At 58.4% G+C, this 57419-nt stretch carries 58 protein-coding genes (2 of these 58 only partly in view); 36 read left to right on the forward strand and 22 right to left on the reverse strand.

Going from position 1 to position 57419, the window contains the following annotated elements; genetic code table 11:
* Both BLS41_RS36965 and BLS41_RS36970 read right to left on the reverse strand, forming a co-directional pair.
* Positions 1 to 447, reverse strand: the 5' portion of a protein-coding gene (locus BLS41_RS36965; RefSeq protein WP_074774365.1) for a hypothetical protein. 18 nt of this gene lie to the left of the window's left edge; the window shows 447 of its 465 coding nt (coding positions 1-447); its start codon is at positions 445 to 447; its stop codon lies beyond the left edge, outside the window.
* 26 nt (positions 448 to 473) lie between these two features.
* Complete coding sequence (locus tag BLS41_RS36970; protein WP_074774368.1) at positions 474 to 932, reverse strand: zinc-finger-containing protein; 459 nt, start codon at positions 930 to 932, stop codon at positions 474 to 476.
* A gap of 289 nt (positions 933 to 1221) precedes the next feature.
* On the opposite strand from BLS41_RS36970, the gene BLS41_RS36975 reads away from it, so the two are divergent.
* The 14 genes from BLS41_RS36975 to BLS41_RS37040 all read left to right on the forward strand — a co-directional run bounded on the left by BLS41_RS36975 (position 1222) and on the right by BLS41_RS37040 (position 15373).
* Positions 1222 to 2271: a TadA family conjugal transfer-associated ATPase gene (locus BLS41_RS36975; RefSeq protein WP_074774371.1), complete on the forward strand. Its 1050-nt coding sequence runs from the start codon at positions 1222 to 1224 to the stop codon at positions 2269 to 2271.
* The gene (locus BLS41_RS36980) at positions 2249 to 2665 is read left to right on the forward strand and encodes a conjugal transfer protein TrbC (RefSeq protein WP_253189931.1); all 417 of its coding nucleotides are present in this window, start codon (positions 2249 to 2251) and stop codon (positions 2663 to 2665) included. Before BLS41_RS36975 ends, BLS41_RS36980 begins: the two co-directional genes overlap by 23 nt.
* A 40-nt stretch (positions 2666 to 2705) precedes the next feature.
* A complete protein-coding gene (locus BLS41_RS36985; RefSeq protein WP_083380290.1) occupies positions 2706 to 2969 on the forward strand; it encodes a conjugal transfer protein in 264 nt (87 codons plus the stop codon).
* Complete coding sequence (locus tag BLS41_RS36990; protein ID WP_074774379.1) at positions 2963 to 5425, forward strand: VirB4 family type IV secretion system protein; 2463 nt, start codon at positions 2963 to 2965, stop codon at positions 5423 to 5425. The genes BLS41_RS36985 and BLS41_RS36990 overlap by 7 nt, the downstream gene beginning before the upstream one ends.
* Before the next feature lie 20 nt (positions 5426 to 5445).
* Entirely contained in the window at positions 5446 to 6180 is a 735-nt protein-coding gene (locus BLS41_RS36995) for a TrbJ/VirB5 family protein (RefSeq protein WP_074774382.1), read from the forward strand.
* Between the two features lie 16 nt (positions 6181 to 6196).
* Positions 6197 to 7246, forward strand: a complete 1050-nt coding sequence (locus tag BLS41_RS37000) for a type IV secretion system protein (protein WP_074774385.1) — start codon at positions 6197 to 6199, stop codon at positions 7244 to 7246.
* Entirely contained in the window at positions 7243 to 8637 is a 1395-nt protein-coding gene (locus BLS41_RS37005) for a TraI domain-containing protein (RefSeq protein ID WP_074774388.1), read from the forward strand. The genes BLS41_RS37000 and BLS41_RS37005 overlap by 4 nt, the downstream gene beginning before the upstream one ends.
* Positions 8634 to 10505 carry a conjugative transfer system coupling protein TraD gene (gene traD, locus BLS41_RS37010; protein WP_074774391.1) on the forward strand — a complete coding sequence of 624 codons (1872 nt, stop codon included), beginning with the start codon at positions 8634 to 8636 and terminating at the stop codon, positions 10503 to 10505. Before BLS41_RS37005 ends, traD begins: the two co-directional genes overlap by 4 nt.
* Before the next feature lie 11 nt (positions 10506 to 10516).
* Positions 10517 to 11035 carry a hypothetical protein gene (locus BLS41_RS37015; RefSeq protein ID WP_074774394.1) on the forward strand — a complete coding sequence of 173 codons (519 nt, stop codon included), beginning with the start codon at positions 10517 to 10519 and terminating at the stop codon, positions 11033 to 11035.
* A complete protein-coding gene (locus BLS41_RS37020; protein WP_074774943.1) occupies positions 10992 to 11276 on the forward strand; it encodes a hypothetical protein in 285 nt (94 codons plus the stop codon). The genes BLS41_RS37015 and BLS41_RS37020 overlap by 44 nt, the downstream gene beginning before the upstream one ends.
* A complete protein-coding gene (locus BLS41_RS37025; RefSeq protein ID WP_074774396.1) occupies positions 11266 to 11871 on the forward strand; it encodes an IncC plasmid conjugative DNA transfer DtrJ family protein in 606 nt (201 codons plus the stop codon). The genes BLS41_RS37020 and BLS41_RS37025 overlap by 11 nt, the downstream gene beginning before the upstream one ends.
* 278 nt (positions 11872 to 12149) lie before the next feature.
* Entirely contained in the window at positions 12150 to 13034 is an 885-nt protein-coding gene (locus BLS41_RS37030) for an ATPase (protein WP_074774398.1), read from the forward strand.
* A 15-nt stretch (positions 13035 to 13049) separates the two neighbouring features.
* Positions 13050 to 14756: an ATP-dependent helicase gene (locus BLS41_RS37035; RefSeq protein WP_074774402.1), complete on the forward strand. Its 1707-nt coding sequence runs from the start codon at positions 13050 to 13052 to the stop codon at positions 14754 to 14756.
* A 110-nt stretch (positions 14757 to 14866) separates the two neighbouring features.
* The gene (locus BLS41_RS37040) at positions 14867 to 15373 is read left to right on the forward strand and encodes a DUF2726 domain-containing protein (RefSeq protein WP_074774405.1); all 507 of its coding nucleotides are present in this window, start codon (positions 14867 to 14869) and stop codon (positions 15371 to 15373) included.
* A gap of 218 nt (positions 15374 to 15591) precedes the next feature.
* Here the strand turns inward: BLS41_RS37040 and BLS41_RS37045 are convergent, their stop codons facing one another.
* From BLS41_RS37045 to BLS41_RS37070, 6 genes are all read right to left on the reverse strand, one after another.
* Entirely contained in the window at positions 15592 to 16092 is a 501-nt protein-coding gene (locus tag BLS41_RS37045; RefSeq protein WP_074774408.1) for a hypothetical protein, read from the reverse strand.
* A gap of 538 nt (positions 16093 to 16630) precedes the next feature.
* Positions 16631 to 16867: a hypothetical protein gene (locus BLS41_RS39880; protein WP_074774411.1), complete on the reverse strand. Its 237-nt coding sequence runs from the start codon at positions 16865 to 16867 to the stop codon at positions 16631 to 16633.
* Between the two features lie 100 nt (positions 16868 to 16967).
* Positions 16968 to 17222: a DUF1488 family protein gene (locus tag BLS41_RS37055; protein WP_074774414.1), complete on the reverse strand. Its 255-nt coding sequence runs from the start codon at positions 17220 to 17222 to the stop codon at positions 16968 to 16970.
* Positions 17223 to 18413: 1191 nt separating this feature from the next.
* Entirely contained in the window at positions 18414 to 18809 is a 396-nt protein-coding gene (locus tag BLS41_RS37060) for a bactofilin family protein (RefSeq protein WP_074774416.1), read from the reverse strand.
* Positions 18810 to 18818: 9 nt separating this feature from the next.
* Positions 18819 to 19619 carry a hypothetical protein gene (locus BLS41_RS39330; protein ID WP_074774422.1) on the reverse strand — a complete coding sequence of 267 codons (801 nt, stop codon included), beginning with the start codon at positions 19617 to 19619 and terminating at the stop codon, positions 18819 to 18821.
* An 89-nt stretch (positions 19620 to 19708) separates the two neighbouring features.
* Positions 19709 to 20290: an AcaB family transcriptional regulator gene (locus BLS41_RS37070; protein ID WP_074774425.1), complete on the reverse strand. Its 582-nt coding sequence runs from the start codon at positions 20288 to 20290 to the stop codon at positions 19709 to 19711.
* A 641-nt stretch (positions 20291 to 20931) separates the two neighbouring features.
* Between BLS41_RS37070 and BLS41_RS37075 the strand changes: the two genes are divergently transcribed.
* The 10 genes from BLS41_RS37075 to BLS41_RS37125 all read left to right on the forward strand — a co-directional run bounded on the left by BLS41_RS37075 (position 20932) and on the right by BLS41_RS37125 (position 30340).
* Positions 20932 to 21198: a DUF7696 family protein gene (locus BLS41_RS37075; protein ID WP_074774948.1), complete on the forward strand. Its 267-nt coding sequence runs from the start codon at positions 20932 to 20934 to the stop codon at positions 21196 to 21198.
* Positions 21195 to 22583 carry a recombination directionality factor gene (locus BLS41_RS37080; RefSeq protein ID WP_074774428.1) on the forward strand — a complete coding sequence of 463 codons (1389 nt, stop codon included), beginning with the start codon at positions 21195 to 21197 and terminating at the stop codon, positions 22581 to 22583. Before BLS41_RS37075 ends, BLS41_RS37080 begins: the two co-directional genes overlap by 4 nt.
* Before the next feature lie 158 nt (positions 22584 to 22741).
* On the forward strand, positions 22742 to 23221 hold the full coding sequence (locus BLS41_RS37085) for an NADAR family protein (RefSeq protein ID WP_074774431.1): 480 nt from the start codon (positions 22742 to 22744) through the stop codon (positions 23219 to 23221).
* Between the two features lie 83 nt (positions 23222 to 23304).
* Complete coding sequence (locus BLS41_RS37090; RefSeq protein WP_074774951.1) at positions 23305 to 24681, forward strand: metallophosphoesterase family protein; 1377 nt, start codon at positions 23305 to 23307, stop codon at positions 24679 to 24681.
* Between the two features lie 202 nt (positions 24682 to 24883).
* Positions 24884 to 25435: a hypothetical protein gene (locus BLS41_RS37095; protein WP_074774434.1), complete on the forward strand. Its 552-nt coding sequence runs from the start codon at positions 24884 to 24886 to the stop codon at positions 25433 to 25435.
* Entirely contained in the window at positions 25423 to 27753 is a 2331-nt protein-coding gene (locus BLS41_RS37100; protein ID WP_074774437.1) for an AAA family ATPase, read from the forward strand. The genes BLS41_RS37095 and BLS41_RS37100 overlap by 13 nt, the downstream gene beginning before the upstream one ends.
* 78 nt (positions 27754 to 27831) lie before the next feature.
* The gene (locus BLS41_RS37105) at positions 27832 to 28017 is read left to right on the forward strand and encodes a hypothetical protein (protein WP_074774440.1); all 186 of its coding nucleotides are present in this window, start codon (positions 27832 to 27834) and stop codon (positions 28015 to 28017) included.
* Positions 28018 to 28317: 300 nt separating this feature from the next.
* Positions 28318 to 28488: a hypothetical protein gene (locus BLS41_RS39455; RefSeq protein ID WP_216350663.1), complete on the forward strand. Its 171-nt coding sequence runs from the start codon at positions 28318 to 28320 to the stop codon at positions 28486 to 28488.
* Positions 28489 to 28617: 129 nt separating this feature from the next.
* Positions 28618 to 29004 carry a hypothetical protein gene (locus BLS41_RS37115; protein ID WP_143026503.1) on the forward strand — a complete coding sequence of 129 codons (387 nt, stop codon included), beginning with the start codon at positions 28618 to 28620 and terminating at the stop codon, positions 29002 to 29004.
* Between the two features lie 358 nt (positions 29005 to 29362).
* A complete protein-coding gene (locus tag BLS41_RS37125; RefSeq protein WP_074774452.1) occupies positions 29363 to 30340 on the forward strand; it encodes a deazapurine DNA modification protein DpdA family protein in 978 nt (325 codons plus the stop codon).
* 106 nt (positions 30341 to 30446) lie between these two features.
* Here BLS41_RS37125 and BLS41_RS37130 read toward each other — a convergent pair whose 3' ends face one another.
* The 3 genes from BLS41_RS37130 to BLS41_RS37140 all read right to left on the reverse strand — a co-directional run bounded on the left by BLS41_RS37130 (position 30447) and on the right by BLS41_RS37140 (position 33427).
* Positions 30447 to 31919 (reverse strand): 3'-5' exonuclease, encoded by a 1473-nt coding sequence (locus tag BLS41_RS37130; RefSeq protein WP_074774455.1) that lies wholly within the window; start codon positions 31917 to 31919, stop codon positions 30447 to 30449.
* Positions 31920 to 32089: 170 nt separating this feature from the next.
* A complete protein-coding gene (locus BLS41_RS37135; protein WP_074774458.1) occupies positions 32090 to 32557 on the reverse strand; it encodes a hypothetical protein in 468 nt (155 codons plus the stop codon).
* A gap of 72 nt (positions 32558 to 32629) precedes the next feature.
* Positions 32630 to 33427: a tyrosine-type recombinase/integrase gene (locus BLS41_RS37140; RefSeq protein ID WP_253189932.1), complete on the reverse strand. Its 798-nt coding sequence runs from the start codon at positions 33425 to 33427 to the stop codon at positions 32630 to 32632.
* Between the two features lie 339 nt (positions 33428 to 33766).
* Here BLS41_RS37140 and BLS41_RS37145 point away from each other — a divergent pair, with 339 nt between their 5' ends.
* From BLS41_RS37145 to tnpC, 4 genes are all read left to right on the forward strand, one after another.
* The gene (locus BLS41_RS37145) at positions 33767 to 34384 is read left to right on the forward strand and encodes a LysE family translocator (protein WP_074774954.1); all 618 of its coding nucleotides are present in this window, start codon (positions 33767 to 33769) and stop codon (positions 34382 to 34384) included.
* Between the two features lie 1190 nt (positions 34385 to 35574).
* Positions 35575 to 35949 (forward strand): IS66-like element accessory protein TnpA, encoded by a 375-nt coding sequence (tnpA, locus tag BLS41_RS37150; RefSeq protein ID WP_083379920.1) that lies wholly within the window; start codon positions 35575 to 35577, stop codon positions 35947 to 35949.
* Positions 35946 to 36284: an IS66 family insertion sequence element accessory protein TnpB gene (gene tnpB / locus BLS41_RS37155; RefSeq protein ID WP_074762618.1), complete on the forward strand. Its 339-nt coding sequence runs from the start codon at positions 35946 to 35948 to the stop codon at positions 36282 to 36284. The genes tnpA and tnpB overlap by 4 nt, the downstream gene beginning before the upstream one ends.
* Before the next feature lie 63 nt (positions 36285 to 36347).
* Complete coding sequence (gene tnpC, locus BLS41_RS37160) at positions 36348 to 37928, forward strand: IS66 family transposase (protein WP_074762619.1); 1581 nt, start codon at positions 36348 to 36350, stop codon at positions 37926 to 37928.
* A 31-nt stretch (positions 37929 to 37959) separates the two neighbouring features.
* Here the strand turns inward: tnpC and mauJ are convergent, their stop codons facing one another.
* The 7 genes from mauJ to BLS41_RS37195 form a co-directional block, all read right to left on the reverse strand.
* Complete coding sequence (gene mauJ / locus BLS41_RS38820) at positions 37960 to 38355, reverse strand: methylamine utilization protein MauJ (RefSeq protein ID WP_143026504.1); 396 nt, start codon at positions 38353 to 38355, stop codon at positions 37960 to 37962.
* Between the two features lie 185 nt (positions 38356 to 38540).
* Positions 38541 to 39212 (reverse strand): hypothetical protein, encoded by a 672-nt coding sequence (locus tag BLS41_RS37165; protein WP_143026505.1) that lies wholly within the window; start codon positions 39210 to 39212, stop codon positions 38541 to 38543.
* A 634-nt stretch (positions 39213 to 39846) separates the two neighbouring features.
* A complete protein-coding gene (locus BLS41_RS37170) occupies positions 39847 to 40662 on the reverse strand; it encodes an alpha/beta fold hydrolase (RefSeq protein ID WP_074774467.1) in 816 nt (271 codons plus the stop codon).
* 377 nt (positions 40663 to 41039) lie between these two features.
* On the reverse strand, positions 41040 to 41639 hold the full coding sequence (locus BLS41_RS38825) for a hypothetical protein (protein ID WP_143026506.1): 600 nt from the start codon (positions 41637 to 41639) through the stop codon (positions 41040 to 41042).
* A 1049-nt stretch (positions 41640 to 42688) separates the two neighbouring features.
* On the reverse strand, positions 42689 to 44236 hold the full coding sequence (locus BLS41_RS37185; RefSeq protein WP_074774476.1) for a hybrid sensor histidine kinase/response regulator: 1548 nt from the start codon (positions 44234 to 44236) through the stop codon (positions 42689 to 42691).
* On the reverse strand, positions 44237 to 45040 hold the full coding sequence (locus BLS41_RS37190; protein ID WP_074774479.1) for an alpha/beta fold hydrolase: 804 nt from the start codon (positions 45038 to 45040) through the stop codon (positions 44237 to 44239).
* A 652-nt stretch (positions 45041 to 45692) separates the two neighbouring features.
* Positions 45693 to 45902 carry a hypothetical protein gene (locus BLS41_RS37195; protein WP_074774482.1) on the reverse strand — a complete coding sequence of 70 codons (210 nt, stop codon included), beginning with the start codon at positions 45900 to 45902 and terminating at the stop codon, positions 45693 to 45695.
* A 395-nt stretch (positions 45903 to 46297) separates the two neighbouring features.
* Between BLS41_RS37195 and BLS41_RS37200 the strand changes: the two genes are divergently transcribed.
* The 3 genes from BLS41_RS37200 to BLS41_RS37210 all read left to right on the forward strand — a co-directional run bounded on the left by BLS41_RS37200 (position 46298) and on the right by BLS41_RS37210 (position 50031).
* Entirely contained in the window at positions 46298 to 46615 is a 318-nt protein-coding gene (locus BLS41_RS37200; protein WP_143026507.1) for a rhodanese-like domain-containing protein, read from the forward strand.
* A 641-nt stretch (positions 46616 to 47256) separates the two neighbouring features.
* Positions 47257 to 48993, forward strand: coding sequence for a methyl-accepting chemotaxis protein (locus tag BLS41_RS37205; RefSeq protein WP_083380291.1), 1737 nt, complete (start codon positions 47257 to 47259; stop codon positions 48991 to 48993).
* A gap of 537 nt (positions 48994 to 49530) precedes the next feature.
* On the forward strand, positions 49531 to 50031 hold the full coding sequence (locus BLS41_RS37210; protein ID WP_074774488.1) for an MgtC/SapB family protein: 501 nt from the start codon (positions 49531 to 49533) through the stop codon (positions 50029 to 50031).
* Positions 50032 to 50271: 240 nt separating this feature from the next.
* Here the strand turns inward: BLS41_RS37210 and BLS41_RS37215 are convergent, their stop codons facing one another.
* Positions 50272 to 51222, reverse strand: coding sequence for a TonB-dependent siderophore receptor (locus BLS41_RS37215; RefSeq protein ID WP_083380292.1), 951 nt, complete (start codon positions 51220 to 51222; stop codon positions 50272 to 50274).
* Positions 51223 to 51228: 6 nt separating this feature from the next.
* Positions 51229 to 51684, reverse strand: a complete 456-nt coding sequence (locus BLS41_RS37220; protein WP_074774491.1) for a RidA family protein — start codon at positions 51682 to 51684, stop codon at positions 51229 to 51231.
* Positions 51685 to 52248: 564 nt separating this feature from the next.
* On the opposite strand from BLS41_RS37220, the gene BLS41_RS37225 reads away from it, so the two are divergent.
* The 4 genes from BLS41_RS37225 (at position 52249) to BLS41_RS37240 (ending at position 54579) form a co-directional block, all read left to right on the forward strand.
* A complete protein-coding gene (locus BLS41_RS37225) occupies positions 52249 to 52731 on the forward strand; it encodes a hypothetical protein (protein ID WP_074774494.1) in 483 nt (160 codons plus the stop codon).
* Positions 52732 to 52953: 222 nt separating this feature from the next.
* Positions 52954 to 53409, forward strand: coding sequence for a hypothetical protein (locus BLS41_RS37230; RefSeq protein WP_074774497.1), 456 nt, complete (start codon positions 52954 to 52956; stop codon positions 53407 to 53409).
* 96 nt (positions 53410 to 53505) lie between these two features.
* Complete coding sequence (locus BLS41_RS37235) at positions 53506 to 53760, forward strand: hypothetical protein (protein ID WP_074774500.1); 255 nt, start codon at positions 53506 to 53508, stop codon at positions 53758 to 53760.
* 72 nt (positions 53761 to 53832) lie between these two features.
* The gene (locus BLS41_RS37240) at positions 53833 to 54579 is read left to right on the forward strand and encodes a hypothetical protein (protein ID WP_074774503.1); all 747 of its coding nucleotides are present in this window, start codon (positions 53833 to 53835) and stop codon (positions 54577 to 54579) included.
* Between the two features lie 586 nt (positions 54580 to 55165).
* Here the strand turns inward: BLS41_RS37240 and BLS41_RS37245 are convergent.
* Positions 55166 to 55774, reverse strand: a complete 609-nt coding sequence (locus BLS41_RS37245; RefSeq protein ID WP_074774506.1) for a nucleotidyltransferase domain-containing protein — start codon at positions 55772 to 55774, stop codon at positions 55166 to 55168.
* A gap of 224 nt (positions 55775 to 55998) precedes the next feature.
* Between BLS41_RS37245 and murI the strand changes: the two genes are divergently transcribed.
* The gene (gene murI / locus BLS41_RS37250; RefSeq protein ID WP_074774510.1) at positions 55999 to 56820 is read left to right on the forward strand and encodes a glutamate racemase; all 822 of its coding nucleotides are present in this window, start codon (positions 55999 to 56001) and stop codon (positions 56818 to 56820) included.
* Between the two features lie 238 nt (positions 56821 to 57058).
* On the opposite strand, the gene BLS41_RS37255 is transcribed toward murI, so the two are convergent.
* A protein-coding gene (locus BLS41_RS37255) for a GNAT family N-acetyltransferase (RefSeq protein ID WP_074774513.1) crosses the window boundary here: on the reverse strand, positions 57059 to 57419 show its 3' portion. It continues 161 nt past the right edge of the window; 361 of the gene's 522 nt are visible here — the last part of the coding sequence; its start codon lies beyond the right edge, outside the window; the stop codon is at positions 57059 to 57061.

A 57419-nucleotide genomic window follows, 5' to 3' on the forward strand; every position in this document is an offset into this window, starting at 1 on the left:
TGACTGGTCGATTGATTCGCCCGCGCGAAACCGATCGAGTCTGTCGCTTGCCTCGGCGATCACGGAAAGCGGAGCGCGCTGCAACTGGAAGTCGTACGTCGTTGCGATGGTGGCGAACTGCGCGAACGCGTCCTCATCCAGCATCCACACTCCCGTGTCGCGACCGCGATCGAACGCAGCGGAGATTGCCTGTTCCGCGCTACGCATCTGCTCAAAGGTTGCCGAGCCGTAACCTGCCTCGGCGATAAAACCCGTCACAATCATGGCCTGCGTCAGTATTTGCGCTGCACCCGGATAGCCGCGACCACGCCCCATTGCGTCCAGCGCGATATGGACCTGCAGGGATAACTCGTCAACCGCCTCGCGCTTCATCGGCAGAAGGAGCGCTTTCGCCCGTCGCGCGCGGGCAGCCTGTGGGTTGCGGGAGAACGGGATAGGTTTAGCCATCGGAGGAACGGTCAGGTCGTGTTGTTTCAGGAAGGGTCGTGATCGGTCGTGGTGCGGCGGGACGAGACGAATGCGGTCACATAACGCAGGGCCTGCTCGCATTGGTCAGCGGTAAGTGCGTGGATCGAGTTCGGCAGCGGATCGAGGCCGATTCCGGTCGACACCCAGCGGATTGCCTTGGAGCGCGCCTCGAATATGTTCACACCGTCGCGACGCGCCTTGGCAGCGGCAAGCGGTTCGAGCGCTTCGTGCAGCCGGCTTTTCGCCTCACGGAGCAAACCATTCGCGAGTCGGCCCAAAGGGACGTTGCGAGTGCTGCGCGGACGGATGCCGATCCATGCCTCGCAGGCGACGCATAACCACAGTGGTCCGTGATCATCGCGATAGGGGTAAGCCGCATCACCGGAGCGGGTGAGCGCCGCGGGGGTGCCGCAGTAATCGCACACGGGTTGCGGAAGTGCCTTGACAGGTTTGCCTACGCGCATGCCAACGGCTCCAGGCGAAATTCACGTTGCTTCATACCACAGAATTGTCACTCGAAAAGGGGCAAAAGCTACACGTTTTTCGTGAGCTTTCCGGGTTAAGACCGTCAACCGGTTGACGGTCCGACGCGTGGCCAGTTGCCTCCGGACCGCCTTCTCGAAGGGACTATCCGCAGGCTGAAAACGTCGGATTCATGATCGCGCGTGGGCCTCAAATCCCGTCGATAAAAGCTCCCTGATTTGGTCGCTCTTTCGGTCAGCCACAGGCTTTGCCAGCCTGAACAATAGCAGCATGACCGAATCCGCCGAAAACGCCCTGCTCAAACTGCGACCGCTCGAAGAGAGTGCGGTCCAGATGTTTTTTGATTCGCTCCGTCCGCTGAAAGAGCACTTCGACGCCTCCGACGTTGCCGAAATCATGATCAACAATTTCGACAACGTGTTTGTCGAGCGGCGTGGCCAGATGGAGCGTCTGGATCTCACGCTGAATCAGGCGACTCTCAATGGCGCGGTCCTCTCGCTTGCCACGTCGGTCGAGAAGTCTGCGCGCGCAGGCACCGCTCAGGGGATCATCAATGCAGGTCACAAGGGGTTGCGGATCGCCGCAGTGATGCGCCCGACCGCGATCGACGGCCACGCCCTGTCGATTCGCAAGCACCACGACAAGCAGCTCTCGCTGGACGACTACGTCGCCAGGGGCGCGTTCTCGCGAGTCAACGCCCGGCACGATCACGCAGACGTTAGCCCCTTTTCGCCGGGCATTGAAAACGAGGCGCTGATGGAGGCCGTGCGCCAACTGATTCTCGCGCGCAAAAACATTCTGGTCGCGGGCGGCACCTCGACCGGCAAGACCACCTTTCTCAATGCGCTGGCCACGCAGATTCCCGCCGATCAGCGCGTGATCACCATCGAAGACACGATGGAACTGAAACTGCGCGTGCCCAATCTCGTGCGCTTCCTCTCGAACCCGGAAAAAGGCGTGACCACTCAGGCACTGGTTGCGTTGTGCCTGCGGTTCCGGCCCGACCGTATCGTCGTCGGGGAAGTTCGCGGTGGAGAGGCGTTCGACTTCATTCAGGCACTGAGCACTGGCCACGACGGCGGCCTCGGCTCCATTCACGCCAACAACGCACGTGGGGGCCTGAGCCGTCTAGAAAGTCTCGCGATGCTCGGCATTCCGCCTGGCAGCCGGTGGGAGCTCGCGGACATGCGCAAGTCCATTGCGGACTGCTTCAACTATGTCATTCATCTTCGCCGCACGGGCGAGATGCGTCACGTCTCCGAGATCGTCGAGATCAAGGGATTCAAGGATGGGGACTATGTCCTCGATCGTGTTTTCTAACTGCCTGGAGTATCCAATGAAATCTTTCGCTTCGACCCGTACACGACTGCGCGCGCTGGGTGCCCGCTGCTTTCAGCGTTTTCTCAGCCGTCGTGAGCTCCGCTCGACGCTCGTAGCCGGTTCGCTCGCTTTCTTTACGCCATTTGCCTCGGCGGTCAGCCTCACCGACCTCGGTTCGGCTACTGACCTGATCTGTCTGATCCAGGCCTACATCAGCGGCCCATGGCTGTACGGAATCGGCATCGTGCTGATCATCGTTGGTGCTGTCGCAATCGCCAACTCGGAAAGCACCATCGGCAAGATCCTGTCGTCCGTGTTCGTCGGTCTCGGTCTCGCAGCCTGCGCGGTGAACATCGTCAAGAACCACATGGGCATTACCTACACCTGTGCGTAAGCCGACGAAAGTCAGTCGCGGTCTTTCGCTACCGCGCCAGATGGGCGGGGCCGATCGCGGCCTCGCCATTGCCAACGGCACGATGACGATGCTGCTCTGCTATTCGAGCATGACACCGACCTTCCTCGTCGTTGGCATCGGTGTGCACTGGCTGTTGCGCTGGAAAAGCTCGAAGGACCCGTGGTGGAAGCAGGTCATGACCGTCTACAACCGGTATGCGGATGTCTATGAGCCCATGCCGACCGCCAAGTTTTCGGCGCGGTTCAAGCGCCCCTATGGTTTCGACCAGGATCTTCCATGCTGAAGAAGAAGCTTGTTGCACGCTCGGTCCAGGAGATCGCACCGTGGGCGACGATGGTGACCCCGGAGCTTGTCCTCGACAAGGACGGATCGTTGCTGACCGTGTTCACGTTCGGCGGGATCGACGCCGACAGCCCGAACACCGCGGATATCTCGGCCGCGCGCGACAACCTCGACCGCGCATGCAAGAACTTCGACCATCGTGTGACGGCATGGTGGCGTCTTTCGCATCGACGGGTGAAGGGCGAGATCGACGGTACGTTCGCGGCCGACATCGACGAGCGGATTGACGCGATCAACCGCCAGCACGTGAGCAGCGGCAAGTATTTTCGCAACACCCATTCGCTCGCGCTCGCCTACACGCCGGAGACCGGCGTGAACAAGATTTTCGAGAAGATCGCCTATCACATGACGGTCGGCGGCAAATCGATGTTTTCAGCGATGGTGGAAGCGGCGAAAGATTCCATCCTTGCCCGCAGTGCGTTTGTCTTCGACATTGAACGTCTGACCACCGACATCAAGCGGTTCGAGTCGGTGATTGATGCCTTCAAGGGAAGCGTCAGTCGCCTGCGGATGAACCGCCTCTTTCTCCAGAATACGCTCGGATTCCTGCATCAGACGGCGAACCCATCAGTTCCACCGCGGCGCGTGCGCTACCCCGTCACGATGCTGGACTCGCACCTGACGGAGAGCGAGATCACCATCGGTGCTGACACGCTGATGTTCGATTCCGCGTACGGCAAGCGCTACGCGAAGATCGTCGCCGTGAAGGAATGGATGGGTTTCCAGGAAGCCGCGCTCGATATCCTCGCGGAGGTGGACGCCGAGCTGGACGTCTGCGTGATGTTCCGATTCCTGAATACGGCGAAGGCGACCGGCTACATCGACAAGATCCGGAAGTTCTATAAGGTCGCAGCGTTCAATCCCTGGTCGATCCTGAAAGCGTACTTTTCGAAGGAAGAGCAGAAGAACGACAAGGGGCGCGAGCGGTTGGCGGACGAAGCGGAGGATGCGCTCGCGAAGCTCACGGCCGAGGGGGCGCAATACGGATTCGCGAACGTCTCGGTGCTGATTTACGGCGACACGCCGCAGGAGTGCGAGGACGCGACACGCGAAGTGATCGGCAAGATCGGGGGCGCCGGCTTCGGCGTTGTGATTGAGCGCGACAATCTGTTCGCCGCGTGGTCGTCGACGTTACCGGGTCGCTGGGACCAGCAACGGCGGCTGCAGTTCGTTGAAACCGCTGCCGCATCCGACATCGCGCCGGTGCGCAGCGTCGCGGAGGGCAGCACGGTCAATGCATGGTTGACCCAGCAGTCGGGGCAGCAGACCGGGCCGCTCACGATGCTGCCTACGCGCCACAGAACCCTGCAGCGCGTGAACCTGCACCGGCCAGGGGGCGCTTCGCACCTGCTCGTGCTGGGGCCGATCGGCATGGGCAAGTCGATCATGCTGAATTTCCTGATGTCGCAAACGGGTCGCCACGGCGCGCGCCGCGTCCGCTTCGACAAGGACCGCTCGACGCGGATTCCGACGGTGCTTGCCGGTGGCCGCTTTATCGATGCGACGGGCAGGTTTGAAGCCGCGACGTCGGTCAATCCGTTGTCGCTCCTTTATGACGAAAAGCACTACCCGTACGTGGCCGAATGGGTGCAGATGGCAATCGAGGACGACCAGTTCCGATGCACCAAGCCGCAGGAGCGGATCATCTTTGACGCGGTGACGACCTTGGGCGACGGCTATCCGCCGGAGCGCTGGACGCTGTCATACCTGAACACGTTGCTGCCCGACGAACTGCGTGAGCGCCTGGCAGTCTGGACACAGGGCGAGAAAAACGGCCGGTTCTTCGATCACGCCGAAGACGCGTTCGCGCTGTCGGACGACATTTCGATTGAGATGGGCGACCTGTTCCAGAACTTCCCGCTCGCTGCCGCGCTGTTCATGGACTATGCGTTCTACCGGATCGCCCAGTGGCTCGACGGCAAGCGCTATACGGTCATCGAGGTAGAGGAGGCGGGGTTCTTCTTCCAGAACGAGCGGTTCTACAAGCGTCTGGAGATATGGGCAGTCACCATCCGCAAGCTTAACGCGACGCTGATGATGGCGACGCAGTCGCTCGCACAGGTCGCACGGATCGCTGACTTCGAGGTGCTGAAGGAGAACATCCCAAACATCATCTACCTGCCGAATCCCGATGCAAAAAACAACCTGCATCTCTATCGCGACAAGTTCGGCCTGACGCTCGACCAGATCACTATGATCGCCGAAGCGGTGCCCAACCGGGACTATCTGTGGGTCACGCCCGACCAGACCCGGATGCTGCAGGCGAGCTTCCCGAAAGAAACGCTGGCTGCGCTGCGCTCGGACGGCCGGGCGCAGGCGGTTCTCGACAGGCACTACGCGTCAGGCGCGCCGGACTGGCGCGATGCTTACCTGCGCGAAATGATGACCATGGATTGATCAGGACAAGGGGATTAGCAATGAAGAAAGCACTCGTTCGAATTGCGGTGCTGGCCAGTCTTATGTGTGGACTGGTTCAGGGCGCATTCGCGCAACTAACCGTCATCGACCCGGCCAACCTCGCGCAGAACATCATCACGGCTGGCAAGGCCGTCAAGACGGAGGTCTATCAGGACAGCAATATCGTCTACCAGTACCAGATGATGGCGAATCAATTGCTGCAGGCTACGAATCTGAACCCTGCTGCAATGAAGGCGCAGTACGACGAGATCACGGGCGATATCGACAAGTACAAACAGCTCGCGAGCACGATGACGAGTCTGTACGGGGATCTCGAGAGCGGCAGCCAGTGGATCACGCATGTGCAGACGTTGATCTCGCGTTCGGGCAAGACCAATGCGCAGTGGTTTCAGGATATGGGCACGCTCTACAACCAGCGCGACCAGCAGGCTACCGCGCTGTTCCAGCTCGGTAACAACGTGATGAAGCACGCGCAGGACCTCGGTACCCGCCGGCAGGCCTTGCAGTCGCAACTCTCGCTCTCGCCGACGTCACAGGCGACCGCACAGCTGACGACGCACTATCTGGATATCGTATCAAGCCAGATGAATGATCTGCTCCAGCTTACGGCCGGCAACCAGCAACGGCAGGCCCAGCAGCAGTCGGCGGCCAACAATGATGACAAAACGCGGGCCGCTGCGGCAAAGACCTTTCTCGATCAGCAGGCCGCCGAACGCGCGTCTTACGGCTTTTGAGCGCTGGAAATCGATCATGCTCCGACTGTTTCGTGCCTTGATTGCGGCCGTACTTGTGCCGCTCACGCTGACGCTTGCCATACCGTCGTCGGCCTTTGCTGACGATGTAACCGTGCTGCCGGATGGCACCGTCGTGCCGTCGACCAGCTCCTCAACATCGACCACCGCGGCAACAGCGGGCGATCTGACCAAGGCCGGCGAAATCGCGAAGGGCAACCAGAACGCGACGACGGCGATTACGGGCATCTTCAGTTCGGTTATCACCTCGGCCGTGACGGTGGCTACCCTGATCAAGCCGCAGGCTGACAAGTTCGCAAGTGGCCTCGCCGTTATTACGGTGGTCCTTGCGTTCGTCCGGTACGCCGCGACCCGGGACCCCATCATGGCCTGGGTGGTCGTGTTCGAAGAACTGGGCATTCTCGGCATTTTCGCCGCCCTCTACGTCGGATTTGCGTCGTGGGCGCCGGGCTTCTATCAGTGGTTCCTCGGGATGGCCAACACGATCAGCGGCTCGGACATGACCAGTGCGCTGAGCATTATGGGCAGTGCCGCAGGTCAGCTCTTCGACGGATTCATGGCCGCCCTAAAAACGGCCAGCTGGACCCAATATATTGCCGTGGCATTCGCGATCGGACCACTGGTGATGGCATGGGCCGTTCTTTCTGTGACCTCAATTGTGTTCATCTTTTACACGAATCTCGGGCAGCTACAGATGGCGGTCGGGACGGTCATGGGACAGATCGCGTTCGCGTTGGGATTCTCGTCCTTCACCCGCGGCTACTTCAAGACATGGCTGGATTTCATGATCAGCGCGGGCATGTACACGGTGGTGGCGGCGATCCTGATGCGGCTTGTCACCCAGTCGCTGGTCAGCGCAATCCAGGCGGCAGTCACGAAGGGATTGTCGACGCCAGGCGCCGCGTCCTACGTGCTTGACATGGCGCTTTTCGCGTTTCTCGTGTCGTTTGAGATTCCCAAGATGGCGGGCATGTTCGGCGGTGGCGCTGGCGTGAGCGGCTCGATTGTCAGCAAGATCAGCAAGGCCGCAACGGGAGGCATCGTTTGACCGCTCTCCATTCTCCAGTTGATGCGCAGAAGCTGCTTGATGATCACCTGCGCCGCGTGGATCTGATCGCACAATGCGCCAATGAGGCGAGCCGGGGAGAGTTCGAACGCAAGTGGCTGAGCATCCTGACGCGTTGCGCCGACTGGTTCACATCGATGCCGCTGAACCCGGACATCTACCGCGAGCCGGGTGGTGCTTTCCGGTGTACGGTCGAAACCGCGTTCTACGCAATGCGGCTCGCAGGCGGCCAGAAGTTCGGCACGAATCTGCCATCTGAAAAGCGCCGCCGCATCGAACCGCAGTACAACTATGCGGTATTTCTCGCGGCAGTGTGTTCGCGTCTGGACGAGCCGTACAGGCACTTCGAGATCGTGCGGGAGACTGACCGCACTGCGTGGAACCCGTCAGTGAACGGCGCGGCGGGACCGTGGATGACAGGCGGCCCGTACCGTGTGGTTCGCCGCACTGCGCCTCTGCCTGTCGAACGCATGCGCACCGGCATGCTCGCGCAGATGCTTATCGGCCCCGAGCTGCTCACCGGTCTCGACGCGGAAGTGCTATCGGAGCTCTTTGGGGCGATCAATCCGAACATGAAACCGCTCGAAGCGGAGAGCCTGTTGCACAAGGTCATCCGGCAAGCCGTAGCGACAGCCGTCGAATTCGACCGGAAGGCGCAGCGTGCAGTCTTCGAGCCGGTGCAATTCGCGGTGCCGTCTGCCGTCCATGTGGCAGCGGAACTTCAACCCGTCACCGACACCGTTCCAGCGCCAGCGGCACCGGCGCCAACACCGGCTACAGAAACGGCACCAACGACGGAAGTGCAGGCGCCCGCAAGCGCTTCGTCGCAGGCCGGGACAGAAGATGCAACGGATCTTCGTGCCGATCCCGGGCCGCCAGCGACTGTTGCCTCCGTTGGGGCTGCCGTGGACCTGCCGTGCGCGCCGTCGCATGGGGAACCACGGACGTTGATGGAAGCCATCGGTTGTGTGCTGCCTGAGGGAGCTGAACAGCGTGGCGAGACACCGGCTGCCGAACGCGAACGGGTCGTGAACCCAATCAATCCGGCGGAGATGCGCCCGTCCATGCCTACTCGCGGTGAGATTCCTGACCAGGAGACTCCTGCGCATTTCGACGAAGTATTGAAAGGCACGCCGAACATGATCCGCGAACTCTTCAGGGCGTTGCGCGAGGACGTCGCGTCGGGCGCGGCGAAGGTTGCCTGGAATGAGAAGGGCCTCGTCATTCCAAAGCGTCTTATCGGCAGCTACGGCGTCGCGAGCGACACGCTCGTCGAACACCTGCGCAAGCGCAGCCTGCTCGTTGGAAACGAGGGGGGTGAGATAACCCTCGGGCCGCGCGCTGGCCAACTCATTCTGGGGCAACCTTCATGATCAGCTATATCAATCACTTCCGGCCAATCTACGAGATCCGGTCGGCAGCGTTCTGGATCCTTGCGATTTTCCTGATCCCGTTGTCGGGCATGCCGTACGGTTGGCTGTTCGTGCTGTTCGCGCTGCTCGTCGTTGTGGTGCGTTCATTCCAGATATGGAAGGCGCTGAAATTCCGCATGGCCATCTCCACCAAATGGCTGACGACCTTGCAGGTTCCAAAGCTGCTGGAAATCCAGGCGCGGATGCGTCGCGAGGTCAACTCAATGTACCTGGGGATCGGGTACGAGTGGACGCAGAAGCACTGCCAGATTGCACACGACATTCTGCGCATGCCGGCGACCGACATCCCGGGATTGCCGCGCTGGCTCGGGAAGTCGGAAACCGGGCGCAAGTTCGAGGAGATGATTGAATCTCTCTTTGCACCGAAAGACAGTATCCGTGACCGGATGCCTCAAGGCTCCTCGTGGATCCACGGTATGGAACCGAAGAAGGGTCTGGTGCCGTTCCACTACAAGGCAATGGGTGGACACACCGCCGTGGGCGGCACGACTGGTTCAGGCAAGACCCGGACCTACGAGGTGATATCGACTCAGGTGATCCATACGCCGTCTGACGTGCTGCTCTGCATCGATCCGAAAAACGACGCGGACTGGCGAAAGCGGGTCGAGACAGAATGCAGGCGCACCGGCCGGAAATTCCTGTACTTCAATCAGGCAAAGCCTTCCGAGTCGATCCGTCTGAACCCGATCGAAAACTGGTCCCAGCCCTCGGAAATTCCCAGCCGTATCGCGCAACTGATGGACGAAGGTCCGTTCCGCGACTTCGCGTTCCTCTTTATCGATCGCGCGGTCAAAGGGGAGTTGTACATCGGCGACAAGCCGAACCTGCGCTCCATCCTCAAATACGCGCAATCGGGCATTACGACGCTGCTCGAGAAGAGCCTGAAACGCTTTTTCCGCGAGAGCGGCCTTTCCGACTGGGAAAGCCTTGTCGCGGCCGACACGGTCAAGATGGCCAACAAGCCGGGCGTGTCGATCGTCGACGGCATGGTGGCGCTCTATAACGCACGCTTCGTCGCGCTCGACAAAGGGCACGAGACGCTGGACGGCCTGGTCGCCACGCACACGCACGACAAGGAGCACTACATGCGGATCATCGCATCCGCATTGCCGCTGCTGCAGATGCTGGCCACCGGCGAGACCGGTCTGATGCTAGCGCCGAAAGCCGACGACTTCGAGGACGAACGCGAGATCTGGGACATCGACAAGATCATCAGGCAGAAGGCCGTGCTGTATATGGGCCTCGATTCGCTGTCGAACAACATCGTGCAGAAAGCGATCGCGTCGATGATCCTGGCGGACGTGGCTGCGGTGTGCGGATCGATCTACAACTTCTACGACTCGCCACCAGAGGTCGTGCTGATCATCGACGAGGTAGGCGAGGCAATCAACGAGCAGGTGATTCAGGTGCTGAACAAGGGCCGCGGCGCGGGCTTCAAGGCGTTCGTTGCCTTCCAGGCCCGGGCTGACCTCGAAGCACGCCTCGGAAACACCGCGAAAATGCTGCAGGTTTTGGGCAACCTGAATAACCAGATCATCTTACGATTGGAAGACACCGACACGGCGCAGTGGTTCTCCGACAAGGTAGGCGAAACCGCGATCCGCAACCTCGTAATGACGGGCAGTACCAGCACGGGAAGCGAGGCGCACGTCGGTGAATTTACCGGTTCAGTTTCACGTTCGCTTCAGTTGGAAAAGGCTCCTCTGATTCCTACCCGCCTGATTCACAGCCTGCCGAACCTGCAGTACTTCATGCGGATCTCGGGCGCGGCCGTGTATCAGGGCCGTATTCCAATCCTTCAGGGATGAAAAACCAACGCATGTCCGCCGTATTCAAAAAAATCATCCGCGACTACAAACTGTCTTCCCGCCTGATTCCGGTCTTCACGCTGGCACCGGAGCTCGAACTTGCCTGCGCGAGGGTGGCAGACTTTATAGGGGACAAGTTCATCGGCCACGCAGAGCCGCTCGTCAAGGAGATGCTCGACAGTGGCCTGTCTGCTCACAAGCGCACCCGAAAGACGGGGGAACCGCACATTGCGTTCATGCAGGGACTGTTCCAGCACGCGCACCTGCTGTACGCCCGTCGTTATGTCGCCCGCGATGGCGAGCGGTATCACGTGTGGTCCCCGATGTATGAGCCCGTTCCGGTCTTCGAAGCGCGACACGACGGTCTCGAAACCGCCATGGTCGACGAGCGTTGTCCGGAGAGCATTACGCAGCGATCAGCCGCGTTCCAGCTCGCGGCCCGGGCACTGACCGGCGAGAACTTCCGACTCTATTTCGAGGACTACGATGTCGCTCACGCGTTTTCTGATAGCGAAGCTGGCGAGAGTTGATGAGGACTTCGCGGGGCGTGCGATATCCACCGCCCATGCCCAGGATGAACTGAACACGTCGCCGCCGCGTGAGTTTGCGCGTGGCGCGGGCGCCATGGCCTATGCGCTGGCGCTCTTCATCCATCGCAAACCCGTGCATTTCTATGTGGGCCTGACGGGACTCATCATCTTTCCCCTCTACATGCTGGGGCGTATCGCTGCATTCCTCGTTGAGTGGGGAGTACATCACTATGGCGGGTAGCCGTTTCGTCTCGCACATCAAGTGGTGGTTCTTCTTCGTCCCACTGCTCGCCCTGTTTCTGGTGCCCGCGATTCCTGACACGTCGCTGTTCGGCATTTCGGCCGAAGAGTCGGACTCGGTCGTCAGCATCGTCGGCGAGCAACGCGCAGCAGACGCGGTTGCCCTCACCAACGAACGCTTCCGACGCTGGTTCGTAGAGACGGGACTGGTGCGTGCAACCATTCAGGCCACCGGCCGGGGAGACATCGGCGACAGTGGTGTGTCGGACTTCGCGCACAACTGGGTTCACAATTTCTGGCTGGAAATCTACAGGGCGGTGTACCGCGCCACCGTCATGAAGCTCTGGATTCTGGGCACGATGGCATTCTGCCTCGCGGCGTTTGTGGATGGATCGGTGCGCCGCAAGATCAAGGCATCGGCCGCGGGCTTCGCCAGTCCGCTGTCGTTTCATCTCGCTGGTCACGGCATTCTGATGGTCTTTGGCCTGACGTTCGCGGTGATGGTCGCTCCCGTTCCACTGTTTGCCCAGGTCTGGGTCGGTGTCGCGGTTGTCCTGGCGGCGCTTCTCTGGAAAGCCTCTTCGTCCTATCAGTAATCTCCGCAATCCCGGAAAGCTCCACTAAAACGACCCTCTTTCCGGGTTAAGCCCGTCAACCGGTTGACGGGACTTCCCCCCCGCCCGCGCGCGATGCAGTGCCCCCTTCGATATTTCAGGCCATCACATGGTCCGGCACATCTCTGGCTTCCGTCCGCGGCGTCTGCGAGAGAAAGGCTGTTGAAATCGCCCATGTTTTGAGGCTCCACGATCCTGCGAGGCCGCAACAATAGGTTGCATGCCGCGCGTGCGCGCGAGCTCTCACCACAGGGACATCCATGAGCACGATCAACGAAGAGACGAATCTGGCCGACGCAGAAGGCGCCGGCGTCCAGGGCACACCGGCGGCCGACATTGTTCACGCGCAAAGCGCACCGGGCGCCGCTGCCACTGCAGCGGGCGGACCGACGACTGATGGGGCAGACGACGGTGAAATCGAGCGCGAACTTCAGCAGATGGAAGACGCGGCGGTCACCCTCCAGAAAGAAGGGATGATCAGCGAATCGGAAGCCGCGGAGAAGCGCGATCAGGTCGAACGTACCCGCAAGCTGTTCCGTGATCTTTCGCCCGCCGAGCGCGCAGCGATCGTGCAGCGCCGTCGCGAAATCGGCCGCGAACTGATGGCGCGTCAGCTTTCGGGCGCGGCTGTGGTCAAAGCCTCCGTGCGACTCAACCACACGCGTCTGAAGCCGCTGTTCGAGCAATGGTGGCCGTACCTGAACCGTATGAGCATCAACATGCAACGCTTCGGCCGCTCGACCTTCGGCGCGGACGATCAGGGGACGGTGACGGGCTGGTTCGAGAAACAGATCGGCGATCTGGAAGCGTATGTCGACGAACAGCTGACCGTCGCGCGGGAATTCCGTCAGAAGACGGAGTCGAAGATGCGCGATCAGGGCGACATCGTGTTCACGCCGAGCGTGACGAAGCCGTCGCTCGACATTGAGGTCGAAGCCTATTCGCGATTCTCGATGCGCCTGCTTTCCCTGATGCTGCGGTTCGACCAGGTGATGGACAACTTCGATTTTCTGGTATGGAACGGCGTGCGCGACCAGTCCGACGTCGACGAGGAAACGTCGCGCTTCCTGCGCAAGTTCCATCCGGTGGGCGTGCGCGGCTACATGACCCATCTGCGCCTGATGACGACCGTGCGCGGCCGGTAATCCAGAGGCAATGCCATGCTCGACGAGTTGAACCAGCAACAGCGCGAGGTGGCGGAGCTACGCCGCCATTGCGTCGCGATCGCGTGTCCCGGCGCCGGCAAAACCAAGACGATCGCGACCAAGGCCGCGCTGCTGCTGTCCGATCCGTCGGCCGTCGTTGGTGCGGTCACTTTCAGCAAGGACGCGGCGGTCGAACTGCGGGAGCGCATCCTCTCGCTGGCTGGAGCAGATGCGAAGCGACGGCTGGTCGCCGGGACATTTCACTCGTTGGCCTTCAAACAGTTGACGCCTCCCGGTGGCCGGAAGCGGGACATTGCTTCTGACGGTGATCGCATGGGCCTGCTCGCGCGCGTGATCGCGGAACTGGGCCTCGCGTGGAAGCCGGAAGAAGTGGTGCCGGTGATTGAGCGTATCAAGACGGACTTTGGCCGCGTCGAGCCGGGAACGGCAGACGCCGAGCTATATCACGCATATCAGGATGCGCTCGCCCGGAATGGCAAGATCGATTTCCAGGACATGTTGCGGCTGTCTGTCGCCGGCATGGAGAGTGGCGAAATTACGCCATACCGGCTGACCGATCTGCTCGTCGACGAGTTTCAGGACACCGATCCGCTTCAGTACCGGTGGGTGGAATTGCACGCGAAGGGCGGGACGCAGGTCACGGTTGTGGGCGACGACGATCAGAGCATCTACGGCTTTCGGGCCGCGCTGGGCGTTCGGGGGATGGAGAGCTTCGCGTCGACGTTCGACGCGCAACGGATTGTGCTCGGCAGTAACTATCGCTGCAGGAGCGAGATCCTGTCGGCCGCCGATCGCGTGATTCGCCACAACGTCGATCGTATTCCAAAGGCGCTTCGTGCGGAGCGCGGTATCGGCGGAAGCGTCACGACGAGTCGACTGGACGACGAATATGCCGATGCGGTGGCGGCCATTGAACGACTTCAACCATTGCTCGCAGAAGGACGATCCTGCGCGATCCTCGCGCGCACCAACCGTATCTTCGATCCCATTGAATCGGTGTGCCGGTCCCACGGCGTGGCGTATCACCGCGCCTCTGGCAGCTCTGTGCTGAATCGACCGCAGGGTGCGTTGATGTGCAACCTGCTGGAAATCGTGGAGGGGAGCAAGCGCAACGGTCTCGATGCTGTGCTCGGCTACATGGGCATGAGCTCTGCGCATCTGGGTGCGCTTCACCGCGATATGGGTACTGAGCTGAAACAGCGGCTGAAGAAGGATCTGGTCGCCCTCGGTATCGATGAGGATACGGCCACGACGTACCGCAGCTTCATGAAGCGGCTCGCCGAGTGGAAGGCGCTCTGCGAGCGCAAGTTCTATTCGCTGGCGCTCGAGGGCGTGCTGGAGTTCATGATGGCTTATGCCAAAGGCGACCAGGCGGCCCGCGCGATCCGGGCCACGTACGACGTTCTCGCGCGGTTGAATGGCACGTTTGCAGAGCGCATCGAGTTCCTGAAACGGGACAACAACAAACCGGTCGCGGGCGCGCTTGTGCTGACGACGATGCACAGTTCGAAAGGGCTGGAATGGGATCACGTCTGGATCACGCGCGCGGAGGAGGGTGTGGTTCCCGATGAAAAGAGCGGCGAATCGGAAGAGCGCCGACTGTTCTACGTTGCGATGACCCGCGCGCGCGATAGCCTCGTGATAGCCACCATCAAGAAGAATCCGGTCTCCCGGTTCGTGATCGAATCAGAAGTGCTATGAGCTACTGATACGGGCATCCGCGATGCTTTGTTCAAAACCGGCGCCGCGACCCGTCGCGTGAAAAAGGACGGGTGGGCGCTATCCAATGATGTTGAATCGCAAATCTAAATATGAAAGTTCTTCCGTGGGTCTGGTTCGTCGTGCTGGTAATCCTGATTGTTGTCGTGCTGGCCGTGCTGCAACGCAAGGGGGGCAGCGGTCGCCCGCAACCCTGCTTTACGTCGCGCGCGCTGATGACCCCGAACGAGATCGAGTTCTTCGGGCGCTTGCGCGACGCGCTACCCGAGCATTACGTTTTTCCGCAGATTGCGATGAGCGCATTGCTCGATCCGGTCGCAAAGGGCAAGGCGGGGTATGCTGATTTCCTGCGCATTGCCCAGAAACGTATCGACTACGGTATCTTCACTTCCGATTTTCAGATTGTGGCAGTCGTCGAGCTTGATGATCGTTCACATAACCGAGTGAAAGACCAGCGACGTGACGGCTTCGTCACATCGGCAGGTATCCGCACGGTCCGCTTTCAAGCATCCCGACGTCCAGGCCGCGAACAGATCCGGGAGGTCGTTTTGCCGCCGACAGGGACGGTCGATTTCTTTGGGCAGGGTAGACCATCGTAGTTTCGACTCTGTGTGCGAGCAACGAACATCCGGGGCACCGGGTCGACCAATGACGGGCGCTATGCCCCGACCCCATTGGAGGAAGGTCGGCCGCAAAGCCGTCCCCTTGAATGATGAGCTGAAGTGCAATGGGTCGGATTGTTGGCGATTTAAGCCGCGTGCCATTCTTGGCGAGGCGAGACGCGTCGCATTCGGCCAGCACACTCGGCACAGAACTATTACACGTTCTTATCTTCGCGTTTCGCTTCGGCCATGGCTTCGGGCTCTAATTCTTCCGCGGACCGATTCAGGTAAACGAACAGTCCCCAGGAGGCAAGCAGCAACGCTGTAGAAGCAATCAGCAAGGCTGCATACCGAAGCTGTGATGAATCCTGGTGAAGCGCCTTGAACGTTGCCACGAGCCCTTCAATGGCAAGCGCGACGACGACAACCACCAGGAATCGAGACATGAAACGTCGCACCCGCGTCGGGGCACTCACATCAGCCTCCCGGATGACTTCTTCCTCTACGACCGTCTCCGCGATCTGCAGGGCGACAACGGCCCCGGCCAACACCCCCAAAGCTTCGATGACGGATAGCGCACTCGCCGAGTCCCATGGACTGCCAATTGCAGTCGATCCAATGCGAGCGGCATTCGCGATCAACATCAGTGCCGCGCAGGTGAATAGGACAGCCATCAGCCCATGGACGATCGTAAAGAAGCGCATAGCCAACTTCATTTTTTGGGCTCCCCGCAATGGCAAGTGGGTGATCTATACCGGTTCCATCGACTCTCAAAAGCACGATGACACCAACTGATTTTAGAGGCGGAGCGCATGGGCCTGACAATGGGGCCTAACCCGTGCCTTACAACTTTCGTTTCTGGGCGCCAGCGCCCGACAGAGCGCTTAGGCCGCAGGGGAGCAGCGGGGCGCGTTTGGGACTGGTCACGGACGTGCGTGCATGATCTGGATGTAGCTGGCCACGCATCCTATGTGCCCGGCAAAACCAGACCTATTGTGGCCTATTGCAAATATAGAGTCAGTGCCTGCTGACTGCCCGAAAGCGGGCATCTCAAATTCGCGGGCAGAGAAGTGGCCCGAGAGTAAATGCCTCTCGCGGCGTTGAGCGAGAACGGTTGCGCACCATTCAGTATTCGTGGACCGTCATGCCCTGCGGGCCATAGTTGCAGATACTTAGACCGTCGCGCCGGACGGCGGATGACGGCATTATCAGGTGCGATAGGCAAGAGACCAGATTTTGAGCAAACGACAACGCTCAGTCGACGGATCCAAGCAACAGGTCGATTGCGGCTTGCCCGGAAATTTCCGCTACAAGGTAGGCCCAGCGTTTAGTGAAGGGCCCGTTGCGCAATTGTATGCGGTTCCCCCGTGCGCCGAATACCGAAAGTTTTGCGTCGCCCCTGATCTGAAAAGCTACGTCAAACATGTCTTCAGCCGCTGGAGTCAATTCGACATGAATCTCGAAACCTCGGTAGGTAATTACTCGGTACATGGAAGGCAACCTTGACCCGCATGTTTACCTGGCAATACCCAAACGTCGGGGCGTCGCGGCGACTCATTGCTAGAATGACCAGACCGGCACGCCGCTTGGATCAAATCGAATATCTATTCTGCGGACCGCGAATGTATCGCTTTCTCGCAATCTCAAGCAGTTTCTCGCGAAATTCGTCAAATGCCGCGAGACACGAGCGTTCGTCAGATCCGAGTCCGGGTTGCAGGTCTTCGAGCGTTTTGCTGTCGACCTCGAACGTAATTTCCCGAGAGCCGTCGTATCCCCAGAAGAGCACGCAATGCTTCGCGGCATGGTAGCTTCGGCTCGGATTGGGAAAATGGAGCGCCACAATCATCCTTTTTTGGGGGGAGTCGAATACCGCGACTTATTTACGATAGAAACGACGAGCGAGTACTTGATGCCCCCCTGTTCTGGCCGGCTAACGGAAGCAGGCCTGAGAATGATGATTTTCGCCGGGTGATCTTGGCTGTAAGCAGGCTCATTAGCTACGGAAGGAAATGCTTTGCTGATATCTGATTGCATCACTACCTCTAAAACGTCGGTCCATCTAGAGAAGACGGCCTACGCACTGTATACCCATCTGGTCGTGCGAACTTTATTTATTACGTCGCCCTAAGAGGCGACCAAAGTTGCTGGACTGTTGACGGCCTTAACGGGGAGCACTGACGTCAAAGAAAAATTCTGTTCCCGCCCTTAATGAGACGACTACAGATGGCGGCGTTCAGCGTAAACAGCATTTGTGGTTGGTGGCAGTGGGTTATACGACTAAGCCGTCATATTTTCAATGCACCGATTCACGAATTCGAACGACACTAATTTCATCGAATAATGTAATAAGTCGGGTCATTCGCGCCGTGCCGCTGAGTAGGGGCTGCTGATGCGCAGAAAGTGAATCGATACGATGATGCCAATTTTAGGTAAGTCAGCTTAACGATGATTTGTCAGCCGGACGCGTTGGCATCACGCAATCACCACCTCATTTTCATCGAAAGTGAATCGCCGCCTCTCTGCGCAAGCTTTGTCGACGAAGAGACGACCCCCAGACAAAAGTCCAGCGGGTCAGACTGGCACTGACGATGGAAACCGGATCAAACGACAAGCGCGTGCGGAACGATCACCTATCGGCCCTGTTGCCGCGAATGGCCCGGAGGGGCGTTGACGTTGCTATTTGCACCGCTGTTTGTCCCCATGTTCAGGCCGTTGCTTCTACCTCTGTTTGACTGAGTAGCTCTGGACGCGTCAAGCCGAGCGCTATTTTCATTGTCCGCGCCGGGAACTGAATTACGCGGAGAGCCGTTACGGTCCTGTTCCGTCGAACCGGTCGGATTTGCTCCACCGATCGGGGCAGTCTTTGCCGCAGCGGCAGTCAGGCTCATTCCTGACATCGATACCGCGCCGATGAGCGCATAGGTAAAAGACATTCGAGTGATGCAGTTCATGGTTGACCCCAAGGAAAACCTGCCGGCGAGATCTCCCGCCTTCTTTAGCTGCGCAAGTTGTATGCCTTGGGAGTCTGCGTGCAGGATTAACTGGCAGCGACTGTGCGAGAGAACTGCTGGACATTATTTGCGGCGTTCTCGAGCGTCAGCTCGCTCGCCTTGCGTTTGATCTGACCTTCGAGCGAAGCCCGCGGACCGAGCCGGATCGTGCCGCAGTAAAAGACGTTCCCCTTCACCCGGCCATTGATTTCCAGAACGCCACGCGCGTGTACGTCACCTTCTACGGTGCCGTCGATGCGTACGTGCTCACCTTCAACCTGCCCCTTGACCATACCGCCCTGGCCGACGTGCACCAGACCTGCGTTCGAAATCAGGTTACCGTCGACGATTCCGAAGTTGCTCAGACCATGGTCGAGAATCAGGTCGCCGTGAATTGAGACGCCTGGCGCGAGGAGGGTGACGCTTGGGAGTTGGGTTTTCATACGTGCCTCTCAGAATAGTTGAACGTCACCGCCCTTGGGAGTGGCGGGCTTAGGTTGTGGCTGGGCCGACTCAGCCGATTCCGACGCGGCCTGGCTCGCGTGGTGCGGCATCACACGCCGAAGCGGACGCAATGCGGGACGCTGGCTGGTCGCGCTCACGGGAGAATCCTTGTGGTCTGCCGTCGTAGCCGGCGCGGGTGCGGGGGTGGCGGCCGGAGCGACTGCAGTCGCTTGCGCGGCAGCAGGTACCGCTACGGCGGCTGCCTGCGGCGCCGGAGCGCCGTGCTGCGCGCGAATCGGGGACGCTGCCGCAGTCGTAAGCGGGGCGAGCGCGCCGCTCGTGTCAGGCTTTTGTGCGATGGTCGCAGCGCCTTGAGCGTTGATCGCCAGCGAACGTGCATCAACGTTGGCCAGTGCGGACGGAGGCGAGGTCTGCGCTCCGAAGTCAGAGTTCGTCAGCGGTCGTGGGGGCGCGGCATTGATGGGGGCCTCTTCTGCGATGGCTGTGCGCCCGACGGCACCACCGGCGTTCGCTGCTGGCGAAGCTGCTACGCCGTCGTGCATGACCCGCCATATCTTCGCCGCGCTGATCCCGGCGCCACCTGCGAGCGCCGCGACGGCTACGCATAGCACCACCGGCCGGCTGGCCGCCGTCAGTTTTGCCCGGAGCCTGCGGAGGTCCCCTCGTCCCCCGGCAGCACCATCCGGTGCCGGGAGCGCCGGCATGGCGGCAGAGTGACCGGCGATGTCGATGATCACGGGCTGTTGCGAGTACTGGGCGTGAAGCGCCTGAATTTGCCGTATGTCCATTGTTCGTCTCCAGTGTGAGAAGTCGAGCGTACCCATCCGGACAGGAAGTCAATCCTTCCGGGCAGTGGTGTGAGAGTCGTGCGGGTCTGTTACTTTTCTCGGCGTTCGCCGTCGAAGTCGTACTGGTCGTTGTCAGGCATGCAGATCTGAACGATGTGCCTGATACGCTTCTCCGCGTTCGCGAGGATGTTGGCGCGGTCGGTCGAGGTGATCTTTTCTGCGAGCATGGCCGCGATCGAGCCGACAAAGATCCGGTCGTACTGCGTCAGACATCGCACCAGCAGTCCAGCCAGCGGGCGCGTGATGACGAGTTCGATCTTCTCCGGCAGCATGTCGATTGGCCGGGCATCGTGACGCGCTATCCACTCGCTGGTCTTTCGCAGCCATTCGGAGGCGTCCCGCAGTGCTGACTGTAGCGCCTGAACCTTGCCGCCGCGAGCAACGGCGATTTTCGCCGCACAGAAGTTGTAGTCGGAGCGGATGAAGTCGCGTGCGAATTGCGAGCTGTAGTGCAACACTGTTGCCGTATCGGACTCTGGCACGATACGCGCAACGCGGGTATCGCTCGTCAGTCTCTCAATTGGCTTGAGGCCACTGACGCTTTTGAGCTTTGGATCGTCGGAGCGCTCCGGGCGATCTGGCTCAGGGGGTGTATCAAGAACTGCAGCCATGGGATTTTATTGGGTGGTCTCTCTCACCGCCCATTGTGCGCGCCTCACGTATGACGAAAACCGGCAAAAGCTGCGCTCATTTCGTCAGCTTTCCGGGATGCGCAGTGCCGTATTTGGGCAATACTGACTCTACTTCTCGCGTCCCAGACGCATCGACCCTGACCCGGCCCAGCCCGGCGTCCATCTTCTGTACAAGCCGTGCCCGAATGCTTTACCGAGGCATGCTCCGACCAGCTGGCTACTGGTGTGGAATTTTTCTTCTGATGAGCGCTTCGCCTGCGCTCCCCATCTTTCAGTCATAAAACTCGTCGCCGGCCGCATTCATTTGCGCCGCGACATCGTTCGGACCCGGATAACGGGTGTTCTCTCTCCAGAGCCCATCTGGGTAGAACGATCGTAGTGGACTGATCCGTGATCCTGCGGCGGAATGAATTTTCCGAAAATGGGCTGTTGCGCAGCGCGACCATGCTGCGCGGGAACGACCTAACGTTCCCGACTGTGAGCCTCACGGCTCCCTGAGCGCCACGACCCCGAAAAGGTCGTGGCGCCCGGGTCTTCTATCACTGAATCCGAAGCGCGCTCCTCTGACCGGGGAACGCGCTTTTTTTTGTCCTGTGCCTTTGACCTGTGGAGGTGTCTTGCTGCTTCCTGACCGTCTTGATACGCGCATTGCCGACTCGATCGCCAGACAGATCGAAGAGGAGCGCGCCTGTACCGATACCGCTTCGCCAGCATGGCGTGAGCGGTGCGAGGTTGCCCGGATCGCTGCATACAGCGACCCCGAGCGCCGTGTCTTTCTGTCCCACATTGCCGAAGTCCGCGGAGAGGCGGCTGCAACCCATCTGGAGCATTCAGCCAGAGAGTTGCGCACGACGGCGATATTCTTTCTTTCAAGGAAACCCTCATGAACGCTGTTCCCAGTTTGTCCGGCGCTCCGCCCAGGAGCATTGTCGAAGAAAGAGCGCTGCGGCCGCCAACGATCGGCAAGATCCGCCCCGGCATCAAGGTGCTCAAGCAGGCAGTTGCCAATGCGAATCCCAACGCGGTGGCGCTCTATGAAGAGATGGTCGTCGCCGGCGACTCGTTCGAAACGATCGAGAAAGTGCTCGAATCACGGTTTAGTATCAGAAACGCCATGATTCCGCGCAACGCGCCGTATTTCACCTGCCGTAAATCCGATTTCACCAACCCCGATGTGGCCACCGAGATTCTCCGCCTGTATGGAGAGGACCGCGGGCAAGGCGTGAAGCTCTATCGCTTTCCGGTGCTGTTCGCGTTCAACGACTGGATGGGCAATCTGCCCAACCAGATGACCGCGTGGGGCACCACCGGCCGCAAGTTCTTCTCGGAATACGGCAGCGATGGTCAGCGGTACTGCAAGACCTATGCGAAGGTCGAGCGCGCGCCGCGAGCACAGCGGGCCAGCCGCACGTTTGGTGGCCGTGACATCATCTTCCGTCAGGACGATGCGATTCCCGACGGGATCTGCGATCCCGAGCGCTGTCCGCAGTATCAGTCGCGCCAGTGCAATCTGTCGGCGAGCTTTATTTTCGCTATCCCTGATATCAGGGGTCTTGGACTTATCGAGTTGCCGACCAACAGCATCTACGTGCTGCAGAAGGCGTATTCCGCCATGCAGACCGTCGTGCTCGCACGCGGCAGGCTGACGGGCACGCGGTTCTGGATATCGAAGCGGGAGTTCGATATCACACGGATCGGCGATAACGGCGAACCGTTGCGCGCAAAGCAGATGCTGACAGTGCTGGACGCGGAGATCGACATCGGGTCTCTTCTTGATGGCGCCGATCATCCGGAGCCGGCGCTCGCGGCGGCCAATCGGGCGGTCGCGCTGGTCGAGGCTGGCGGCAACATCGTTCCGTTGCGGGTCGATGGCGACGAAGGTGCTTTCGCCTACTCTGTGCCGGGCGCACAGGATGCGGCATCTGACCCGGGTTCCGAATCCGGCGTTGCTCATCCGGCTGGTGGGCCTGCTTCCGGTTCGCTACTGGCCCATGTCCTGGGGCAGGCCGGTGATCCAGCTGGAGAGGCCATCAGCGAGACGATTGAGGAAAAGCGGGACCGTATGTCAGACCTCCTCAAGCGTCTCGGCCTGAGCTCGGAAGATCGCAAACACGATTTCAAGGTGTTCGCGCATGTCCGGTTCGGTCGAGGATGGGTCGAACGGGTGCAGGATGTTGACGCGATGATTGGGCGACTCGAAACTGCGCTCAATGATCCGGCGACTCTCGATCGGGAGATCGTCGAAGCACGTCAGCACTCGTTGCTTATCTGAGCGTTTGCTCATCACTTTTTGCCAGCCCTTCGGGGCTGGTCTTTCCCCCGCGAGAACATTTCAGCAAGCAGGCTTGCTCAAGTGTTTTCGACAGCGCATCGCGCATCGAAACAGCCCGCTTCGGCGGCCATTCACTGTATCGCCAACGGAGTCGCACCATGCGCCGGGTAGGCAACCTGACCGCGTTCTTCGGCGCGGACGATGTTTTCAGCAACTGGCATCCATGCCGGTTCAGCTATCACGATGTGCAGTTCACGTGTGTCGAACAGTTCATGATGTTCGCCAAAGCGAAGCTGTTTGATGATGAACAGTCTGCATCGAAGATCCTCGCAACGGATGATCCCATGACGCAGAAAATGATCGGCCGGAGGGTCGCCAATTTCGATCTCGCGCGATGGGAGTTGCGTCGCGAGTCGATCGTGTTTGTGGGGTGCCGTGAGAAGTTTTCGCAGAACCCTGGATTGCGCTCGATCCTTCTCGCTACGGCACCGACCGAACTGGTCGAGGCGAGTCCATACGACCTGATCTGGGGTATCGGACTGGGCGAGCGGGATGCGCGTATCGCTGACAGACAGCACTGGCGCGGGCGAAATCTGCTCGGTATTACGCTGATGCGCGTGCGTGATGCGCTGTCGTAAACCTGACGTTTAACTCACCGCAACGCGGTGAACCACCCATGAGGCTGCCAGCAGGCGGCCTTTTTGCATTTACGGAGGCGGAATTGAAAGTCGCACATTTTTCTGACCTGCACTATTCACCTGAAAACCTCGCGGAGTCTGATCGGTGCTTTTCCTTTGCAGTCGGGGATGCCATCGAACGGAAGGCCGAGGTCGCGGTGATTTCCGGTGACGCTACCGACCACCGGCTCGATGCACATGCTCCCTCGCTGAACGCACTGGCCACGCAGGTTCACCGGCTGGCCGCCGAAATGCCTGTCCTCATGTTGCAGGGTACGTTCTCGCACGAGCCACCCGGCACGCTCGATAACTTCGCGCTGATGGGTGCCACGCACCCGGTTCACATCGCCGATCGGGTATCTCAGGTCGCGCTGATCGGCGGAAGATTTCTCGCATCGGATGGGCCGCTGTTCTCGCCTGAGGTCTTGCGGGACATCATCGCGCTACAACCGCAAGCCGTTTTCACGTGCCTTCCGACGGTCAACAAGGGCCAGCTTGCAGTGAGCGTTGGCGCGCTCGCAGCAGGTACGGAACTGGGCGACGTGCTTGCCGCCTATCTGGCAGCGGCAGGCCGCGTGAACGCCGGGCTGCGGGAAGCGGGTATCCCAACGATCGGTGTGTCGCATGGGACCGTGAACGGGTGTACCACCGAGCACGGTGTAACCATGGCGGGCTTTGATCATGAGTTCTCGCTGGGCGCGCTGTTTGACGCACAGTGCAGCGCGTTCATGCTCGGGCACATCCACAAGGAACAGTTCTGGACCCGCGAGGGCCGCCGGATCGCCTATCCAGGATCGATCGGACGGTTTCACTATGGCGAGGAGGGCGAGAAAGGTTATCTGTTGTGGGGTGTGTACGCGGAAGAAGCTGATTCGCTTCCGGTATCCACGCCTTCGCGGCAGATGATCAGCATCGACTTCGACGGCCCGCCCGACATGAAGAAGCTGCAGGAGATCGCAAACGGCGCGGGTGACAAGTTCGTGCGCGTGCGCTGGCAGATCGACGAAGAGCATCGGCAGTTGGTCGACCGCGAGGCGATTGCAGCCATGTTCACCGGCGCGGCGGCCCTGAAAGTGGAGGGGCGTGTGTTGCCGGTGGTTCGGAGCCGGGCCCAGGGCATCAGCCTGGAACCGTCTGTCGAAGCGAAGGTAGCGCGCTGGTGCGAGTTGTCCGACGTAGAACCTGCACCGGTCCTCGACTGCGTCCAGTTGCTGGAGACAGGGGACGCAGAGACGATCGCGGCCAGAGTGCTTGGCGCAATCGACTCTGTCCCAGCCGCTCCGGCACTCAGTCTCGTCGGCACGTTGGAGTTGCCGGCAGTGCCTGAATGGGTGCCGCCTGAACCGGCATCGCCGGACCTTGGGGTTCCGCCGCAACCGTCCTCGTTGTCGTGGTTGACCGATGATCTGTTTGCGGCGTAAGCCGCCCTTTCGTGCGAGTGGCCAGTACGGCGCTCGCACGCGGACACCGTCGTGTTCCGATAGCCATCGTGGGCTATCGAAACATGATTCACCCGCGTCATTGACGCATCGATAGCAGTTAGCTGTATCCATTTTCTTTTACACCCTAGCGGGGAGCGATCCCTACCGGGAGCACTCCGCCTCTTTTCTGTGGAGTGTGATCATGTTTGGCCTGTATCCCGCCGGTTCTAACTGGGTCCGGCATTTCAACGCAACCGTAGCCGTCCGCCCGCTGCAGGGCGATCTTGTGAAACACGCAGGATTTACTGCCGGCATTTTTCATCAACCGTTTGGCGCCGACCGTGGCGCCGTGCTTGCTCAACGCGATAGCTGTCTCGTACTCGCCGAGTCGACCGCCTCAGAGAATCCTGCACTCGTTGTCGTACCTGACGTCGAAATGCAGAACCTGCTGTGGTCGTTTCATTCTGGCTATGCGAACCAGTGGAGCGGCCGTGAACTGAAAGTCCTGACCGGTTGCGATAACTGGGACAGCGTCCTTCGGCTGGCGGCAGCTCAATACGCCAAAGTCTGCGACGACGTCCAGAAGGCAGTCGAGGGGACGCTTGTACCCGTCGCCATTGAAAGCGCCCCGGTGCCAAACCGGCCGGATCCGGTGCTGTGCGCGTCTTTCTCCAACGATGACGATGTGCCGTGGCTGCCGTCAGACTATCTGTTCGATTCGCCCATTCCGGAGGTGCCGACATGCGGCCTTTGAAACTGACGCTCGAAGGTTTCCAGGGTGTTCGGGACGGAATGAGGCGTGACAACCTCACGCTGGATCTCGAGCCACTTCCACCCGGGTTGATCGCCCTGACGGGTCCGAACGGAGCCGGCAAGTCCACGATCATCGATAACCTGCATCCGTACCGGATCATGCCGTCCCGGGCGACCAGACTGTCGGTCGACGCCTTCTCCTACTGGGACCATATTTCCGGCACCCAGGCAGTGAAGGAGTTCGAGTGGGAACACGACGGCATCCGTTACCGGTCGTCGTTCGCTTTCCGCAAGCCGGGCAAGACGGGCAAGACGGGCAAAGCCGAGTACTTTCTCGCGTGGCGTTCGTCCGACGGTACGTGGACGCCCTTCACGCTGCCGGACGGCACTGTGTCGGACGGAAAGAGCGAGACCTACGATCGCTGTGTCGAGGCGATCTGTGGCTCGCTCGAGACGTTCTTCACGAGCCAGTTTTCGGCTCAGAACCGCCGTCCGCTCGCGTCTTACGGCGCGAGCGAGATCAAGGGCCTGCTTGCCGATCTGCTCAGGATCGATCACCTGCGCGCCCTGTCCGCGAAAGCGGGCGAGGTGGCCAAGGTGCTCGGCCGTACGCTGTCGGCTGTCCAGCATGAACTTGTCACGCTGTCAGGCAGGCGCGAACACCTGAGCCAGACCGAACGCGCGATTGTCGCCGACGGCGAGGCGCTGGTGATTGCCCGGAAAGATCGTGAGACGTTGCAGGCCGGGGTCGCCAATCTGACCGCGCAGCGGGCGTCACTTGCTGCCAGGCAGGCGGAAAACGCCTCTGTCGAGACCCGCTTACGTGAACTGGCGTCGCGACGTGCCGAGCTGTCCGACTCGCTGCGTACGCTCGCAGGCGAGCAGAACACCGCAACGCAGCGGGTAGCCCAGCGACGAGGCGTGATCCAGCAGACCATCGCGGGACACGAATCGACGTTGCAGCAACGCGCCGCGATTCTGGGTGCGGCCGCGCTGCGTGATGAATCGCAGCTGCGGCTTGCCCGTGAAGAAGCGCGCGTCGAGCCTCTGCAGGCCGTAATCGCGGAGCTGGAGTCAAAGCGGCTGGCGCTGACCTCTGTGACATCGAGTCTGAAAGGACTGGAGTCACAGGGGAGCTCACAGGCGGCTTTGCTTAGAACCCTGCAGCAACAGGCAGCGGTGATTGGTGAGGTTCCTTGTGCGGGGCACGAGATGCATTCGACATGCCCTTTGCTGGCGCAGGCGCGCAACGCGTCGACGCAGGCAGCTGAGCAGGTCATCTCGCTGAAAAAGCTTCGTGAAAACTTCCGGCAGCAACGGGAGCAATCGGAGCTTTTAACCCCTCAGGTCGCGCAACTCGCTGCGAAGCAGAGTGAGCTCCGAAGCGTGAACGCCGCAATAGCAGCCGCGCGCGCAGATCTGCAGAAGGCAACTGATCTCGCCGCCCGCAAGCCTCTGCTCGATGCAGCAACCGCAGGTCTCGATGTCGCCCGGCAGGAACTGGCGTCGCTCGAGACGGAGCAGCAGGAGGGACGTGTACGCCGGGAGGCAGAGACGGCCCGATTGAATGCTCTGGTGATGGAGGTTGACTCGGAAGCGAAGCGCCTTGCGGCCGTCGACGTGACGGGTGCGATCGCTGAGCTCGACCGGCAACTGACAGCCAGTCGCGAGGCGACGGTAGCGATTGACGCACGGATCGAAGCGCTGATCCGTTCGCAATCGACGCGAGAGGCGGAGCGCGATGCAATCTCGAAAGAACTTGCCGGTTTCGCCGCAACGCAATCGCGCGCGGACCGGATATCGGACGAGATCGCACGATGGAAACTGACCGCCAAGGGTCTCGGCAACGATGGGGTCATTGCCCTGACGATCGACGATGCTGGGCCGGCACTTGCGCAGACGGTCAACGACCTGCTGCTCGCATGTTATGGCATGCGATTTACTGTCGAGATTCAGACCCAGCGTGCGCTGGCCAGCGGCGAATTGCGCGAGGGATTCGAAATCCTCGTGCACGACGCCGATAACGACAACACCAAGGCTGTCTCGGTGATGTCCGGTGGCCAGAAGGTGTGGATCAACGAATGTCTGACTCGCGGCATCGCGTTGTACCTCGCGCGCAATGCGGGGCAGCCGTATCAGACACTGTTCAGCGATGAGTCTGACGGTCCGCTCGACCCGAAGCGCAAGGTGCAGTTCATGCGCATGAAACGCGAAGTGCTGAAGCAGGGCGAGTACGAGCGGGAGTTTTTTATCTCGCAGACACCCGAGCTGATTGCTGAAGCTGACGCGGTAATCGATGTTGAAGCGCTCGCTGCCTGAGCGCTCGATGCTTTTTAACCCTGTGGGGAACGCTCCCCACGGGGCGTTCCTCGTCCATTTTTTCCAACGAGGAACGCAATGAATCTGAAGCAACACATGCACACACGTACCGAGACGATCACGGTCGCGGTACGGCCTGGTATTGCCCGCGTTGGCAACACCCATACCTACGTCCTGAACGGCACGCTGATGCGTGACGTGCTGGTCGACGGCAAGTGGGTGACGCATCTCGCGAGCATCCCTCTCGACTCGCGCGCCGCGTAAGGCGGGCGCGATCACTCATTACGACGGCAATATTCCATGACCAACCTTTTGATGCTGCTTATTGCGGCAGGCACTTCGTCGTTGTGCGCCTGCTCGTCCCAGCCACAGGCAAGGACCGCGACGACGGACCATGTGGCAAAGATTGTCGTCCGGGCGCCGAAGGGAGAGCCGGCCGATTTCGCTCTCTGCAAGGATGGCCGGGTGATTGTCTTCCCGGTTGCTCACCCGCAAACCTGTTCCTGACGCGAAAGCCCCAACCTCGAGAGAGCGTTGGGGCTTTCGCCCATTCGCGAGGCGATCATGAAGAAGCAAATTACGACGGCGACGCTGATAGGAGCGTTGCTGGCTCTGGCCTGTCTGCTCTGTGAGCAGCAATCCGCTGCGGCATCTGGCGACCGTCGCTCCAGCACGCAGGCAGAACGTACCAGTCCATCGCCATTTGACCGGCATTTGCGATACAGCAGCGTCTAGAGACGTGCACAGCGTCCGCCATTGATCGGTAGTCCGTTCGACTCAACCCTCTTCTCATTTCTTTAACCCAGCCGGGCAGGTGTCCCGTCTGGGGCGATCTGTCCGGTGTTTTTTTCAAGGAGCCAGATCGTGTCCTACTCGTGCAGCGATTTTTTAGATGATGTCATGCGCTGCCTCGTCAATTCAGAGGCAATTACCGAAGCTGAAATCACGGATGCCGATCCAGGCGCAGCGTCGGACGTCGCGACCGCAGCGATCGTGACGATGCACCGCGCAGCACTGTCGTCGCGCTTCCTGCTCGAACTGTTGAACGCCGCCGAATCGCTGGATGCCGTCGCAGTGGAGCATGGTGTCGACGCGATGGCGTTTCTGTTGTATCTGCAGGCCGCAATTCTCAACGGTTCCTGTGTCGGTGCAAGCACGGGCGCCAGCGAAAGCATCATCGGCCTTGTCGCGCGATTACCTTCGGCGCCCGAATGGATGAAGCACATCCGTACGGAAACCGCGCTTGCCTGATCCAATTCTTTGCCCCTTTTGGGAGACGCTCCCGAAGGGGAGCTTAGGGGCGTGTAGCGATCGGATCCACGCCATGCTCGCTGAACGGGATGATGCTGGCCCGCCAACCGGTGCGTGACAGCGTTATCAGAACATTGCAACCCGTGTTGGGTATCCCGCGCGTCTTGCTGAGCGATTGAATATGGCGCCGCCCGAACTCGATCGGCATCTTGTCGAAAACGCCTTCAGCGAAGCACAGATGCTTGATATCGAAAGGCCATAGCTGAATCTCTTTACTCGTACCGCTTAAGCGGTCGCATTCCACACCCTTGCGGGGCAGCCCGCTCGGGATGCGCCGCGCTTACGCTGGAGCACTTTAATGAGTCTTGAATCAAACACCGACCGCTTGCCCGGTTCACAACGCAACGCGCATGTCGACGAAGGGTTGTTGATCCGCGTCGGCATTCCTCATAGTGGCGGCAAGTTGGCCTTTCACGCCTTCAACGAGGGGTTCGCCGGCACGGTCTCGGCCTCGGCTTTCTGGAAGCCAAAAGCGGGGCGTTTCCGCATTCCCGAAACGACCGATTTGACGGAGATTGATTTTGCTCTGGACAGCGCCGGTTTCACCGCGATGAGGCAATTTCAATCAAAGGGGCGGCAGGCCGGAATCGCCGGCATCTATCCCTGGACGATGGAACAGTTTGTTGAGCTCGCCTCGTTCGCCGGATCGGCGTGGGTAGCACAGCCGGACCTCTGCTGCGAGCCCGAGCTGGCAGCTGATCAGCCTGCGATCGACTATCGGGTGCGAGCGACAGCGACGCTGCTTGAAGGGATGTTACGTGTCGTTTATACGTGGCAAGACGAACTGATGCGGACAATGAGCGCAAATGCTGTACAGAACCTGGTCCGTATCCCAGTACCAGTGGTGCAGGGCTGGTCGGTTGACGATTACCGGCGCAGCATCGACCTGATGTTACAGGTGTGGGAGCGCTGGGCGCCGTGGATAGCACCGCCCTCACTGATCGGCCTGGGCTCCGTATGCCGTCGGCATCTCACGGACCCGAATCACGGCCTTTATGCGATTCTGGAAGGGCTGGAAGGGCGCTTGCCGCCGGGTGCGCGTCTACACCTGTTCGGCGTCAAAGGAACCGCTCTGGAGCGGGTGAAGATGTATGAATGGGTGGCGAGCGTCGACTCAATGGCCTACGATTTCTCCGCACGTATTGCAGCCCGGAAATCAGGTCATCCGAACACACTCGCACATCGCTCCATGCAGATGGATCGGTGGATGGAGTCCGCAATGCGGCGCGCAGTTCCCGCGTGCGGCGATCAGTTCCGTCTGAATTTCCATGCCTGATCCTGTTACCTGTCAAAAAGCCCGCGCGTCCTCTGACGCACGGGCTTTTTTTCCCTGACAGAATGCCAGTTCGCCCCTCACAGTGCAGGTTCGTGAAGGCTGTTAATCAGTTCGCTGGGGCACCCGCGAAGACTTTGAGAAGATCGCTCCGCAATTCTGAAACGTCCATTTCGGTGCGCGCGCGTGTCAGGCCGACATACAGCAGGCGCTTCTCTTCATCGGTCATTGTTGTGCGCCCATCATCGCCAGTCTTAAAACGGAAGTCGCCCGACACCTTGACGCGGTCCCATTCCAGGCCTTTCGCGCGGTGAATGGTCGAGACCACGTAGTCCGCCTCGCTCTCCGGTGTGACGCGCGATAGCAGCTGGCGCAAATAGGCTGTGCCTTCGCGATCGATGATCTGCACGACAGGCAGAAGGTCCCGACCGGCCAGGCTGCTAGCGTAGTCCTGGACGTCCTGCCATGACTCAAACAACGCGAGCGAAGCGGGCGTGAACGTCCGCTGGCCTCGCATCAGTCTGTCTGCGCCGTCGGCAAACGCAAGAATCTCGTCAATGTTTGCGCGGACAGCGACCTTGCGGCCAGCCATCAATCCGTTGGCCAGTGCGCCTACCACCGTCACGTTCTTCCTGCACAGCACTGCATCAAAGCGGCGTGCAGAATCCGCGTCTTCGTAGAATGTGGATGCGATACCCGCCTGGCCCCGAAGCGGCGTACGCTCCCCGAGCAGATTCAATATGCGCGAAGCAAGGGCTGCGAAGTGCTGGCCGAAGCGGAACGACTCGGTGAGCGCGCACTCGCGGGCCCTGATCACCTCCATGGCGTTGACCGCTCCTCGCCATTCGTAGATCTGCTGGTACGGGTCTCCCACGTAGATGATCTGCGCATTTTTCTGAAACCGGAGAACTGACAGCATGAGGCCGTCACTATCCTGTGCCTCATCGAGAAGAATGAAGTCCGCACCGATCTGCGGCCGCGAGCGTTCCCACAACTTTAGATAGACATCGGGGGTGATGGCGGTCTTGCCTTGCGGCGCAATACTTTCGCCCCAATGCTTTGCAACGTGAGGTAAGAGCGTGGCGCGCAACTCGTCGGCCGCCTCCTCGGTCACCAGCTCGTCGATGACGATGTGGCGGGTGTCAGGCTCCGACTGGGCCGAACGGCAGAAGCGTGCTGCTCCGTCCGCTACCAGTCGACCGACCTGAAACGCTGACAGTTCAATCGTTTTTCCGATAATGGTCGGCACGCGCAGTGGTCCCAGACCATACCGGCCGGCAAGCATATGCGGAGGTTCTTTCGGAAGGTTCAGCCTTGCGGTGAGTGCGCGATCGGCCGCGGCGTATGCCACCGAATGCACCGTCCTGCAGGACACATTGCCCGGGAATTTACGCTTGGCGTCGGCCGCAATATCCTTGTTGAACGCAAGGTACTGACCGCGCTTACGCGCCATCCTGTCCGCGATCATACGAAGGGTCGACGTCTTGCCAGTACCTGCATAGGCCTTGATTTTCACCGTCTCGCCTGCGTCGACGGCCTCAAGGACGGTCATTTGTTCCGGCGTGGGTGTAATTGCTTGCATCGCCTGTTGTCTGTGAATTGGATGTCCCAGCTTAGCGTTCGCTGTGCTAAGTCAAGGGGCTCAGACCAGTCTGCCTGTTCGACCGACTGTGGGGCGATGCAAAGCCGCACAAACTGGTGGTCCTTTCGCTGACGACGCCAGCGACCCGTGGGCCACCGGCGCAGGATGCCTTACTTCAGGGCGTCGGCAATGTCTTGCGGGACCGGCATTGGCGTCGCGTGGATAGTACTGACGCGTGCGCTGCCGGCGAGCGCCGCTGCGGACCTGACGGAGATTCTCTCCTGCAGCATCCCGCCGGCGGTCGCCACGTGCGTTGAGTCGAAGGGGTTTCCTCGGGCGATGTAGTCTTCAATGTCGACCTCGATCGCGAACATGCTGCCTGTTCCGTCGCTTTCTACGACCAGCCGGATGAAATTAACCGGAACGCCTCTGAGGTCATGCTCAAAAATCCGGTTGAGGATGCTGTCCCGCGCGATGGACGAGGTGAGGGGACTCTGATCGCTCTGACCCGTATGATCGATGTGGACAATAGCCAGCCGATCCTGCCCATCGTTTAGGGCGATCCGGTACCGGGTTACGGAAGGGCGGCCTGTCTCGTCGGCAAAGACGAAGTGATTAAAGGGAGTGTGATATGGCATGCAATCTCCGTGAGTGAGGTCGTGCCAGTTCGGCTGAACCGGCAAAACCACGCTACGGATCGGACGACCAAGTCAAGACACCGTGGCCGGCTGAATCGTTGCGCGCAAACGGATCACGGTTCGTTGACTCGAGAGTCCAAGAAAGGCGCGTACCTCGTCGTTGGAGCGTCCCGCGAGTAGGTGGCGTCGCGCGAAGGTATTGCGCAGGACGCGCGGACTCATGTCTGGCGCGTGAAAGCCGATCGCGACAAGTGCATCGCGCACGATCGCGCCGAGAAGTACGTCGTTGACGGCTTTATCAGTCGTCCCGGGCGCTGGGAAAATAAGGGCATCATCTGAAGCAGCACGCAATCGCTGCCACGCGGCCAGCGCTGGAGTTGAAAAGGGCGGTAGCGCCACGGTGCGCTCGAGCCGGTACCCGCGCTTCGGCACGCGCAGGTATGGGCGCACATTGTCGAGGACGAGGTCGTGCGGCACGGCGGATCGCAACTCTGCCGCCGTAATGCCGCTACCCAGAAAAAGAGCAACGATCGCGTGGTTACGGATCAGCCGGTTGTCGTCGCCAGCCACGGACTGAACGTAACCTTGAAGCGCAGCGTCGCCTGCAGGATCAAGGTAAAGGGGGACTGGGTCATCCTCTGGCCACGACGCGGCCACGATAAAAGGTGCCACCGGATTGCTGCTCCTTATGCCGAGTTCGAGCAGGTGACGGCACAGGCGGTCCAGAAGTTTGACGTAACGCAGGCGGGTGGTGGTGCCGGGCGAACAGTGATTGTCGACGTCTCCGAAAAACGACTCCAGATGATCAGAGCCAAAATGAGCCAGTGACGTGCGTGATAGCGCCAGGTGTCGCAGGAAGCGCTCGAACATCGCAGTGTGCTGGACAATCGAGCGGGCTGCAAAGGGTCGCCGGTTCGCTCCCGCAGCCTCGGTTGACTGCCAGTTCGAGTACGCAGCAGAGGGGTCGATGCTCTAGAGCGATCGGTTATCTGTGTCCATCGCATCTTATATACTGAATTGGCGTTAAATTTCCACCCCGCGAATCTTCGATTCGCAATTCTGCCTCTAAAAACAGGGCAGTTGGACTGCCGCACGCCACCGCAGAGCCTTCCCGGCTCGGCCAACAGCGGTCAGTCGTGAATTGCTTCAGAATACTGGCTGATGAAGCAAATCCACGTTTTGTACAACCGCAATTCGCTGGGGCTACAAATGGTTAATTCGTCTGCTATTGCGACTGTCTTTTCTGTCTATGCGGCTGCTGTCGTCATACCCGGGCCGAACTTCGTCGCGATCACCCAGAAGGCGGTAGCCGGCAGACGCTCCGATGCGCTCGCGCTTGTCGCCGGAATCGTTACGGTGAATCTGTTCTGGGCCACTTGTGCCATCCTTGGTATCGGAATGGTGTTCGCTATTTTGCCGTGGCTCGCTGTTGGCATTAGGCTTGTTGGCGCGGCCTATCTGATCTGGTTCGGGCTGCGGCTCGTTGTATCGGTATGGGCGCCCCCCACAGGAGCAACTCAGCCAACGAAGGCGCCTCCGTCTCGTAGCGCGTTCTTACAAGGTATCGCGACAAATATCGCGAACCCGAAGTCCATCGCCTTTTATGCGGCGGTGTTTTCCTCAGCCGTGCCCACGCACGTTTCCATGCCGACGTTCTTCGCGGTGCTTGCTACTGTCGGTGCAACAGCGACGTGCTGGTACGGAGCGGTCGCGCTCGTTCTATCGCACGCGGCGATTGCGACGGCGTATCGTCGCGCGAAGGCATGGATCGTCCTCACATGTGGAGGGCTCATGATTGCGCTGGGAATTCGACAGGCATTTCGTTAGCAAAGCGCCCGGCGGAGCCTATCTGAACTGCCGCTATGTCTCTGCTCGACCGTGCCTTGCGGGGTCGGGCTACGCCGGCCGCATAGCTGTTGAGACCGGCGAGAGATCGCGGTCTACGTCGGGCCGGACTCGGCCAGGAGCCGATGGTCGAGGTCGCCATCCAATTCGCGTAGTCGAGATCTGGTCTGCTATCGCTCAATGGCTGCTTTCGGGCGAGTGGATTGCTGGTTGCATTGCCTTGATGCGGTCAGAAGCGGTCAGTCGACAGCGTCGACCGAACGAAAGACGTACTCTCATACGCAAGGGAGCGGAATGCCATCGCACACGGACTGTGGGGCTCGCGCAAAACCGAGTACGAAATTGTATACCGCATGCCTGTGTCTGCACTCTCAAGCATCATCGTCGAGGCACCACACAGACCGATTACGACACCGATGCACTGTTGCATTCATTCAAAAATGACATAACAACGTTGACCGTAGATGATCTTGAACGAATCGAGCAGAAAGGGAGAGACCTTCTGAGCCGTGTAATGAGCGAAACGACAAAGAAAGGTGTATTCACGAGCGCGCACGACCTGGCTGCCTAAATAGTTCAACCTGCTCTTCGGTCGCCTGCTTGGGATTCGGTGGAATAATGTTCACGGGTATGACAACTTCGCAGTCTACCGGCTCCCTATCTGCCAGTCTTAATTCCGCAACACTGTTCCCAAGCACGTGGCAAAAGAACGTTGCGTAGGCACGAACATCCGCTTCATTTGGGTGGTTCTGCGGCGACTCACAAAGGGCGCCGCGTCGAGCTGGGTATGAGCGCGGCCGTGTCGGAAGTCGAGTACGAACGGAAGAGCAATTCTCATGCGGTCGTTAAGAAGGATGACGCGCACGGAGCCCTCCCCGAAAGCATCGACGCGCATCGTCAACGCTTCTAGCCCCGTTATAGGCCCGTCAGGCCATAATCCAATAGAAACTTGCTGGCCATCTAGCTCGCCAAGTGTTTGAGGAGTGCCGCCTGCTTCCAGCAACGTCTGTGTTTCTGCACGTATAAGTTCGAGCCTTGGCCCCAACCGATTTCGGTGCGCATAGGTTTCACGGTAAGCGCCCGGTCATCTCATCTTGAGTTGCGCTGAAAGTCGTGGGAGCATCGTGTGCACTTAAATAGGTGGACACGTGAACACTATTGAAGAAGGAGTAGTGCCTGGCCGTCGACGACGCCGGCGCTACAGTATCGAGTTCAAGGCTCAGGTTGTGGCAGCTTGCCAGGGGCCGGGGGTGTCGCTCGCGGCTATCGCGTTGCACCACAAGCTGAACGCCAATCTGCTTCGACGCTGGGTCGAGCAGGCCGAAACGAACGATTGTGTGCTTGTGGCCCGTAGCGACCTGACAGCGCCCCCATCAGCGGCGCGGACACCGACACCGGAATTTGTACCGCTGCCACTTGAGATGCGAAACACGCGTACAGCTGAGATTCGCGTCGAGGTGCGTCGCGCGGACCTGTCGATAACGGTGAGCTGGCCAACCTCAGAGGCAGCGCAATGCGCCGCCTGGCTGCGCGAGTGGCTCGCATGATCCGTATTGATCAGGTGTGGCTGGCAGTTGACCCGCTGGACATGCGGGCCGGATTCGATACGGCACTGGGTCGGGTGATCAACGTGTTCGGCGCCGCGCATCCACACCATGCGTACCTGTTCGCCAACCGGCGGGCCAACCGCCTGAAGGTCCTGGTTCACGATGGGATTGGCATCTGGCTGGCCGCGCGACGGCTGAATGAGGGCCAATTCGTCTGGCCGCGCGCCGGTAGCGAGCCCAGGCAATACGCGCTCACGCAGGAACAGCTCGAAGGTCTGGTAGTGGGTTTGCCGTGGCAGCGCATCGGCGCGAACGGTGTGATCCGTGTCATTTGAAGACGCCAGGGACGTAAACAGTCGCGCTTTCGCGCTCTCCGGGGTTCTGGCAGACTCGTCTGCATGGACCTGCCAGCCGACCTCAATGCTCTTAGCCCGGAACAGTTGCGTGCGCTCGCCACACAATTGATTGCGCGCGTCGAAGACAGGGACCGGGAGATCGAGGAGAAGACCCGCGAGGTCGGTGAGAAAGAGCGGGAGCTACGCTACCGGCAGACCCGGATCGACCAGTTGACCCACGAGATATCGATTCTCAGACGTTATCAGTTCGGCAAGCGCAGCGAGCAGGTCAGCCGCGATCAGATGAATCTGCTGGATGAGGCGATTGACGCGGATCTCGCCGCCATTGAAGTTGAGCTCGAGCAACTTCAGCCACAAGACACCACCGGGCCGCTACCCCAACAGCCGAAGCGTGCCGCGCTGCCGGCGCAATTGCCACGCACAGAGATTCGCCACGAACCGCAGAGCACCGTATGCCAGTGTGGCTGCGAGCGAGTGCGCATCGGCGAAGACATCAGCGAGAAGCTGGACTACACGCCGGGCGTGTTCACCGTGGAGCGGCATATCCGTGGGAAGTGGGTGTGCAGACACTGCGAAACACTGATTCAGGCTGCGGTGCCAGCGCACGTCATCGACAAGGGCATCCCGACCGCGGGACTGCTGGCGTCAGTGCTGGTTGCCAAGTACGCCGACCACCTTCCGCTGTACCGTCAGGAGCAGATCTTTGGGCGAGCAGGCGTCGCGATTCCGCGCTCGACATTGGGCGCATGGGTCGGCACGTGCGGCGTGCAGCTAGAACCGCTGGTCGACGCGCTGCACCAGGAAATCCTGCAGCAGGGTGTGCTGCATGCGGATGAGACGCCGGTACAGATGCTCAGTCCGGGCAAAGGCAAGACACATCGCGCGTATCTGTGGGCATATACGCCGACGCATTACAGTGAACTGCGCGCCGTGGTCTACGACTTCGCCGACAGCCGTGCAGGCGAACATGCCCGCGCGTTCCTCGCTGGCTGGCAAGGCAAACTGGTATGCGACGACTACAGTGGGTACAAGGCTGGATTCCAGCAGGGCATCACTGAAATCGGATGTGCGGCGCACGCGAGACGCAAGTTCTTCGATCTGCACACTAATCACAGCAGTCAGATCGCCGCGCAGGCGCTGCCGTTCTTCGCTGCGCTTTACGACATCGAGCGTGATGCCGTAACACTGCAAGCTGAGGAACGCTACACCCTCCGGCAAAGTCGGGCCAAACCGGTTTGCGACGCACTTCACGAATGGATGACGGCGCAGCGCAAGCTGGTGTCGGAAGGCTCGGCAATTGCCAAAGCGCTGGATTACAGTCTTAAACGATGGGATGCGCTGACCCGCTATCTCGATGATGGTCACGTGCCTATCGACAATAACTGGGTTGAGAACCAGATACGCCCTTGGGCTATTGGCAGGTCGAACTGGTTGTTCGCTGGTTCACTTCGAGCCGGAAAACGAGCCGCAGCCATCATGAGTCTGCTACGTTCAGCGCAACTGAATGGGCACGAACCACACGCCTATCTGAAAGACGTCCTCACACAGCTGCCAACCCACAGGGCCAGCGATATCGCGACATTACTGCCTCATCGCTGGCAACCAGCGGACCCTGTTCGATAATTCAATTCGTCAAGGCGGGTTTGCCGGTCGCTTACGTTTCACGATCGTCCTCAATATGCAATTCGGGGGAAATGTAATGCCGCGCAAGTGCCTCCATGATGCAAAGGCCGCTGGATATACGACGGCGGTCTACAGGCACGTCTGGATCGACAATCTCTCCATTCAAACTTGCGTGAGCGACAACGCAACGTCCACTTTCATAGAGATGATCGCCGACATCTAGGCCATTGGCCAGGAGCTCGGCGATTCGTGTAACAACTCTCTTGTCAGTCAGATTGACGAGGTTCGCGTTAATCCATTGTCTCTTGGTTCTGTCATTCGCAAATTGCGACTCAATAACGTTACGAAAACTTAAAAAAGAGTAGTTATCATGAATGCGGCGAAGGCGACTTCCTTCGCGGTAAAACGCCAAAGCTTCCGAAGGCACTGATTGCCGGATTGTCGGTGATCTGACCGGCCTGATCCACCGACCCCTTGTGGCCGACTCTCGCCTCATACATCTGGCATGCAACCGCTCAACGTCGTAGGGCTGCGATTTGCCTCACGTGACCCGTTACGGACGATCGCTGTACCCCGTCGCTGCCAATCAACGCCATCGCTGAAACGCTCACTCTAATTGTGCCCGCACAGGAACCACGAGTCCGGGAAGTCCCAGATTTCGTGATCGCCCTGAATGCCACGGTCAAGCCGGATCTCGATTTTGTTGTCGACAACGGTCTCGACATATCCATGTTCCCGAACATCACCTTGCGGTGTCGTGGCATTCAAACAGACCTCTGCACCGACCTTCCGGATTCGCGGCATATCGATCGCCTGCTTTTGCGTGAACGCTTTCTTTGTGGCTTGTGCTTGAGTAGCCGCTTTCTCTTTGGCCGCTTCGGCGGAAATGTACTGGCCGTCATACGGTACGAGCTCATCAACGACTGTCTGATTGGGATCAGAGCGCAATGACACGAGAATTTTGCCTTTCTCAAGGATATATCGATTACCACCGAGAGCGACGAACCGATACCCCTTCGTCAGCGGCCGAACTCCAAGTTCGAACGTGTGCAGTCCCGGCTTCACCACAAACTTCGGAGCGGCAAGACCTTGAACCTTGCCATCGATATAACCGATAAAAGCGCTGCAGGAGGGCGTTCCAGGCTCACAGCGGTAAGGTCCGTCTGCGACGCCAGAGACAATAAATGCATAGTCGCCATATTGTTCGGGAGGAATCGACGTGCCGCACGCTGAGAGAGCAGCAGAGGCGAGAAGTGAAATTGCAAGTTGTTTAGTTCTTTTCACAATGATTATTTATTCGGTTTGCTCTGGGACAGAGTTGGTCCCCATCCCTGATGATGACTAGCTGCGCGTGCAGGTTGCAGTCCTTGTCCGTCCGGAATTCGCGAGCTGTCACTACGTTATGACTGGTTTGCTCGCCAAGGTCGTGCCGCATGGTCGGCGATCTCGGGGCGCCGTCGAACGTCCCGAAAATTCAGAGGGCTGAACGAGCACTTTGCATTTTTCATTAATTCCCCGTGCGTTTTAGACTATTAGATGCTGGATTGGATTTCGCGCGGGACCGGATTTTACGGGGAAAACCTTTCGTTGGTATTGCGGCACGAGGCGTCGTCGCTGACGGTCTGAAACTGGATAGGGAAGCGGACGGTCGCGCGCCTCGACCAGGCGGCCGAAAGTAGCCGACGCTTGTTTCATGCGATGAGCATAACCAGCGAGCGCGTCAAAAGAGGAGCAGTCCCAGAGCCGGCACGTCGTGCGGCTTAATGCGACGAAAACGGAACGATGTCCGATGCGGGAGGATGGCCGAATAAGGTTTGTCTTCAGAGACTCGAATAGCGTTCGTTCGACGCAGTGATCATCTGAGATGTGGCGGAGTCACCAGAAGTCTTGACCTTCAATCTGTTGCGGTAAGACATGGTCAGACGTGGCGATGACGGTGGCTGAAACCCACGATCATGCTCGTAACTTCCTGTGGCGGTTCGAGGGTCGGCAAATGCGCGGTCCCTGATATTTGTCGGAACGTCCCGCGGGCTACGCCAGCCGCGACGTAACGACTTCGCTCCTGAATGCCAGATAGGTCCAAGTCGCCACACGTCACCAACGTCGGCACTGATAGTTCGCCCAACCTGCCGTAAGCGATAGGTGCATCAGTGTTCGTGCCCGTCGGCGGCAAACCGAGAGCGATAACGTTCATCTCGTCAAATAGTTTGCGAGCTTCCCCCGTCACGCGGCCCTCAAGTTGAAACGGACCATCAAGCCAGAGAGTCTTTCGAATCGCGATGGCCTCTTCAATATCATTCGCCGCCTCAGCCACCGCCAAACGGGTGACTAAATCTTCAACATGCGCTGCATGAGTCATTTTCGGTGCGCCTGTCACACTAGGCGCGATCAGAACGAGACCGCGAACATACGAGGGATACCTGAGAGCTGCGTCGAGTGCAATGCCTCCGCCCTGAGAACAGGCAACGAGTATTGCAGGGACTCCGCCTGCGACCGATTCGAGAACGGCGATCAAATCTTCAACGGCAGAGTGGTCCTCTGCATCGGCAACTGTTTCGCCAAATCCACGTCGATCATAGGCGATAGTTTGGTGGCTAACGCCCATGTCGCGCATCTGCTGGACCCACATCCGGCGGTCCGCGACCCGGGCGTGCAAAAATACAATCGGTTCTCCGCTTCCGATGACGTCCGTCGCCAACGTGGCACGACCCGAAGTGGTTAGAAGGGTTTCCATCGCGACCCGTCCTATGCCTGGGAATGTGCATAGTACACGTTGCGTTGACTTGGAGTCTTCGCCGCTGAATGGCCGCTTTGCAAGAAACCGAGAGACCGCAACGGGTCGGGCCGAGTCCGTCCGCTCTTCAAACTCATCGCCGGAGAGCGGTCATTGGAATTCATCTGCCTGGAAGCGGCCGCTTGCCAATGCGTCTTCCCGACCCACAACGGACCTTCACCTCTCCTTTAAACGGACACACAATTGCTTTCGGCTCATTGTCATTGCGGCTATCGCGGGCAATCCAAAAAATGCCGCATCAAACACCAGCCTTGCCCGAGCACGGTTTTATTTTGAAACGCAGTATCGAGCCAGTCGACACCGGCCGGACCATTTTCTTACCGTCGGATCATCGAAGCGACGAAATTCATTGTGTCTTTATCAATTTTTTTGAAATCGACACCGTACTCTTTGTTGATAACTGCTTTTATTTCGTACCCCTCCCCGAAGGCGTGCTCCAAGCCATAGGAACGACTCCATTCCCCCGGATCGCTAACGACAACTGGATTATGGTGTTCGTCGTAGAACAGATAATGTCTGATTGTTACGGTCTCTCTCGGAACATGTTCGATGAACACCCGGTAGCCATCTTGTTCAGGCAGTTCCTTCAGGTTAGCGTGTCGCCCACTGAGAATATCTGTCGCTAATGTTCCGTAGGGTGGACGTGTACGCACGATCAGAAAAACACTGCGTGCCTGCGTACCGGAATAGTCCGGGTGAGGAAAACCCGGGAAATCTGTCGACAGGGTGAAAAAATCGAGGCCAACTGTTGGCCTCAAAGCGGATGGGATTGCAAATTCGATGTTGCCTCCTCCCAGTCTAGGTACGGAGGCGTCGATCGTATCGGAAGATGCGCCTAGCGTAATACCTGACATCACCACCAGAGCGGAAGAAAATATCAGCGCCGACAAATTATTCGATTTGGTTAGGCCAATCATCGTCTTGACATCCTTTATGAATGGCGGATGAATGCTCGCGCGCAAACTGGCTACTTTGGAAAGCGCGAGAACCTGAGATCGCTGCCGGTGCGAGCCCAGCGTTTAAATGTCGACGATGTGAACGTCTATGTTGAATGGCAGCTGCCGGCCGAGGCTGAGTAAAAACGAACGCAGAACGCCTCGAACGAGAAAACTACCGTTCAATTCACATGGCCTCGATCCAAATCGGTTCGGCGGGGTGGTGCTCTTGAATTACGGCAACGGCGCACGCCATTTCCCCTGCGTCTCCCGCGCGAGCATGGCCCGCAAAATTTGTGACGAGTGCTCCTGTAGAGCGAAGCAGCGCAGTTTCTTTCTCAGTTAGCACGCCTGCGTCCACCCACAATTGATGGCCGTTGTTATCGCGCCATAGACTCTCGAATGCGACAACGCTTATCTTCGAGCATGCAAAAAATACCATCTGCGTCTCCATTGTGTCGTCGACCATTGCGCACAACGAGCAGGTTTGGACGTGATCCAGCAGTTTACTTTGGCTCTCACGGGTGCATCAATGGTCCTAATCTGGGAGAGGGTCCCGAATCCCGCACGAACTCGTAGCTCACTCCCTGCCATTTGAACAAGCCGACGCCAATTGCGAGCGAAGCGATAAAGACGATCACTGCCCCGCCAATTAGGACTTTTGTCCAGCGACCCATGCGATTTCCCGATCAGTTTTCAAAATTTTCGCTGTCAACGATGCTAGATGGATTGCTTAGCCCCGCGAGTTTCGGCGCGAGAGCCCTGAATGTCTTTCATGGAAGCTTGAAACCGGACATTCAAACGCCGACCGGACCGCTCAGATAAATTACAGCAATTCACGCGCGGTATTGTCAACTGCCTAGATGGGTTGCTCGAATGTCCCTTACTGGCCGGACGCAGTCCGATGCCGATTGGATGCAACTCTCGTCAGTATTAGACTTGCATCGGACCCTAGGCGGCGCAAAGCGGTCCCACTGTGTGAGCAAAAGCAGTCGTCCCTAGTCTAGAGTGAATTGCTCCGTAATCGCTGATCAGAGTAGCTCAAGGAAGGTTTTATAGAGTAACGGCTTCGTCATGAAATGGTGAAATCCGGCATCGGATGCAGCCTGGCGATCTTTTTCCTCGCTTCGGCCTGTCAGCGCGATCAGTAGAATTCTTTTCTCAGCTGAAAGCTGCTTGATACGACTCGCCAACTCGTAACCCGACATGTCAGGGAGGCCGATGTCAATGACCATCACGTCGGGCAAGAAAATGTCAATTATCTCTAATGCCTTCGCACCGTTATTAACTGTATGTGCATTGTGTCCGTCCATGTCGAGCAAAGTGGCGAGGCTCAATGCGGCATCTTCGTTATCGTCCACTATCAGTACCCGGCAAATACTACTTGCCGGCTTGTACGACGGTGAGAGCGCAATTGGATTCGCGCTTTGGACGGGAGAAAGCGGTAATTGAACAGTAAATTCGCTGCCTTTGTTAGGCCCGTCACTTGAAACGCCGACTCTGCCTCCGTGTCGTTCAGTCAACGCACGAACAAGCGAACGACCGATACCAAGGCCGCCCTGAGAACGCGATTGCCCCGATGAAAGTTGCGTAAAAATACCAAAAATTGATGGAAGGTCTTCAGTCGTGATACCGATTCCAGTGTCCTGCACGACGATGGTCGCGCTCCGCTCATCGCGACGGACAGAAAGCTGTATTGTTCCGCCTTCTGGGGTATATTTCGCGGCGTTGATTAAAAGATTTTCTATGATCTGTATCAGGCGCCCGGCATCAGCGTCGACGAAAAGAGGCTGGGCAGGAAGATCAACGATGAACAGATGACCTGCACCCTCCAGGGTCCCGCGAGATCCTTCGCTCGCCTGGCGGACGACCAGTGTCAGGTCAACATGCTCGACCTTGATTTCCAGTTTCCCTTCGGCTACACGGGACACGTCAAGCAGATCGCCCACCAATCTTGCTAGTTGGATAGCTTGTCGATCGCGTACCTTACACGACCAGGCGAGGCGGGGATCGCTGAAGTTTTGACGAGCAAATAGCCGGGCAGCCGCCTGTATAGGCGCCAAGGGATTTCGAAGCTCGTGCGCGATGGTAGCGACAAACTCGTCTTTGCGACGGTCAGCACATCGGAGCGCTTCCTCAGCAACAGTTTTTTCATCGAGCGCGCGTTGCGCCTGCTGCCTCACACGCAGCAATTCCTGCTCATAAGCATGACGATCCATGACGAGCATGCAGGCGAAATCATCATACTCAGAATCTCCCTGTCGGTGGCGAACAGCGTTGATCAGCATTGGCACCTTGTGTCCATCTCGGTGCCGTATCTCGAGCTTGACCTCGGCCACCGAGCGCTGCATCTGCAGAAGTGGTGCCCAGTGAGTTTGATGAAAAACCTTGCCACCCATCGTCAGGAGATCCTGAATGCGCCGTTGGTCGAGCAGCTCGACAGCAGCAAACCCCGTCCACCGGCAGAACGTCCCGTTCACGCGCAGAATCGTTCCGTCGGTCGCGGTCGAAAGCAAACCGCACGGCGCCTGCTCAAAAGCGTCACTGATGGGAATCAGGACACGCTGCGATGAATCCATTCAAAGCCCCAGATTCAGCAGAAACTCCTCGGTGACCGACAGGCAGGGACCGGGCGCGCTGAGGTGAGGACAATGGCCAACGTTATCAACAATCGCGAGGGTGCTGCCCTTGATGGCGCGGTGCAGATATTCACCGACTACAACAGGCGCGAGCAGATCGTCGTTCGATTGTACGATGAGGGTCGGGGTACTCACGCGGTGGAGTTCGGCACGATGATCTGCAAGGAACGTGACGTGAGCAAAATGTTTGGCGATATCGGGATCGGTTCGGCAAAAGCTGTTGGTCAGTTCCGCGCCAAGTTCCGGCTGGTCCGGAGCGCCCATGATCGCGGGAGCCATGTTACTGGACCAACCCAGAAAATTATTGTCGAGCGTATCAAGCAGCTCTTCGATATCGCTTCGATCAAAGCCACCAACATAGCTGCCTTCGTTGATGAACGACGGTGACGGTCCAATCATCACATTCGCGGCGAACAAATCAGGGGCCTTGATGGCGGCAAGCATCCCGATTGTGGCACTAACGGAATGACCCACGAGGATGACAGGTTCCTTGCTGCATCCTGCGACGATTTCGAGGACGTCGTCAGCGTAGCCATCAAGCGAGGCGTACTTCTTGTAATCGTAGAGCGAAAGATCAGAGCCGCCGCTGCCGACGAGATCAAAGAGTACCGTTCTGTAACGGCCAGAAAGATGAGATGCGAACAGTCGCCACATATTCTGGTCGCACCCGAAACCGTGGGCGAACACTATTGTCCTTGGGCCTGTGCCCGAGATATGAACATTGTTCCTATGCAGGTAGCCCATTTAGCCGCCAAAAGTATCTGATTCCGCATCATCTCATATCGCACCGTGTCGGCAGTTCGAACACAGCCGATTCGATTGTTGACAATATGTGCGGAAAGTTGAGTGTCTCTTGTTGGCCGATCGGGTGAGTTCGCCAGCGGCCGCTTACTGGCACTCCAGTTCGCTGAACATGGATTCGGTTGAATGACCGGTTTGGAGGAAGCTGTCTGACCGGGTTGGGTCGGCCTGGGCCGATCACGTCGGGCTCTATTTGGCCAGGAGTTCGGGTTGGAACGCCACTCTTTGATGATTGGCGGCAACCTGTTTGACGAGGTTCATATGTCGCTGCGGATCACGGGCTAGGTAGCGTCGTGGAACTGGTCGCGGGTAGCGACGACCGGTAGATTGCAGTCATTGAACGACTTTAGTTTTCAGCCACTGGAAGGTCTGCTCCCCATCAGTTCTCTGTCATTTACGGAGTTCTCACGAATTCTTTAGCGCGTGCAAGCCGGTAGTACAGACGGGATATAGAAAGTTTCACAACGTTAACTTCGATGGTGTTGCATCTTCGAATCTAGGCGACCGGAATACACCACATTGCTCATGTCGGACGGACGATTGGCACGAGGGCTTGAATGCCTGCGGGAAGCTTCTACGTTTTGCGCAACACAGCTTAGAGCTCTTTCGCCTTTTCCTTGCCGACTGCCATAGCAGCGACACTTGCAAGGTTGGGATCAGGGGCATTGGGACACAATCCTTCGAAGATTGCGACCGCGTCCGGATCGTCGGCTCGTGCAATCTTATAGCGGCCATACCAGACTCCGCTTGATTTCCGGCCAACAACCGTTGTAACTTGGAAATGCCCCACTATTTCCGTCGCCATGGCGTTCTCCTTTCTTCGAAGAAAGGAAATACTAGCATGGTCAAAGTGCAACGTCGTACTTAACTCAGTGATTTCTAAAGGCAACTAATCACTCGTCGTGGTGATAGTGCAACCGAACGTCTTGAGGCCCGTCTATTCAGTGTTTTTTATCTAGCCGATGACAACGGAGACCCGCCATCATTTCGCGACACTCACCACGCCGAAAGCTCGGGAGATACTTCGGTTCACTCGGGGAAAAGCTCCTTCTCTATGGTCACGAAGGTGCCTACGTCCTGGATGGCGGTCTGAAGAAATGGCTCGAGGAAGAGTGTTCGACAGATAGCGGATCTGTCTAGACGATGCACTCGAACGGAGCGGCTTCCCGTGCAACGCTGCGTACAGGTTTGCCACGCGGCGTGGGTGATCTTCTCGAGAAGCTGCAGACGCAGCGCGAAATGGTGGTCGATGCCCGGGGCCGAGCACGCTTCGAAGGTATCGTGCCCGAACCTTGCGCGGGTATCAGCAGCGTCAATCTGCCGTTCACCGCATTGCTGAACGCCGATCATTGGTTCAGGGATGCAGCGACGCTGCGCGGTTTGTTCTGGCAAGTCGGCGTCGATGACGCAACGCCGTTGATTGCGAGTTGCGGGACCGACGTCACCGCTGCAGTTGTCGCGGTCGGTGCACAACTCTCTAGTTTGCGCCAGCCGATCTTTACGGTGGCTCTTGGCTGAAGTGAGGCGGCCGCGACGATACCCGAAGCTTGCAAATATCGCTTGTAAAAGTAGACAGAGAAGCGCGCGGCGGGGTACATGTTTCGTGACTGGAGTACCTCAGAGTTTCGCCCGTGACTAACCTACTGTGTCAGTGTCTCATCCTTGAAGATGGCATTCCGGGCTGTGTTTGGGTTGGACACCAAGACCGTTCGTCGTGCTTCGCGAGATAGCTCGCGCAGGTTGTATGAGTCCGGTTGTCTACCCTGTGGATCTAGGTAACAGACTGAGACATGATTGGGCCTCATGCCAGGACAGCCCCAGTGGTGCCAAAACGCTTTTCTCTTCCAAACGTCACAACCGTCCTCTTCATGCCGCATAACCAACTCCGCGCTCGATGCTGAAAGTCTGTAGTCGAAACCTTCTTTGAATGACAACAGAAATATATATACGAACGTTCGTTTTGTTTAACTAAAAATCCGCTTTTATCGCGGAAATCCTTTTCACGCCTTTAAAAACGGCTGAAAGCGTGATCTTGATCAACATTGCCATAAGCAGAAAGAAAAGAAGCCTTCAATAACCCTTCAGAACTGACGGGTGAGTGCCGTAACTACACGCATAACCCTCCTGTTTATGTAAAGCGCATTTTCCTCGGCCAACCTATGAAGAATACGAAGTTATCGACGCGCCTGATCGCGGGCTTTTCCCTCCTCACATTGTTATTAATCGGAGTGGCGGGACTTGCGTTCTATGGTTTGTCGGAGTTAAACGGTCGGCTCGACGATATTGCGCGGGTCAATAATACCGAGGCGCGTCTTGCCAATATTTTGAAATCATCGATTCAGGATCGCGCAATTGCTGTCCGCAATCTCGCATTTCTGGAAAATCATCAGGATCTGCTGGCCGAAGTCGATCGCATCAGGGCACAGGATCGAACCTACGCCGACGCTGCAAAACAGCTGCGCGACATGTTCTCGCAGGAAGCCGGCACGACCGAAGGTGAGCGCAAGTTACTGGTGGAGGTCGATCAGCAGGAGGCCTTTGCGGTACCCCCGATGAATAAGGCTATTGATCAGGCAGTCGCAGGCGACATCGGAACTGCGACCCGCACGATCATGCACGAGGCACGTCCGCCACAGCGGGTGTGGCTCGCGAAAGCCGTCGCGCTAGCGGATCGGGAAGACGAAGAAAACGTCGATGCCCAGAAGGAAGCCGTGGCAACTTATGCCAGTATTCGCGTGCTGGTCGGCTCTCTGGTAGCCCTCGCCATTGTGGTCGCTATCGTCACCGCCGTCATCCTCACACGCAGTGTGCTGCGGCAGTTGGGCGGAGAGCCAAGCGACGCTCAGCAGGTCGCCGGCGAAATCGCAGCGGGCAACCTGAGCGTTCGCATTGCTTTGGCACCCGGAGACGAGCGCAGCCTGATGGCGTCGCTCGAAGCGATGCGCGCACGCTTGACCGGTATCGTGACGGGCATCAAGAGTTCTGCGGAGTCGATTTCGGTGGCAGCGGGAGAGATTGCGCAGGGCAATCTCGATCTGTCCCAACGTACCGAAGAGCAGGCTGCGTCGCTGGAACAGACCGCGGCGAGCATGGAAGAGCTGACGTCGACGGTGAAGGCGAACACCGAGAACGCGCGTCAGGGCAGCACGCTGGCTAACACTGCGTCGCAGACTGCGTCTTCGGGCGGGGATGTCGTTCATCGCGTGGTCAGTACGATGGAGGATATTTCTTCGAGCTCGTCGAAGGTCGCGGAGATCATTTCGGTAATCGAAGGCATTGCCTTCCAGACCAATATTCTCGCGCTGAACGCAGCGGTCGAGGCTGCGCGTGCCGGCGAGCAGGGTAGGGGATTTGCGGTTGTCGCCGGAGAAGTGCGCACGCTCGCGCAGCGCAGCGCCACGGCCGCGAAAGAGATCAAGGATCTGATCGGGACGTCGGTCGCGCACGTCCGGGACGGATCGGCTCTTGTGCAGCAGGCCGGGCAGACCATGAGCGAGGTCGTGCGCTCGGTTCAGCGGGTCACGGACATCATGGGGGAAATCGCGTCGGCGTCGGTCGAACAGAATACCGGCATCGAACAGGTCAACGTGGCCGTGACCCAGATGGACGAAGTCACGCAACAGAATGCCGCGCTGGTCGAACAGGCGAGTGCCGCCGCGCAGGCGATGGCCGATCAGGCCGAAACGCTTCGCTCGGCTGTGGCTATCTTCAAGGTGGAGGAGTTGGTTCGTCCACAGGCCGCAGCGGCTGCTACCGATTCGAAATCAGGCGTGGGCGCTCCTGGTCGGCAGGTTGCATTTACGACACGGAAAGCGACCACCGACCCAGCAGCGAATCGTAACCCGGTGCAGCAGCCAGCGGTGGCGTTAGCGGAACACGACTGGCAGAACTTCTAGTTCCTTCTCGACCGCGTGCATGCGAGAGTGGTGCCGGCACAGCCTTCTTTTGCGTTATCTATCGACGTAGAAATGGGCGTGGCGGTGCACGCAACGTCGATGTGCGGTCGCGGTACCCATGCGCGCCACGATTCGATAATTTGCCCGGCAGCCCGAGGCGTTTGGTGCTCGCGCGGTAGACCGATCGGGAAACCTACCCGCCCAGCTGGACAAAACGCACGAAAGGGAATAGCGGATACTTGCACATACGAATTGGTGAATGCTCGCCGAACGCCAGCGAGCATCCGTTCTCTCAAGTTCTGGTTTTATCTCGACCTAGAACAGATCGTGCTTTTAAGTGTAAGCTAGTTGAAGGATTTTCGGGTGATGAACTGATTAGCCGATTAGCTAGCGTTTGCACGGATCGATTTTTCGCACGGTTGCGGGCACTGCGTCGATGTCCCCGGGCGAAATCTGCCCGAAGGATATCGAAACCATGTGCGAACAAATCTGCCGGTGGCACATTGCACCCTGACAAAGTCGCTCACGGAGGTATCTATGGCTGGATGGTGGCAGGCAGTCTGGCAAACCGTCCAGATCGAATTTGCCGATCTCGATGACGCAGCAAACCTGACTCAGCTTTTTATCCGGCTGGTGGTGGCGCTGGTCCTGGGCGGCGTACTTGGGTTCGAGCGCGAGATGGCGGGCCGTGACGCGGGCCTGCGCACACACATGATGGTTTCGGTCGGGTCCGCGCTGTTCGTGCTGGTACCTTTGCAGGCAGGTTTCTCTCAGGACAATCTAAGCCGCGTGCTGCAGGGGCTTGTGTCTGGAATCGGGTTTCTCGGAGCTGGTGCGATCATCAAACGGAGTTCTGAGTCGGAAGTGCGTGGCCTCACTACTGCGGCTAGCCTGTGGGTCGCGGCTGGTATCGGCATGGCTGCCGGCATGGGCCGCGAAGCGACGGCCATTCTTAGCCTGATCGTCGCGCTGCTAATCCTCTCGGGGGCGCGTTTCGTCGGGCGGACGAAATCGTCCCCGGACTCGCTATCGAAGTAATGCAAAAAAACGGCGTCTCCAACTGGAGACGCCGGCGAATGATTCTGGCTATCCGAGGGTCGCCAGAACCTGAGAGACCTGGAGTAGGCCAAATGAATCTTTCGTTTGCGACCGACAGGTGAGGGCGCCGCACTACATCGAAACGCAATCGGCGAGATTCACTCTTTCGATCACCCTCCGTGACGGCCTTCGAGCGCGCAGACGCCCCTTATCGCCGACGGGACACCGGCCACACTGCGTCTAGAAGTCCGAACGCACTGTCAGCATCGCATTACGGCGATCCCCAAATACGCTATAGAACGAGCCAGGCGGGCGAATGTAATAGCCGCGATTACAGAGGTCATTCAGTTGCAGCGACGCTTCAACGAGTTTGTTAAAGCGATACCCCACCTGCGCATTGAAAATCGCATACCCGCCTTGTTCGACGCCGCGCGAAATCCACGTCTGCGCCAACATTCCACCGCCGATGCTCATACCGCGCAACGGCCCTTGCGAGAAGCGGTAATTCGTCCATAGCTTGAACAGGTGCTTCGGATCGGTTTCGTCGGTCAGGTTCGGCGTGTCGTTTTCGAATGTCTCGTTCAGGTGTGTATAGCCCGCGTAGACATTCCAGTCCGGCATCGACTGGCCCGTGACCTCCAATTCAAATCCCTGGTCGCGAGCCTTGCCTGCAGCAATGTAATAGTACTGATGGTCCGGATCGTCGACCGCGCGGTTGTCGTCGTTGATGCGGAAAAGCGCCGTGGTCGTGTTCATGCGGCCACCGAGGAAGCTGCCCTTCAGGCCGACCTCATATTGCTCGCCGGTACGCGGCGGCAGCCCGACGCCCGAGTAGGTCGTATCGGGCTGCGCATCGAGAATACGCGAGTAGTTCGCGTAGGCCGTCAGCGAAGGGACGATATCCCATAACAGCGCCGCCGAAGACAGGAAGCGGTGATTGATCTGCGCGTTGGTTGTCCGGTCGGACACGCTCGGCAGCGTCGATTGCGTGCGGTCCTGCAGGAACGCAACGCGACCGCCCAGCACGAGCGTCAACGGCTTCGCCGGATGAATACGCGCCTGGCAGTAGACGCCGTGCTGCACCGTTCGCTCGTTCGTGCCGAACGTGAACGGAAAATCCGCCGGCTTGAGCAGCAACTCTCGCCATTTGGAAGGCGTGCTGCCCACCGTGCCGAGGCAGGGACTGGACACAACCGGTCACTTGGCTGCGCCGCGTGAATCGTCGACAGCTATCTGAGAAGCGTCAGGGACGCGGAACCTTGAACGCGGAATTTCGGCGACTGCCGTTATTTCGACCATCAGATCAATGTGATACAGCCGCTGAATCTGGACCGTCGTCGTGACTGGATAAGGCACGGCGAAAAACTCTGCGCGAATATCGCCAGCCGCCATGAAGGCTTCAATATCAGTTGTGTAGTGAACGAGCGAAAGGATGTCCGACATGGATCCGCCGATTGACCGAAGGACGTCGCGGATGTTTTCAAGTGTTTGTCGAATCTGCGCCCGAATGTTGCCGCGCCCGACGATATGCCCGTGCACATCAAGCGAAACTTGGCCCTTCAAGTGGACTATGTGTCCGTCACCTTGAACAACAGCCATCGAGAACGTTCCAAAGGGCGACCATACGGCCGAAGGATTGATTGCAGTAGCCATTGCGAAGCCTCCTGACTGCGTAGTCCTTTCGCCGAATTATCTATCATCGCAGCGCGTCCGGGCCGCCTGGATGCTGAAGCGAAGCCTGCTTATTCAGTTAGCATCAGGCCAGGTGCGGCCGCAAGCCGCCGGTCGAGATCAACATCCAATTCGCATAGTCGAGGTCCAGTCTGCTCTCGCTCAATGGCCGCTTTCGGGCGAGCGGATTGTCGGTTGCATTGCCTTGATGCGGCCACGAGCGGTCAGTCGAACTTTGATCCCAGATCGTTGACAATGCCGCGTTTGAACTGCTGTAATTTTCCGAAAACTAACCTCACTTGTCAGCGACCGATGAGATTTGCATGTTTCCTGTCACGACGCTGACTGACCTGCATAGGCGAACCGCGCGTCGAGGATGTAGATCGGTGACGATCTCAGCGGACGCGTTGTTAGTCGTTTGCATACGGGCGTCACAATTTCCCAATGAAAAACGTTAAAGGTGGGGTACACACCACATGCAGACGTTAACTACCCCGGTCTCAATTTTTTCTCTTGCAGCGCCACCTCATTACGGAGAAAAAGCAAATGCAGTATTTCGTAAAGCTGCTCACTGCTTTGGCGCTGTCGACCTGCGCTTTGAATTGCACAGCATTCGTGCCTTTGAGCTATTCAAAAGAGATAACAGTACACTTCGAAGAAGGGAAATTCGAGATTGCGGACCGAGAGCAAACCCGGCTCATGAAACTGATTGAGCATTGGGATGATTTTGTGGCCGTGAATGTTTTTGTCGTTCTCGCGCATGGCGACGAAGTCTCCAACGATGTCAATAAAGATATCCAAGCGGAACTAGCCCGTGCACGAGCAGATGCGATAAAAAGCTTCTACACAGAACATGCGCCACTGCAGCTTCGCGAGCGGTTGCATACGTACACTGAGCCAATAAAGAAGGATGGACAGGCGGATGAAACTGGACGCGCGGAAGTTGTAATTCAGGGATTCTGCAAACCGGAAAATTTTTCAATATGCGGTGACGACTGGCCACCGCAACGACCCATTGATCGCGAGTGAGCCGACTGATGTCAACAGCTACTCTAACGATTTTCTAGGTCATAGAGGATGGCTGGCGTAGCCGCATCCGACAGAGGTGGTCGGGCGACTTTCGGCCATGAGCGGTCACTCACAGCCTTGACCTCCGATACATGCCGGCAGTCGGCCAAAAAGCAACACTCGACTCAGCCCCGACGATCGCTGACAATGCCTCGCACGAAGAGTTAGTGCAAGGAGAGCTACGTGATTCGTTCAGGAGACGTCTTTGGAATTCCGACGGCCGGCGGCGAGGCATATTTTCAGTATGTGAAGAAAGTCGCTCCGATGGGCTCGTTGATCCGCGTATTGCCGGGTGTGTTTGCCGACGCACCTGCCGAATTGGAGTCGGTCGTAACTGTAGAAACGAATTTCTGGATATTTTTTCCTGTAGGAGCCGCCTTCTCTCGCGGCATCGTTCGAAAACTCGGCAGATATGCGATTCCGGATCATTCGAAAAATGTCCCCGTCTTCCGAGCTGGTGTCATCGATCCGACGGCCGGGAAAGTAGTCGACTGGTGGTTGTGGGATGGTGAAACGGAATGGCGCGTCGGCACGATCACCGATGAGCAGCGAAAGCTCCCCGTTCGAGGCTCATGGAATGACACGATGTTGATAACTCGAATCGAGGAGGGCTGGTTACCGGAAAACGATCCAAGGTAATTCAACCTCCCGAGTGCCTTGCAGAATCCGGTCAGTCGACGGCGGTCCCAGGATCGTCGACAATGCAGCTGCAGAGGACGTAGAGATCTGAAAAATATGAACCAGACCAAAGAATTCCTACTGCCGTTCGGAATCAACCTCATCGTTGAAGGCGAAATCGCAAGTATCGAATCCGACTTGCCAGAAGCGTTCCCTAGCTTGAGTGATCCCATCGAAAACGGACGCATCGTCGGGGTTGTCGAAGGCGTCGAGCAACTATTGCTTTCGCTTGCGCGTGTCGGTTTCGATTTATCCAATCCGCAGTTCGCGCGGGCAATCAATGACTGCGTAGCCAATCTTCAATCAGGCTGATCGACGAATCTCCATTGACGGCCACGACCTGCTGGCCGATTTCACCATCCCATTCGAATCGCCGAGGTCACGATGACGTTCAAGGAAAATTTGTACAAAATATGCGAGGATGTCGTCAAGGAATTTCCAGGATGGCGTTTCGTTGCCGGCAGATTCGAAAATAGCTTGTTGAAGCACACAGACCTGGTGATTGATCCAGGGCTCTTCTTTGATCAAGGTTTCACTAATCTGGAGCCGAGCATCGGCATCAGGAACAAGCGATGTGCGGCATTGTATGCGGAGATATTCGAGATTCCGCGCCGCAATATACCGGTCACATCGTTTATCAGACTTCAGGCCATAGCGCATCTGCTTGTGCATATGCCGGAACCTATGCGTCTTCAGTGCGTGATTTGTGCGGACAAGAAGCCTTTTCTAGCCGCTATTCATAAGCCGAACGCATGCCCTGAAGAGCAGATAGCCCGATTTGAGCAAATGGCGGTCGATATTCAAGACGTCCGTCCAGTGCTAATCGCGATGATGCGGGACGGCGAGTCACTACTAGGCAAGCTGTACGACCTGAGCAGTGAAGAAAATCTTCTTCGTGCTCTACCTGCAAAATACGCTACCCGTCATGCGAACTCAGCCAACGACGAACTCGAAAAGCAAAAGGGAGTGATGTTGTGCATCGTGCGTATTCTGGTTGGAGACTTTGATTACGTCGAACGATATCGCAGCGACGAGTTCCAAACGGTGTTTCCGAAGCGTGTCAATGAGTTGGATAAAATCGTCGCTAGAATGCCGGAGCTGAGAAAGCGCTTTGTCGAGCAGGGAAGATAGTCCAGGCAATTGGAGGCGATATCCTGTCGGATGAAGGAGCGATGCTGACCGGTCCGATGAGCATGCTTTCTCTGCATCCATCGGTGCGAACATCGAGGTCATGTATGAGCGCTCGCATGGTTCGGCGCCAGATCTCTGTGGCAAGGAAATAAGAAACTCCCGCATTTGAGGTGTCGGAGGCCATGACGCTGCGCCATTCACTGAACCTGCCTGATGAGGTGAGTCGCGTCGACACCGCAGTCAATTGAGTGTTGGCAAAAGTGCCGTGCACGACCGACATGTGGGAAGCCGGTGTGCGCAGGGTCAGACGCAGTGAGATGTGCGATACAGTCGCTGCCGCTCTCACTATACAAAAGGCAGTTACGCAAAGGCTGTCGTGTCGGTCATGTTCGGATCGATCATGCTGCAACCGGTTGACGAATGCACGATGAATGTCCGCAATCGAGCGCGCCAGATGTACGTTGGGGGTCGAGATATGCTCGTCGCATGCGACGCTGATCGGCCAGGAGCGGACCGTCGCCTACGGCGCGAATATCGTTGACAAACGGTGGCCCGACCGCCTGGATGAAAGTTGTACGTGCGAAGGTTAAGCAACTGCCGATCCATCCGTGTCCTCCGACGCTTCGATAGCTCTTCCCAAATTGACCAGGTAGCGCTTTGCGGTTTTGAAATCTCCGCGCCATAACCACTTCAAGCACGTGAAGAGTTCCCATGCCAGGAATCGGTCGCCATAACGATAGGCCATCGTGTCGTGCTCGGCCGAAGCTAGCCTGGATGATGCCCTCGACTCAAGGCAACGATCCCGGTTAACTATTTGGACAAATGGCTGCTCTAGGATGAGTTCAGTGTCGGGTGAGATGACGTGAAACTCGATTGAAGTGAAGTCTTCGAAGATTAGCTTTTGGAACGGGCTTTTCGGATCATGTATGCCATCAAACTTGATGAATATATCCGACTGGGTGATCTGCTGCTCTATCGAACTAATTAGCGAATTCTCAGCGCCGTCCGAGCAAAAGACAACCAGGTCGACGTCCGATACGCGATCAGCATTCCCTTTTGCAAAGGAGCCAACGACCACCGCACCGATGCAACTGGGAGAAGCCTCGAGCGCAGCCGAGATTCGTTCAAGAAGTGCCATCTGGCGCGTTGTGGAAGGGTTGTCCCTCCATTTTTTGAGAATATCTTCGAGGCGCATCGAGCAGTCCCGGATGGAAGTTTAAAGATGGTCGCGCATAACACAATAGACGTTGGACTGGTTGTAGTCGAGCGTGGGGAGGGGACGTTGCGGTTCGATAACAGTATTTTGAATCCGGCGACAGTCGGCCATTCGACATGTTTGCGGAAATCGTCAACAATTTACCGTGAATACACGTCCTGCCTCCCGGCCCCGTTCACAACCCAACGCCAAAACACTAACTCATGCTCAGCAGAATTGCGCCAATCGGGATTTTCGACTCTGGTTTGGGGGGAATATCGGTCGTCGAGGCGATTCGCCGTCGATCACCGGGAGAGGCAATCGTCTATGTCGCGGATTCGCTTTACGCGCCATATGGGGAAAAGCCCGACGAATTCATTAGAGAACGGAGCTTAGCGCTTGCGGAATGGCTTGTGCAAAGAGGCGCGAAACTGCTCGTGATTGCATGCAACACGGCTACGACGCACGCAATCTCGTATCTCCGTAGTCGACTCGCGATTCCTGTCATCGGCGTTGAACCCGGGATCAAACCTGCGGTACAGATCTCCGGCACAAAGATCGTGGGTGTGCTGGCTACCGCCGCGACCTTGCGCAGCCCGAGATTGCAGGAGCTACTGTCAGATCATTGCCATGCTTGTCGCTTCATATGTCGGGCTGGGCACGGTTTGGTAGAGCTCATTGAACAAGGCGAGGCTGCGGGATCACAGATCGAGGCGCTACTCGAGAAGTACCTAACACCCATGCTCGTGGACGGCGCGGATACGCTCGTGCTCGGCTCGACCCATTACGCGCTGCTCATTCCAAGCATCAAGCGTGTCTTTGGTGATCAATTGAGCTTGATTGAAACCGCGACCGCAATTGCTCGACGAGTCGATCATCAACTCACAGATCACTGCCTGCGCAATGAAGTGGATACCGCCGACGCAGTCCTACAATTGTGCTCGACTGCGATGTCGGAGCGGCAACGAGCACCTCTGGGAAAGCTTGCACAGATGCTATCGCTTGACGCGCATCGCGTGAATGCTATCGCAGTCGAATCATGCTGACCGGCTGAGACATCGGCGCGGACCACCATCGAATGGCTGCTTTCTGGAAAGCTGGTTGACCGCAACGGGTCCGAATCATGCGTTTTGCATGAAATCCGCGCCCGAGGCGATCGTAACGCTCGATCATCGGGCAGTGGTCGGCCAGAAGCGGCCGATCGACGACGCCCTCTAGATCGTTGACTATCGTTGCCCAAGAAGCCGCTCGACCGCCGCAGCCGGTTGATCGCGCCCGCACGAATCAACAACGATAGATCAGATGTAGATCAGTCGATTCGCCGACCTTGAAATCGCAAGTGCCGACGAGGCTAAACCCTGCCTTTTCGTAGAAGGCAATGGCCTTCGTGTTACCGGACCATACACCGAGCCATACCGCGCCGGGGCGCTCCACTGCCAGATAGGCAAGTGCCGAGTTAAACAACTTTCGTCCAACACCCGTTCCCTGGGCACCGCGCCGAATGTAGATTTGATATATTTCCGCCGCCCCCTCTGGCACATCGGAGTGCGGAAGCTTGCACGGCCCCACTTGCGCGTAACCAATCAATCCGCCGTCCTCGCACTCAACTACCCAGGTGCGATTTTCGCGATTGGTGAGCTGGTCT

It is taken from the genome of Paraburkholderia fungorum (genome assembly GCF_900099835.1).
GTDB lineage: Bacteria > Pseudomonadota > Gammaproteobacteria > Burkholderiales > Burkholderiaceae > Paraburkholderia > Paraburkholderia fungorum_A.

Coding starts and splice junctions, on each gene's coding strand:
- BLS41_RS37080 (WP_074774428.1), top strand. CDS start 21,195: ATGAACGCTGTTCCCAGTTTGTCCGGCGCTCCGCCCAGGAGCATTGTC.
- BLS41_RS37135 (WP_074774458.1), bottom strand. CDS start 32,557: ATGCCATATCACACTCCCTTTAATCACTTCGTCTTTGCCGACGAGACA.
- BLS41_RS38825 (WP_143026506.1), bottom strand. CDS start 41,639: ATGATTGGCCTAACCAAATCGAATAATTTGTCGGCGCTGATATTTTCT.
- BLS41_RS37210 (WP_074774488.1), top strand. CDS start 49,531: ATGGCTGGATGGTGGCAGGCAGTCTGGCAAACCGTCCAGATCGAATTT.
- BLS41_RS37185 (WP_074774476.1), bottom strand. CDS start 44,236: ATGGATTCATCGCAGCGTGTCCTGATTCCCATCAGTGACGCTTTTGAG.
- BLS41_RS39880 (WP_074774411.1), bottom strand. CDS start 16,867: ATGTACCGAGTAATTACCTACCGAGGTTTCGAGATTCATGTCGAATTG.
- BLS41_RS37140 (WP_253189932.1), bottom strand. CDS start 33,427: ATGTTCGAGCGCTTCCTGCGACACCTGGCGCTATCACGCACGTCACTG.
- BLS41_RS37045 (WP_074774408.1), bottom strand. CDS start 16,092: ATGAAGTTGGCTATGCGCTTCTTTACGATCGTCCATGGGCTGATGGCT.
- BLS41_RS36985 (WP_083380290.1), top strand. CDS start 2,706: ATGGGCGGGGCCGATCGCGGCCTCGCCATTGCCAACGGCACGATGACG.
- murI (WP_074774510.1), top strand. CDS start 55,999: ATGCTCAGCAGAATTGCGCCAATCGGGATTTTCGACTCTGGTTTGGGG.
- BLS41_RS37195 (WP_074774482.1), bottom strand. CDS start 45,902: ATGGCGACGGAAATAGTGGGGCATTTCCAAGTTACAACGGTTGTTGGC.
- BLS41_RS36995 (WP_074774382.1), top strand. CDS start 5,446: ATGAAGAAAGCACTCGTTCGAATTGCGGTGCTGGCCAGTCTTATGTGT.
- BLS41_RS36970 (WP_074774368.1), bottom strand. CDS start 932: ATGCGCGTAGGCAAACCTGTCAAGGCACTTCCGCAACCCGTGTGCGAT.
- BLS41_RS37245 (WP_074774506.1), bottom strand. CDS start 55,774: ATGCGCCTCGAAGATATTCTCAAAAAATGGAGGGACAACCCTTCCACA.
- BLS41_RS37015 (WP_074774394.1), top strand. CDS start 10,517: ATGTCCGCCGTATTCAAAAAAATCATCCGCGACTACAAACTGTCTTCC.
- BLS41_RS37205 (WP_083380291.1), top strand. CDS start 47,257: ATGAAGAATACGAAGTTATCGACGCGCCTGATCGCGGGCTTTTCCCTC.
- BLS41_RS37170 (WP_074774467.1), bottom strand. CDS start 40,662: ATGGAAACCCTTCTAACCACTTCGGGTCGTGCCACGTTGGCGACGGAC.
- BLS41_RS37145 (WP_074774954.1), top strand. CDS start 33,767: ATGGTTAATTCGTCTGCTATTGCGACTGTCTTTTCTGTCTATGCGGCT.
- BLS41_RS37225 (WP_074774494.1), top strand. CDS start 52,249: ATGCAGTATTTCGTAAAGCTGCTCACTGCTTTGGCGCTGTCGACCTGC.
- traD (WP_074774391.1), top strand. CDS start 8,634: ATGATCAGCTATATCAATCACTTCCGGCCAATCTACGAGATCCGGTCG.
- BLS41_RS37000 (WP_074774385.1), top strand. CDS start 6,197: ATGCTCCGACTGTTTCGTGCCTTGATTGCGGCCGTACTTGTGCCGCTC.
- tnpC (WP_074762619.1), top strand. CDS start 36,348: ATGGACCTGCCAGCCGACCTCAATGCTCTTAGCCCGGAACAGTTGCGT.
- BLS41_RS37030 (WP_074774398.1), top strand. CDS start 12,150: ATGAGCACGATCAACGAAGAGACGAATCTGGCCGACGCAGAAGGCGCC.
- BLS41_RS39455 (WP_216350663.1), top strand. CDS start 28,318: ATGAAGAAGCAAATTACGACGGCGACGCTGATAGGAGCGTTGCTGGCT.
- BLS41_RS37085 (WP_074774431.1), top strand. CDS start 22,742: ATGCGCCGGGTAGGCAACCTGACCGCGTTCTTCGGCGCGGACGATGTT.
- BLS41_RS36990 (WP_074774379.1), top strand. CDS start 2,963: ATGCTGAAGAAGAAGCTTGTTGCACGCTCGGTCCAGGAGATCGCACCG.
- BLS41_RS37235 (WP_074774500.1), top strand. CDS start 53,506: ATGAACCAGACCAAAGAATTCCTACTGCCGTTCGGAATCAACCTCATC.
- BLS41_RS37190 (WP_074774479.1), bottom strand. CDS start 45,040: ATGGGCTACCTGCATAGGAACAATGTTCATATCTCGGGCACAGGCCCA.
- BLS41_RS39330 (WP_074774422.1), bottom strand. CDS start 19,619: ATGGACATACGGCAAATTCAGGCGCTTCACGCCCAGTACTCGCAACAG.
- BLS41_RS37040 (WP_074774405.1), top strand. CDS start 14,867: ATGAAAGTTCTTCCGTGGGTCTGGTTCGTCGTGCTGGTAATCCTGATT.
- BLS41_RS37025 (WP_074774396.1), top strand. CDS start 11,266: ATGGCGGGTAGCCGTTTCGTCTCGCACATCAAGTGGTGGTTCTTCTTC.
- BLS41_RS37055 (WP_074774414.1), bottom strand. CDS start 17,222: ATGATTGTGGCGCTCCATTTTCCCAATCCGAGCCGAAGCTACCATGCC.
- BLS41_RS37035 (WP_074774402.1), top strand. CDS start 13,050: ATGCTCGACGAGTTGAACCAGCAACAGCGCGAGGTGGCGGAGCTACGC.
- BLS41_RS37130 (WP_074774455.1), bottom strand. CDS start 31,919: ATGCAAGCAATTACACCCACGCCGGAACAAATGACCGTCCTTGAGGCC.
- tnpB (WP_074762618.1), top strand. CDS start 35,946: ATGATCCGTATTGATCAGGTGTGGCTGGCAGTTGACCCGCTGGACATG.
- BLS41_RS37125 (WP_074774452.1), top strand. CDS start 29,363: ATGAGTCTTGAATCAAACACCGACCGCTTGCCCGGTTCACAACGCAAC.
- BLS41_RS37105 (WP_074774440.1), top strand. CDS start 27,832: ATGAATCTGAAGCAACACATGCACACACGTACCGAGACGATCACGGTC.
- BLS41_RS37100 (WP_074774437.1), top strand. CDS start 25,423: ATGCGGCCTTTGAAACTGACGCTCGAAGGTTTCCAGGGTGTTCGGGAC.
- BLS41_RS37240 (WP_074774503.1), top strand. CDS start 53,833: ATGACGTTCAAGGAAAATTTGTACAAAATATGCGAGGATGTCGTCAAG.
- BLS41_RS37060 (WP_074774416.1), bottom strand. CDS start 18,809: ATGAAAACCCAACTCCCAAGCGTCACCCTCCTCGCGCCAGGCGTCTCA.
- BLS41_RS37220 (WP_074774491.1), bottom strand. CDS start 51,684: ATGGCTACTGCAATCAATCCTTCGGCCGTATGGTCGCCCTTTGGAACG.
- BLS41_RS36980 (WP_253189931.1), top strand. CDS start 2,249: ATGTCCTCGATCGTGTTTTCTAACTGCCTGGAGTATCCAATGAAATCT.
- BLS41_RS36975 (WP_074774371.1), top strand. CDS start 1,222: ATGACCGAATCCGCCGAAAACGCCCTGCTCAAACTGCGACCGCTCGAA.
- BLS41_RS37095 (WP_074774434.1), top strand. CDS start 24,884: ATGTTTGGCCTGTATCCCGCCGGTTCTAACTGGGTCCGGCATTTCAAC.
- BLS41_RS37070 (WP_074774425.1), bottom strand. CDS start 20,290: ATGGCTGCAGTTCTTGATACACCCCCTGAGCCAGATCGCCCGGAGCGC.
- BLS41_RS37020 (WP_074774943.1), top strand. CDS start 10,992: ATGTCGCTCACGCGTTTTCTGATAGCGAAGCTGGCGAGAGTTGATGAG.